General features: G+C 62.7%; 60 protein-coding genes and 2 tRNA genes (1 of these 62 running past the window's edge). 20 read left to right on the top strand and 42 right to left on the bottom strand.

Annotated features, from left to right (window positions below):
* The 9 genes in view from flgA to ACE04I_RS11270 are tightly spaced (at most 53 nt apart) and all read right to left on the bottom strand, a layout consistent with a single transcriptional unit that may run on beyond the window.
* A protein-coding gene (gene flgA / locus ACE04I_RS11310; RefSeq protein WP_046797755.1) for a flagellar basal body P-ring formation chaperone FlgA crosses the window boundary here: on the bottom strand, positions 1-239 show its beginning. 244 nt of this gene lie to the left of the window's left edge; only the first 239 of its 483 coding nucleotides appear in the window; it begins with the start codon at positions 237-239; the stop codon falls past the left edge of the window.
* Between the two features lie 17 nt (positions 240-256).
* The gene (flgG, locus tag ACE04I_RS11305) at positions 257-1045 is read right to left on the bottom strand and encodes a flagellar basal-body rod protein FlgG (protein ID WP_137326650.1); all 789 of its coding nucleotides are present in this window, start codon (positions 1043-1045) and stop codon (positions 257-259) included.
* An 18-nt stretch (positions 1046-1063) separates the two neighbouring features.
* Entirely contained in the window at positions 1064-1399 is a 336-nt protein-coding gene (gene fliE, locus ACE04I_RS11300) for a flagellar hook-basal body complex protein FliE (protein ID WP_487207044.1), read from the bottom strand.
* Positions 1396-1815 (bottom strand): flagellar basal body rod protein FlgC, encoded by a 420-nt coding sequence (gene flgC / locus ACE04I_RS11295; protein WP_046794242.1) that lies wholly within the window; start codon positions 1813-1815, stop codon positions 1396-1398. Before flgC ends, fliE begins: the two co-directional genes overlap by 4 nt.
* 4 nt (positions 1816-1819) lie before the next feature.
* The gene (flgB, locus tag ACE04I_RS11290; protein WP_046794241.1) at positions 1820-2206 is read right to left on the bottom strand and encodes a flagellar basal body rod protein FlgB; all 387 of its coding nucleotides are present in this window, start codon (positions 2204-2206) and stop codon (positions 1820-1822) included.
* 53 nt (positions 2207-2259) lie between these two features.
* Positions 2260-2799, bottom strand: a complete 540-nt coding sequence (locus ACE04I_RS11285) for a flagellar protein (RefSeq protein WP_487207072.1) — start codon at positions 2797-2799, stop codon at positions 2260-2262.
* Positions 2800-2826: 27 nt separating this feature from the next.
* On the bottom strand, positions 2827-4224 hold the full coding sequence (gene fliI, locus ACE04I_RS11280; RefSeq protein WP_046794239.1) for a flagellar protein export ATPase FliI: 1398 nt from the start codon (positions 4222-4224) through the stop codon (positions 2827-2829).
* A gap of 21 nt (positions 4225-4245) precedes the next feature.
* The gene (gene flgF, locus ACE04I_RS11275; RefSeq protein ID WP_046794238.1) at positions 4246-4980 is read right to left on the bottom strand and encodes a flagellar basal-body rod protein FlgF; all 735 of its coding nucleotides are present in this window, start codon (positions 4978-4980) and stop codon (positions 4246-4248) included.
* Position 4981: 1 nt separating this feature from the next.
* Entirely contained in the window at positions 4982-5761 is a 780-nt protein-coding gene (locus ACE04I_RS11270) for a DUF1217 domain-containing protein (protein ID WP_046794237.1), read from the bottom strand.
* 199 nt (positions 5762-5960) lie between these two features.
* On the opposite strand from ACE04I_RS11270, the gene motA reads away from it, so the two are divergent.
* From motA to ACE04I_RS11240, 6 genes are all read left to right on the top strand, one after another.
* Complete coding sequence (gene motA / locus ACE04I_RS11265; RefSeq protein ID WP_046794236.1) at positions 5961-6830, top strand: flagellar motor stator protein MotA; 870 nt, start codon at positions 5961-5963, stop codon at positions 6828-6830.
* On the top strand, positions 6827-7780 hold the full coding sequence (locus ACE04I_RS11260; RefSeq protein ID WP_046794235.1) for a FliM/FliN family flagellar motor switch protein: 954 nt from the start codon (positions 6827-6829) through the stop codon (positions 7778-7780). The genes motA and ACE04I_RS11260 overlap by 4 nt, the downstream gene beginning before the upstream one ends.
* Before the next feature lie 73 nt (positions 7781-7853).
* Entirely contained in the window at positions 7854-8378 is a 525-nt protein-coding gene (gene fliN, locus ACE04I_RS11255; RefSeq protein WP_046794234.1) for a flagellar motor switch protein FliN, read from the top strand.
* Between the two features lie 27 nt (positions 8379-8405).
* Positions 8406-9455, top strand: coding sequence for a flagellar motor switch protein FliG (gene fliG, locus ACE04I_RS11250; protein WP_046794233.1), 1050 nt, complete (start codon positions 8406-8408; stop codon positions 9453-9455).
* 166 nt (positions 9456-9621) lie between these two features.
* Positions 9622-10698 carry a flagellar biosynthesis protein FlhB gene (gene flhB, locus ACE04I_RS11245; protein ID WP_046794232.1) on the top strand — a complete coding sequence of 359 codons (1077 nt, stop codon included), beginning with the start codon at positions 9622-9624 and terminating at the stop codon, positions 10696-10698.
* Between the two features lie 5 nt (positions 10699-10703).
* Positions 10704-11144 (top strand): hypothetical protein, encoded by a 441-nt coding sequence (locus ACE04I_RS11240; RefSeq protein WP_046794231.1) that lies wholly within the window; start codon positions 10704-10706, stop codon positions 11142-11144.
* Positions 11145-11186: 42 nt separating this feature from the next.
* On the opposite strand, the gene visR is transcribed toward ACE04I_RS11240, so the two are convergent.
* The 14 genes from visR to ACE04I_RS11170 all read right to left on the bottom strand — a co-directional run bounded on the left by visR (position 11187) and on the right by ACE04I_RS11170 (position 24087).
* Positions 11187-11936, bottom strand: coding sequence for a transcriptional regulator VisR (visR, locus tag ACE04I_RS11235; protein WP_046794230.1), 750 nt, complete (start codon positions 11934-11936; stop codon positions 11187-11189).
* A 9-nt stretch (positions 11937-11945) separates the two neighbouring features.
* Positions 11946-12680 (bottom strand): transcriptional regulator VisN, encoded by a 735-nt coding sequence (gene visN / locus ACE04I_RS11230; protein ID WP_052760388.1) that lies wholly within the window; start codon positions 12678-12680, stop codon positions 11946-11948.
* 288 nt (positions 12681-12968) lie between these two features.
* Entirely contained in the window at positions 12969-14642 is a 1674-nt protein-coding gene (gene fliF / locus ACE04I_RS11225) for a flagellar basal-body MS-ring/collar protein FliF (protein ID WP_046794228.1), read from the bottom strand.
* A gap of 155 nt (positions 14643-14797) precedes the next feature.
* The gene (cheT, locus tag ACE04I_RS11220; RefSeq protein WP_046794227.1) at positions 14798-15184 is read right to left on the bottom strand and encodes a chemotaxis protein CheT; all 387 of its coding nucleotides are present in this window, start codon (positions 15182-15184) and stop codon (positions 14798-14800) included.
* A 42-nt stretch (positions 15185-15226) separates the two neighbouring features.
* Positions 15227-15781, bottom strand: a complete 555-nt coding sequence (gene cheD, locus ACE04I_RS11215; protein ID WP_046794226.1) for a chemoreceptor glutamine deamidase CheD — start codon at positions 15779-15781, stop codon at positions 15227-15229.
* Positions 15778-16167, bottom strand: coding sequence for a response regulator (locus ACE04I_RS11210; protein WP_037158816.1), 390 nt, complete (start codon positions 16165-16167; stop codon positions 15778-15780). The genes cheD and ACE04I_RS11210 overlap by 4 nt, the downstream gene beginning before the upstream one ends.
* Positions 16168-17208, bottom strand: coding sequence for a protein-glutamate O-methylesterase CheB (gene cheB, locus ACE04I_RS11205; protein WP_046794225.1), 1041 nt, complete (start codon positions 17206-17208; stop codon positions 16168-16170). It abuts the gene before it with no gap.
* On the bottom strand, positions 17205-18113 hold the full coding sequence (gene cheR, locus ACE04I_RS11200; protein WP_046794224.1) for a protein-glutamate O-methyltransferase CheR: 909 nt from the start codon (positions 18111-18113) through the stop codon (positions 17205-17207). The genes cheB and cheR overlap by 4 nt, the downstream gene beginning before the upstream one ends.
* Positions 18110-18577: a chemotaxis protein CheW gene (locus tag ACE04I_RS11195; protein WP_046794223.1), complete on the bottom strand. Its 468-nt coding sequence runs from the start codon at positions 18575-18577 to the stop codon at positions 18110-18112. The genes cheR and ACE04I_RS11195 overlap by 4 nt, the downstream gene beginning before the upstream one ends.
* Before the next feature lie 3 nt (positions 18578-18580).
* On the bottom strand, positions 18581-20863 hold the full coding sequence (locus tag ACE04I_RS11190) for a chemotaxis protein CheA (RefSeq protein WP_046794222.1): 2283 nt from the start codon (positions 20861-20863) through the stop codon (positions 18581-18583).
* A gap of 16 nt (positions 20864-20879) precedes the next feature.
* Entirely contained in the window at positions 20880-21245 is a 366-nt protein-coding gene (gene cheY1 / locus ACE04I_RS11185) for a chemotaxis response regulator CheY1 (RefSeq protein ID WP_046794221.1), read from the bottom strand.
* 2 nt (positions 21246-21247) lie between these two features.
* Positions 21248-21541 (bottom strand): STAS domain-containing protein, encoded by a 294-nt coding sequence (locus tag ACE04I_RS11180; RefSeq protein ID WP_046794220.1) that lies wholly within the window; start codon positions 21539-21541, stop codon positions 21248-21250.
* On the bottom strand, positions 21541-23145 hold the full coding sequence (locus tag ACE04I_RS11175; protein ID WP_487207043.1) for a globin-coupled sensor protein: 1605 nt from the start codon (positions 23143-23145) through the stop codon (positions 21541-21543). Before ACE04I_RS11175 ends, ACE04I_RS11180 begins: the two co-directional genes overlap by 1 nt.
* Positions 23146-23493: 348 nt before the next feature.
* Positions 23494-24087 (bottom strand): DNA-3-methyladenine glycosylase, encoded by a 594-nt coding sequence (locus tag ACE04I_RS11170; RefSeq protein WP_046794361.1) that lies wholly within the window; start codon positions 24085-24087, stop codon positions 23494-23496.
* A gap of 96 nt (positions 24088-24183) precedes the next feature.
* Between ACE04I_RS11170 and ACE04I_RS11165 the strand changes: the two genes are divergently transcribed.
* Positions 24184-24336 (top strand): glycine zipper domain-containing protein, encoded by a 153-nt coding sequence (locus ACE04I_RS11165; RefSeq protein ID WP_170986305.1) that lies wholly within the window; start codon positions 24184-24186, stop codon positions 24334-24336.
* A 175-nt stretch (positions 24337-24511) separates the two neighbouring features.
* On the opposite strand, the gene ACE04I_RS11160 is transcribed toward ACE04I_RS11165, so the two are convergent.
* From ACE04I_RS11160 to ACE04I_RS11100, 13 genes are all read right to left on the bottom strand, one after another.
* On the bottom strand, positions 24512-25060 hold the full coding sequence (locus tag ACE04I_RS11160) for a hypothetical protein (protein WP_046794218.1): 549 nt from the start codon (positions 25058-25060) through the stop codon (positions 24512-24514).
* Positions 25057-25422 (bottom strand): hypothetical protein, encoded by a 366-nt coding sequence (locus tag ACE04I_RS11155; RefSeq protein ID WP_046794217.1) that lies wholly within the window; start codon positions 25420-25422, stop codon positions 25057-25059. Before ACE04I_RS11155 ends, ACE04I_RS11160 begins: the two co-directional genes overlap by 4 nt.
* A 143-nt stretch (positions 25423-25565) precedes the next feature.
* Positions 25566-25641, bottom strand: a tRNA-Phe gene (locus ACE04I_RS11150).
* Positions 25642-25788: 147 nt separating this feature from the next.
* Positions 25789-26010 carry a DNA gyrase inhibitor YacG gene (gene yacG, locus ACE04I_RS11145; RefSeq protein ID WP_046794216.1) on the bottom strand — a complete coding sequence of 74 codons (222 nt, stop codon included), beginning with the start codon at positions 26008-26010 and terminating at the stop codon, positions 25789-25791.
* Between the two features lie 14 nt (positions 26011-26024).
* Positions 26025-26645, bottom strand: coding sequence for a Maf-like protein (locus ACE04I_RS11140; protein WP_046794215.1), 621 nt, complete (start codon positions 26643-26645; stop codon positions 26025-26027).
* 25 nt (positions 26646-26670) lie between these two features.
* The gene (gene infA, locus ACE04I_RS11135; protein WP_004435948.1) at positions 26671-26889 is read right to left on the bottom strand and encodes a translation initiation factor IF-1; all 219 of its coding nucleotides are present in this window, start codon (positions 26887-26889) and stop codon (positions 26671-26673) included.
* A 120-nt stretch (positions 26890-27009) separates the two neighbouring features.
* Complete coding sequence (locus tag ACE04I_RS11130) at positions 27010-27489, bottom strand: arsenate-mycothiol transferase ArsC (protein WP_046794214.1); 480 nt, start codon at positions 27487-27489, stop codon at positions 27010-27012.
* A gap of 5 nt (positions 27490-27494) precedes the next feature.
* On the bottom strand, positions 27495-27968 hold the full coding sequence (locus tag ACE04I_RS11125) for a UPF0262 family protein (RefSeq protein ID WP_046794213.1): 474 nt from the start codon (positions 27966-27968) through the stop codon (positions 27495-27497).
* 3 nt (positions 27969-27971) lie between these two features.
* The gene (gene hisD / locus ACE04I_RS11120; RefSeq protein WP_046794212.1) at positions 27972-29270 is read right to left on the bottom strand and encodes a histidinol dehydrogenase; all 1299 of its coding nucleotides are present in this window, start codon (positions 29268-29270) and stop codon (positions 27972-27974) included.
* A 45-nt stretch (positions 29271-29315) separates the two neighbouring features.
* Positions 29316-29747: a DUF2948 family protein gene (locus tag ACE04I_RS11115; RefSeq protein WP_046794211.1), complete on the bottom strand. Its 432-nt coding sequence runs from the start codon at positions 29745-29747 to the stop codon at positions 29316-29318.
* A 98-nt stretch (positions 29748-29845) separates the two neighbouring features.
* Complete coding sequence (locus ACE04I_RS11110; protein WP_046794210.1) at positions 29846-30688, bottom strand: oxidoreductase; 843 nt, start codon at positions 30686-30688, stop codon at positions 29846-29848.
* A gap of 134 nt (positions 30689-30822) precedes the next feature.
* A complete protein-coding gene (gene murA / locus ACE04I_RS11105; protein WP_046794209.1) occupies positions 30823-32115 on the bottom strand; it encodes a UDP-N-acetylglucosamine 1-carboxyvinyltransferase in 1293 nt (430 codons plus the stop codon).
* A gap of 149 nt (positions 32116-32264) precedes the next feature.
* Positions 32265-32495: a hypothetical protein gene (locus ACE04I_RS11100; RefSeq protein WP_137326651.1), complete on the bottom strand. Its 231-nt coding sequence runs from the start codon at positions 32493-32495 to the stop codon at positions 32265-32267.
* Between the two features lie 158 nt (positions 32496-32653).
* Between ACE04I_RS11100 and ACE04I_RS11095 the strand changes: the two genes are divergently transcribed.
* A tRNA-Thr gene (locus tag ACE04I_RS11095) sits at positions 32654-32728 on the top strand.
* 112 nt (positions 32729-32840) lie between these two features.
* Here ACE04I_RS11095 and ACE04I_RS11090 read toward each other — a convergent pair.
* A complete protein-coding gene (locus ACE04I_RS11090; RefSeq protein ID WP_046794207.1) occupies positions 32841-33587 on the bottom strand; it encodes an SDR family NAD(P)-dependent oxidoreductase in 747 nt (248 codons plus the stop codon).
* Positions 33588-33692: 105 nt separating this feature from the next.
* Here ACE04I_RS11090 and ACE04I_RS11085 point away from each other — a divergent pair, with 105 nt between their 5' ends.
* The gene (locus ACE04I_RS11085) at positions 33693-34298 is read left to right on the top strand and encodes a TetR/AcrR family transcriptional regulator (protein ID WP_046794206.1); all 606 of its coding nucleotides are present in this window, start codon (positions 33693-33695) and stop codon (positions 34296-34298) included.
* 6 nt (positions 34299-34304) lie between these two features.
* Here the strand turns inward: ACE04I_RS11085 and galE are convergent, their stop codons facing one another.
* From galE to mscL, 3 genes are all read right to left on the bottom strand, one after another.
* On the bottom strand, positions 34305-35339 hold the full coding sequence (galE, locus tag ACE04I_RS11080) for a UDP-glucose 4-epimerase GalE (protein ID WP_046794360.1): 1035 nt from the start codon (positions 35337-35339) through the stop codon (positions 34305-34307).
* A gap of 415 nt (positions 35340-35754) precedes the next feature.
* Positions 35755-36924, bottom strand: coding sequence for a pyridoxal phosphate-dependent aminotransferase (locus ACE04I_RS11075; RefSeq protein WP_046794359.1), 1170 nt, complete (start codon positions 36922-36924; stop codon positions 35755-35757).
* Positions 36925-37026: 102 nt separating this feature from the next.
* Positions 37027-37452, bottom strand: coding sequence for a large conductance mechanosensitive channel protein MscL (gene mscL, locus ACE04I_RS11070; protein ID WP_487207042.1), 426 nt, complete (start codon positions 37450-37452; stop codon positions 37027-37029).
* A 184-nt stretch (positions 37453-37636) separates the two neighbouring features.
* Here mscL and ACE04I_RS11065 point away from each other — a divergent pair, with 184 nt between their 5' ends.
* Both ACE04I_RS11065 and ACE04I_RS11060 read left to right on the top strand, forming a co-directional pair.
* Entirely contained in the window at positions 37637-41146 is a 3510-nt protein-coding gene (locus ACE04I_RS11065; RefSeq protein WP_046794205.1) for a PAS domain-containing hybrid sensor histidine kinase/response regulator, read from the top strand.
* A 199-nt stretch (positions 41147-41345) separates the two neighbouring features.
* Entirely contained in the window at positions 41346-42575 is a 1230-nt protein-coding gene (locus ACE04I_RS11060) for an OpgC family protein (protein ID WP_046794204.1), read from the top strand.
* A gap of 192 nt (positions 42576-42767) precedes the next feature.
* Here ACE04I_RS11060 and ACE04I_RS11055 read toward each other — a convergent pair whose 3' ends face one another.
* Both ACE04I_RS11055 and ACE04I_RS11050 read right to left on the bottom strand, forming a co-directional pair.
* Positions 42768-44300 (bottom strand): UxaA family hydrolase, encoded by a 1533-nt coding sequence (locus ACE04I_RS11055; protein WP_046794203.1) that lies wholly within the window; start codon positions 44298-44300, stop codon positions 42768-42770.
* 56 nt (positions 44301-44356) lie between these two features.
* On the bottom strand, positions 44357-45058 hold the full coding sequence (locus ACE04I_RS11050) for a FadR/GntR family transcriptional regulator (protein WP_046794202.1): 702 nt from the start codon (positions 45056-45058) through the stop codon (positions 44357-44359).
* A 279-nt stretch (positions 45059-45337) separates the two neighbouring features.
* Here ACE04I_RS11050 and ACE04I_RS11045 point away from each other — a divergent pair, with 279 nt between their 5' ends.
* From ACE04I_RS11045 to ACE04I_RS11005, 9 genes are all read left to right on the top strand, one after another.
* Positions 45338-46885 carry a sugar ABC transporter ATP-binding protein gene (locus ACE04I_RS11045; RefSeq protein WP_487207071.1) on the top strand — a complete coding sequence of 516 codons (1548 nt, stop codon included), beginning with the start codon at positions 45338-45340 and terminating at the stop codon, positions 46883-46885.
* An 8-nt stretch (positions 46886-46893) separates the two neighbouring features.
* Positions 46894-47922: an ABC transporter permease gene (locus ACE04I_RS11040; RefSeq protein WP_046794200.1), complete on the top strand. Its 1029-nt coding sequence runs from the start codon at positions 46894-46896 to the stop codon at positions 47920-47922.
* A 105-nt stretch (positions 47923-48027) separates the two neighbouring features.
* A complete protein-coding gene (locus ACE04I_RS11035) occupies positions 48028-48969 on the top strand; it encodes an ABC transporter substrate-binding protein (protein WP_046794199.1) in 942 nt (313 codons plus the stop codon).
* 62 nt (positions 48970-49031) lie between these two features.
* Complete coding sequence (locus ACE04I_RS11030) at positions 49032-50045, top strand: aldo/keto reductase (RefSeq protein WP_046794198.1); 1014 nt, start codon at positions 49032-49034, stop codon at positions 50043-50045.
* Between the two features lie 4 nt (positions 50046-50049).
* Entirely contained in the window at positions 50050-50886 is an 837-nt protein-coding gene (locus tag ACE04I_RS11025) for an amidohydrolase family protein (protein ID WP_046794197.1), read from the top strand.
* Between the two features lie 12 nt (positions 50887-50898).
* Entirely contained in the window at positions 50899-51906 is a 1008-nt protein-coding gene (locus ACE04I_RS11020; protein ID WP_046794196.1) for a zinc-binding alcohol dehydrogenase family protein, read from the top strand.
* A gap of 10 nt (positions 51907-51916) precedes the next feature.
* Complete coding sequence (locus tag ACE04I_RS11015) at positions 51917-52246, top strand: L-rhamnose mutarotase (RefSeq protein WP_046794195.1); 330 nt, start codon at positions 51917-51919, stop codon at positions 52244-52246.
* 33 nt (positions 52247-52279) lie between these two features.
* Positions 52280-53014 (top strand): SDR family oxidoreductase, encoded by a 735-nt coding sequence (locus ACE04I_RS11010; protein WP_046794194.1) that lies wholly within the window; start codon positions 52280-52282, stop codon positions 53012-53014.
* A 22-nt stretch (positions 53015-53036) separates the two neighbouring features.
* Positions 53037-54314, top strand: a complete 1278-nt coding sequence (locus ACE04I_RS11005; RefSeq protein ID WP_046794193.1) for an L-fuconate dehydratase — start codon at positions 53037-53039, stop codon at positions 54312-54314.
* The last annotated feature ends 23 nt before the right edge of the window (positions 54315-54337 follow it).

The raw sequence follows: 54337 nt of genomic DNA, 5'->3' as shown, positions 1-54337 counted from the left end.
CTCACCATTCCGACAACTTCGCCGGTGGAACGGGCATAATCGCCGGTAAGATTGGGATTGGTGACCTCGACCTCCTCGACCCGCGCGGCGGAGATCACCTCGCCGGGATAGATGGTCTGGGTCGGCACCACCGCAAAGCCCATGTCTGCAAAAGCCGGCCGGCCGGCAAGAGCGAGCAAGGCGGCCAAGAGCGGCAGGGCGAGCCTGCCTCCAATCCTGTTCATCCGGCGAAACATCATGTCTGCCCGTCTCCTGCTTACTTCAGGTTCTTGCTGACGATCTGCGCCATCTCATCGGCGGTGGTGATGACCTTGGAGTTCATCTCATAGGCGCGCTGGGCCGAGATCAGATCTGTGATCTCCTTGACCGCATCGACGTTCGAAGCTTCGAGATAGCCCTGCTTGATGTAACCGAAGCCGGGGTCTTCCGGTACGGCCACGATCGGGTCGCCGGATGCGGCCGTCTGTGCGAAGAGGTTGTCGCCGAGCGGCTGCAGGCCGGCTTCGTTGACGAAGTTGGCGACCGTGAGCTGGCCGATCTCCTGGAACTCGGTCTCGTTGCCGACACGCACGCTCACCTGGCCGGTGCGGCTGATGACGGTCTCGCTGACATCCGCCGGGAAGACGATGTTGGGGACGACGGTATAGCCGTCGATCGTCACGAGCTGGCCGTCGGCATTCTGGTTGAACGCGCCGGCGCGGGTATAGACGGTGTTGCCGTCAGGCGTCTGGATCTGGAACCAGCCGCGGCCGACGAGTGCGAGATCGAGGCTGTTTTCCGTGTGGGTCAGCTCGCCTTGCGTATGGATGTTGCGCACGGCCGCCGTCTGCACGCCGAGGCCGATATTGGCGCCCTCCGGAACGATCGCCTGGTTGGCACGGTTGGGCACGCCCTGGGCGCGCTCGGTCTGGTAGAGCAGGTCGGCGAATTCCGCGCGGGCCCGCTTGTAGCCGGTCGTGTTGATATTGGCGATGTTGTTGGCGATGACCTCGAGATTGGTCTGCTGGGCATCCATGCCCGTCGCCGCGACTGAAAGCGCTCTCATGTCTTCGTCCTCAATGCGTTAGATCGGCATCTTCGTGATTTCGAGATAGGCGGAGACGATCTTGTCGCGCAGCGCGATCGCCGTCTGAAGGGACTGCTGTGCTTCAAGAACCGCATCGACCACCTCGCGGGTGTTCGCCTTGCCCTCGATCGCCTTGAACGACATGGCCTCCGCGCCCTTCAGGCTGTTCATGGCGTCCGTCGCCACGTTGCCGAGGACGCTTGCGAAGTTGAGGCTCGTGTTTTCGCCGGAGACCTGCCCGGCGCCGCGAAGGCTGGAGGTGGTTTCGCTTGTGGCTTCGTCGAGGCCGCGGGTCAGCGAAAGGGAACTGACTTTTTGAATATTGTCGATCATTGTCCGCTCTTCAGAAGGTCGATGGTGGAGGCGACGAGTTCCCGCGTCTGCTTGATCACCTGGAGATTGGCGTCATAGGAGCGGTTGGCTTCCCGCATGTCCGCCATCTCGATCAGGAGGTTGACGTTGGGCGTCTTGACCATGCCGCGCTCGTCGGCTGCCGGATGATTGGGATCGAACTCCTCGTGGAATTCCGAATTGTCCACGCCGAGCTTCTTGACGCCCACGAGGTCCACCTGCCGGCTGGCATCCATCACCTCACCGAAGGTGATCGTCTTGCGCCGATAGGGATCGGCGCCGGGCGTATCCCCGGTCGTGCGGGCGTTGGCGATATTTTCCGAGACGATGCGCAGGCGCGTGGATTGCGCCTCAAGTCCCGAGCCGGCAATCTTGGACGCGGCTGAAAGAGGATCCATGATCTTACCTTCTTACAGTCATCAACATCATGTTGTGGAACGACTTCACGAGATTGGTGCCGAGCTCGTACTGCCGCTTGATCTCGCCCGTCTTCGTCATTTCCTGCGACAGCGAGACGGTGTTGCCGGATTCCTGCATGCCGATCTCGTTGTTGAGTTCGCTGTCCTCTATCCGGATGTCGTCGCTCAGTGCGCTTTCGGCGAGATGCGCTGCGTGCGTGCGGGCCATGGGCACATAGGTCCGGTTCAAAACCGCCTCGAAGGGGGTCACGTCCTTGGCCGTGTATTTGGGGGTGTTGGCGTTGGCGATGTTGCCGGCAACAACTTCCTGCCGCACGGAAAGCCACTCGGCCTGGCGCGATGCGAGGGCAAACAGTTGAATCGGTTGCATAGGCTTCTCTCCATCTTTGCGTCGAAGCCTAGGCCGGTAAACTTGCGTCAGACTTACGGGCTTTCCGGCTCCTGAACCATTTCGCCGGCAGAGGTGATGATGGCCCAGCGGCCTTCGCGCTGCTCCAGCTTCGCAAGCTTGCTTTCGTCCGGCAGGGTCGAACCGACGCGGACCATGTACATGCCCGATCCGTCCTCTATGAGGGCGCGGCCGTTGGCGACATGGAGAAGACGGAAACTGCCCTTGCCGGGAAATGGCTGCTCCTCGATCAACGGACCGGTCTGCCGTTCCTCGCCGATCGAGGAGACGGTGGCCGTGGTCAATCTATCCAGGGGCTGGAGCGGAGCCGGCAACGCCTCGTCCGGCGTGTTGTCCACCATGGCGAGGGGCGAAACGCTGAAGACGTCGCGCGGAGCCATCGGCGGCAGATCGCGGGTTCGGTCCAGATCGCTCGCGTTGATGCCGAACTTGTCCTGGTTGAAGAAGACATACCATGGGAACAGCGCCGATGCAGTGGCGAGCGCCAGGCCAGTGGCGACCAGCACGCGGTCGCTCAGACGCGATGCCTTCCTGGGAAACTGGGCCGAAGCCATGGGCTCTTCTTTCTTCTTCACGATCTGCTACCTCTGTCTGGCGGGCGGTGCCGGCGGCTGACCCGCGCCAGCCCTGAGCGCCGTCGCAAGATCGGCATAGGCATCCGGCGCGGGCTTTTCTCCCGGCGTCTGCTTCAGCACGTCATAGATCACCGGCACCTGCTTGATCGCCATATCGAGATCGGGATCGCTGCCGGTGCGATAGCCGCCGATGAGCCGCAAATCGCGCGTCTCCTCGTAGCGATGGATGAGCGATTTCAGCCGCGAAACCAGCTTTTCCTGATCCGGTGTCCAGGCCTTGCGGGCGAGACGGGAAATGGATGCCAGCGGATTGATCGGCGGATAGCGCCCTTCCTCCGCCAGGCTGCGGTCGAGCACGATATGGCCGTCGAGAATGCCGCGGGTGGAATCGGCGATCGGATCGTTGTGGTTGTCGCCATCGACGAGGATCGAGATGATCGCCGTCACCGTGCCCGTGCCTTCGACGCCCGGCCCCGCCCGTTCGAGAAGGCGCGGAAGCTCGGTGAAGACGGAGGCCGGATAACCGCGCGCCACCGGCGGCTCGCCGGAGGCGACCGCCACCTCGCGGATCGCATGGGCAAAACGCGTGACGCTGTCGACGATGAAGAGGATGTTTTCACCCTTGTCGCGGAAATGCTCGGCGATGGTGACTGCGACCAGCGGCGCCATCTTCCGCAGCATCGGGCTTTCATCGCTCGTCGCAACGACGGCGATCGACTTCGACATATGCTCGCCGAGCGTATCCTCGATGAATTCGCGCACCTCGCGGCCGCGCTCGCCGACGAGGGCTATCACCACCTTGTCGAAAGCTTCGGCGCGCGCCAGCATCGAAAGCAGCGTCGACTTGCCGACGCCCGAGCCCGCGAAGATGCCGAGACGCTGGCCGAGGCAGAGCGGCGAGAAGATGTCGATCGCGCGCACCCCGGTGCGAAAGCCGGTCTCGACCCGGCTGCGCGTCATGGAAGGCGGCGCGGTGCTGGAAATCGAACGCGGATCGAGGCCTTTCGAGAGCGGCCCCTTGCCGTCTATCGGTTCGCAAAGGGCATTGATGGTGCGGCCGCACCAGCTATCGTCGGGCGCGACGCGAAAGGCGCCCTTGCGGATGACGGTATCGCCGATGCCGATCGGTTCGCCGGGCTCGATCGGGCAGACATAGACGAGGTCGGGTTCGACGCGCACCACTTCGCCAAGATGGATGCCGGTGGCGCTGCGATGCGCCACGAACTCGCCGAGCCGCACATGCCGCGAAAGCCCTGCAACGGTATAGTGCCCGGCAGCGATGGTGCGCACATGCCCGCCCGGCGCGACCGAGAACGCCGGATCGGCATAACGCGTCGTGAGCCCGGCCAGCTGCGCCAGCCTTCCGCCATTTGCCGTTTCGAATACCGTTGCCTGAATGCTCATGATCCGTTGTCTCTCTCAGCCTTATCGGGCGCCGCCGAGGGTCCTGAGCGCCTCGCCGAAGGAGGATTCGGAATCCCGCATCAGGGCGGAAATGCTCTCGAAAGCACGGTTGACCTGGATCAGCTCGGTCATCTCGCCGAGGCCGTTGACGTTCGACTGCTCGACATAGCCCTGGACCACGCCGTATTCGAAATTGTTGACCACCGGCTGCGGCGCCTGAACGGGGATCACGCCGCTGTTGTCGTAGCGCAGGTAGCCCTGCGAAACGTCTGCGGTGAAGAGGCCGAGATTGGCGACCGGCCGGCCGTCCTGCATGATGATGCCGTCGGCGCCGACACTCGGCGGACCACCGTCGCGGTTCAGCTGGATCGGCGCGCCGCCGGCACCGAGAACGGAAAAGCCTCGGATCGAGCGGAGCTGGCCGGTTTCGTCCATCGTGAAGCGGCCGTCACGGGTCAGCACCTGGCCGGCGGGCGTATCGAGCGCGAACCAGGCATCGCCCTTGACGGCGAAATCGAGCGGATTGCCCGTCTGCTGCAACTGCCCGGTGCGCGTGGCGAGATAGTCGTTGCCCTGTGTCACGAATGCGATCTTGGCGTTCTGCTCGTTGCGCGTCTTGCTCATGACCTCGTCGAACTTGATCTCGGTCGCCCGGAACCCGACCGTGTTCATGTTGGCCATGTTGTCGGCGATCGTGTTCAGGCGGCGCTCCAGCGCGATCTGCGAAGAAATGCCGACGTAAAGTCCGGATTGCATGTCATTTGCCTCCGAGTTTCAGGTTATTGATGGAAAGAAGCAGATCGGGCGAGATCCCCTGCGACGCGGGAGCAAAAAGCGCCGATGCACTCGTTCCGGTATCGGAGGGATTTTGCAGCTCCCACATGGCCGAGAAGCGCTCCAGGAACTTGTTGACCTTCGTCGTATCCTGGAAATCCTCGATGTTCAGAGCCTCCTCGATGAAGGCCGCCTGGCGGTCGACATCGAGCGACGCCATCTCGACGGGCATCTGGAGGACGGTGCGCACCACTTCCGTGAGCGCGTCGTCGGCAAGGATTTCCATGCCAGACTTGATGGAAGGAGCCGTGCGCGCGAAATAAAGCGCAAGCCGCACGCCGGGATTTTCCTCGCCCGCCTCCTCTTCCAGGGTCTGGCGCTGGAATTTGTCGACCACGCCCTTCTGCGCCCGTTCGAAGGATGTCGCCGCCGCGCCGTGAGTCTCGAAATTCAGCGATTCGACCAGCGACGCATAGCGGCTGTCCGACAGCTGGCGGGCGAAGGCGTTCTCGTCGCGGTTGCCCTCGGTCAGCACCTTGCGCATGAAGGCCTTGGCATAGGCCATGTCCTCCAGGCCATGCGCCTTCAGCGCATAGTTATAAAGGCGGCTGTCGGCCATGAATTCGTCGACCGATTTGATGCTGCCGATCTTGGAAAGATAATATTCCGTCTCGCGCGCCACATCCGGCTTCTCGGCGACGCGGGCCAGCGACTTCGGAAGGTCGCGGCTGATCAGGGTATAGCTGACATAGGTCGTGATCATCTTCTTCGCCCAAATTCGTGGAAAACGCGGGAGATCGCTCTACGGCCGGCAATCCGGTCCGATCCTGCCGAAGCTATGGGAAAAGACTTGCGCGAAACTGTTCCGTTTCCCGCAGGTGAAAACGCTTGGCCAACCAGCCTCACGCAAGCCAGACGCCTTATCCCGAGAGCATTGGACAACGACCAAGCGCAGGTATGGGATGAACATTATCATCGGTTTCGTCATCACCTTCGGCTGCATCATCGGCGGCTACATGGCGATGGGCGGCCACATCGACGTACTCGTCCAGCCGTTCGAGCTGGTGATCATCGGCGGTGCGGGGATCGGCGGCTTCATCATGGCGAACCCGATGAAGGTCGTGAAGGATTCCGGCAAGGCGCTGGGCGAAGCCTTCAGGAATGTCGTGCCCAAGGAGCGGGACTATCTCGACGTTCTCGGCGTGCTCTATTCGCTGATGCGCGACCTGCGCACCAAATCGCGCAACGAGATCGAAGCCCATATCGACAACCCGGAAGAATCCTCGATCTTCCTGTCCGCTCCAGCCGTGCTGAAGAACAAGGAACTGACCGCGTTCATCTGCGACTACGTGCGCCTCATCATCATCGGCAATGCCCGCAGCCACGAGATCGAGGCGCTGATGGACGAGGAAATCGAGACCATGCACCACGACAAGATGAAGCCGTATCACGCGATCACCGCCATGGGAGACAGCTTCCCCGCCATCGGCATCGTCGCGGCCGTGCTCGGCGTCATCAAGGCGATGGGCAAGATCAACGAATCGCCGGAAGTTCTCGGTGGCCTGGTCGGCGCGGCCCTCGTCGGCACCATGCTCGGCATCGTGCTTTCCTACTCGGTCTGCAACCCGCTCGCCTCGCAGATCAAGATCGTGCGCAACAAGCAGCACCGGCTCTACATCATCGTCAAGCAGACCCTGCTCGCCTACATGAACGGCTCGGTGCCGCAGGTCGCTCTGGAATACGGCCGCAAGACGATTTCCAACAAGGAGCGCCCGTCGATCGACTCCGTCGAGCAGGAAATGATGAATCCGGGCGGTGAAAAGGCGGCATGACGATGAGCCAGGCGATGCGAAGCACACCACCAGCCATGAACCACGCCCTTCTCGCGAAGCTGACGGGAGGGCTCGGCGACAGAAATACGGTCGAGAGGATCGGCGGCGAGTTCGCGCAGCTCTACACCGAATTCTTCCCCGACGTGTTCCAGAGCGAAACCGGCATCGACATCGCCGTCTCCTATCAGGGCTGCACATCCGGCCTGATGCCGGATCTGATCGCCGACCTGGGGGATACCTTCGCTCTTACCGACGGGACCTTGCGCAACTGGTGCCCGAATTTCGTGTTCGCCTGCGGCAACAGTTTCGTGATCGCGCTGATGGAGCTGATGCTGGGCGCCGGTCCTCATACCGTCGAACAGCCGATCGAGCGGCCGCTTTCCGATATCGAACTCGACCTTGCGTCCATGGTGTTCGATCGTATGGCGAATGTTCTGCGCTCCGGCGTCAACGCGCCCGGCGGCTTCGAGGCTAGCCTCGAACGGCCCCTCAATGCGGAAGACCGGCCGCAGCCGGACGAGGCCGCTCCGCTCGAATACGGCGTCGCGATCCGCATGGGGCTGGAGCTCGGCCCGGTCGTTTCGGAATTCGCCCTCATCATTCCCCAGCGCGCCTTCCTGAAGACCAAGGTGGTCGCACCGAGATCGAAAGGGCAGGTTTCGAAGAGCAAGCAGGAATGGACCGAGCGGATGGAAGAGCAAGTCCGCCGGTCCCAGGTGACGCTCGAGGCGACGATCCGCCTGCAGGCCCTGACGCTCGGTACGGTTTCCCGGCTCGCGGTGGGTGATATCATCGCCTTCAAGGACAAGGGAGACGTGCAGGTTCGGGTGAGCGCCAACGGCAAGGACATGTATTCGTGCGAGTTCGGGCGTTCGGGCGAGCGCTATACGGTCCGCGTGAAGGACAATATCAGCACCGACGACGAGATCCTGAAGCACCTTATGGGATGAGCCTCGCAAGCCGAGTGCATGTCTCATTCGCCAAGGGCAGGCTGACGCAAGTTTCAATGGGAATAATGATCGCATGGCTACGAAGAAAATACCCCTTACCGAAGACGACGCATTGATGCCGGTCGGCAATGAAGTCGCACTGGATCAGGCCATCGACGATCTGCGCGGCGTGCTGAAGGCCGATGCCGACGTGCCGCCCGCCGATTTCGACATCGGCGGCAGCGATTTTTCCGCCGCCGAGACCCCGGCCTTCGGCGGCGGGTTCGACATGAACGGCGCAGGCTTCGGTAGCGAGAATTTCTCCGCTTCCGCGGAAGCCATGCCGCAACCTGGCAGCGCGCTCAACGCCAATCTCGACCTCATCATGGATATCCCGATCGACGTGGAGATCGTCCTCGGCTCCAGCCGCATGCAGGTCTCCGGTCTGATGAACCTCGAGGAAGGCGCGACCATCGCCCTCGACAAGAGGATCGGCGAGCCCGTGGAAATCACCGTCAACGGACGCCGGATCGGCAAGGGTGAAATCACCGTGCTGGAACACGACGACACGCGCTTCGGCGTGAAACTGACGGAAGTGCTGAGCACGAGAAGAACCTGATCCCTGTGGGGACAGAGAGGAAAGGCCATGATGGACTTTGACGATTTCGGTGGCGGTGCAGTCGCCGAGAAGCCGTTGTCCCATACTGAAAAGGCGGCGGCTGTCCTCCTCGCTATGGGCAAGGGCGTCGCCGGCAAACTTCTCAAGTATTTCACCCAGAACGAACTGCAGCGGATCATCGCTTCGGCGCAGACGCTCCGGGCAATCCCGCCGGACGAGCTCGCCCAGCTCGTCAACGAATTCGAGGACCTCTTCACCGAAGGCACGGGCCTCATGGACAATGCCACGGCGATCGAGGCCATCCTGGAGGAAGGCCTGACGCCGGAAGAAGTCGACGGGCTGCTCGGCCGCCGCACGGCCTTCCAGGCCTATGAAGCCTCCATCTGGGATCAGCTGCAGGAAGCCGAGCCGGAATTCGTGGCGAAGTTCGTCTCGCGCGAACACCCGCAGACGATCGCCTACATCCTTTCGATGATGCCTTCCTCCTTCGGCGCCAAGGTTCTGCTCAAGCTTCCCGAAAGCCGCCGCGCCGATGTCATGAACCGCACGGTGAACATGAAGGAAGTCAGCCCGAAGGCCGCGCAGATCATCGAGAACCGGGTGGTCGAGCTTACCAAGGCCATCGAGGCGGAGCGCAACTCCAATGGCACGAACAAGGTCGCCGAGCTGATGAACGAGCTCGAAAAGCCGCAGGTCGATACGCTTCTCACCTCGCTGGAATCGATCAGCAAGGAAGCCGCGACCAAGGTGCGCCCGAAGATCTTCCTTTTCGAGGACCTTCTGTACATGCCGCAACGCAGCCGTGTTCTTCTGCTCAACGACGTGGCATCCGACGTGCTGACCATGGCGCTGCGCGGCGCGACGGTCGAGATGAAGGAATGCGTCCTTTCGGCGATCAGCCCTCGCCAGCGCCGCATGATCGAGTCCGATCTGGAAGTTCTCGGCGCGCCGCTCAACCCGCGCGAGATCGCCATCGCCCGCCGCGCCATCGCCCAGGAAGCGATCCGGCTTTCCAATTCCGGCCAGATCCTGCTCAAGGAGAAGACCGAGGACGAGAAGGCCGCGGAAGCCGCCTGAGCCTGAATATGAAAACTATTAAGGGGCGGAGCGGGCTGATGCCGGTTCCGCCCTTGCCGTTTTGGCACTCTCGTACACAGGCTTTTTGCCGTCCCGAATGGGATTTAGCCGGCAATGAGATAACGTGAAGCGAGGCAGGGAGCCGATTCGCGTGCAGGGATGAGCCTTGTCGGACGATAAAGACAGCAAAACAGAAAGCCCGACAGCCAAGAAGCTGACCGAGGCGGCCGAGAAAGGCAATGTGCCCTTTTCCCGCGAGGTGACGATCTTCGCCTCGACGCTCGCCTTCTATCTCTTTCTCGTCTTCTTTCTTCCCTCAAGCGTCTCGCAACTCGGCGAAACGCTGAAGGACCTCTTCGAGCAGCCCGATCAATGGCGCCTGGAGAATACACAGGACCTGATTTCGCTCGGCGTGCATCTTGCCTGGGCCGCCGCCGCGGTGCTGGCGCCCGCCATGCTGCTCTTCATCGTATTCGGCATCGTGTCCTCGATCTCGCAGAACATGCCGTCACTGGTGCTCGAGCGAATCAGGCCGCAGGCGTCACGGCTTTCGCCGGCCAAGGGCTTCAAGCGCATCTACAGCCTGCCGGGCCTGATCGAGTTCGGCAAATCGGTATTCAAGATCGTCGTCGTCTCGATCATCATGTATTTCGCGCTGCGGGGCGAGTTCTTCGCCTCGCTGGACGCGATGTTTTCCGATCCGCAGGTGATTCTCGTCAAGCTCGATACGATCACGCGCAAGATGGTCGTCGTCATCCTGCTGTCGACCGCCGTGCTTTCGGTCATCGATTTCCTCTGGACGCGCCATCACTGGTTCACCGAGCTGAAGATGACGAAGCAGGAAGTGAAGGACGAACACAAGCAGTCGCAGGGCGATCCGCTGGTCAAATCCCGCCAGAGATCCGTGGCGCGCGACCGCGCCCGCCGGCGCATGATCAACAATGTTCCCCGCGCCACGCTGGTGATCGCCAACCCGACCCACTATGCGGTGGCGCTCCGCTATGTGCGGGAAGAAAACGATGCGCCGATCGTCGTCGCCAAGGGCCAGGATCTCATCGCGTTGAAAATTCGCGAGATCGCGGAGGCCAATGCCATCCCCGTCTTCGAGGACCCGCCGCTTGCGCGCTCCATGTTTGCGCAAGTCTCGGTAGATAGTGTCATACCACCAGCCTTCTACAAGGCAGTGGCAGAACTCGTGCACCGGGTCTACGCAACCCGGTCGCTCAAGCAACGGACACGCTAGGCGTCATGAAGAAATGCTCCCATTCCACAGAACGTGAAAAGATCCTCGCCCGAGCCCTGAGCCCCGTGGCGACGGAATTGCGCCTTCTCGACGCCGCAGACCTCATTTCCCTGCTGCGCTTCGAATGCTACGGCAATCTCTCCGACCTGGTCGCCTCGGCCGCGGAGCTTTATTTCCACCCCGGAACCGTCAATTTCGGCGCCGGCGGAGAATACAGGCTGGAATGGAGCGGTCCCGCGGAGGTCATCCTCGACCTCGAGATCAAGCCGCCGGGCATAAACGTCTACGCGCGATTGACACTGACCGACGCGCAGGCGGGCATCGAGATCGATCACATCGCCTTTCACGATCCGTCGGAGAGCCCGGAGGAGAACACCGCTTTTCTGGAGCGGAGCCTTGCGGAAGCGCAATTCATGCGGAGCGAATCCTCCGCGGCGGTGTTTTAGCCATCTAATGCAGTACGGACTGACGCGGACCGACGGCCTGCGTCAGTTGATGTAGCCGAGCCGGATGGCCTTGGCGATCGCCTGGATGCGGTTGACCGAATCCAGCTTGATGGTCGCCGAGCCGAGATAGGCATTGACGGTGTGAACCGAAAGCCCAAGGATTTCGGCAATCTCCTCGCTGATCCTGCCGTCACCGGCGAGCTGCAGACAGGAGATTTCGCGCTCGCTGAGCGATTCGGCGGGCACGCTTCGCTTTTCGTCGAGGGCCAGCAGGTCCATCATCACCTGGCAACTGCGGATATGCTGCTCGATGATGGCATCGCTTCCCAGATCCATCGAATTGCCGAGGAATACGGCATAGCCGTTGCCGAGCGCGCCGAGCCGCACCGGAAAGGCGACGCCGGAAACCGGCACCACGTCCGGTTCGAGCCGGCGGACAAGGGGAGAAAGTTCGCCAGCCTCGGCAGAGCCGGCCCCGGTTGCGTCCGCGCCGCGCCAGATCAGCGGCAACAGCGAGAGTTCCATATGTTCGAGGAAAACCTCGCCATAGCCTTCGATGAGCCTGTTGCCGTTCTCGAGACCGCCCGCGCCCCAATTCTCCAGCTCGCAGACCAGCTTGCGCTTGTTCGGCAGGCCGGCGCCGGCGATCCGGAAGACCGCGAAGTTGCGGGCCTTCAGATTCTTCTGCATGGCGATCATTTTCGGAAAGATATCCGATCGGCTGGAAGCGCGCTGGAGGCGCAGATACTGGATGCCCCCCTGGCCTTCTGAACCGCCGCGTGTATACGCCATATGCCCCGCCTAAACCAGATTGTTCCGCACCGCATAGGCAATCGCCTCGGAGCGGGTTTTCGTCGCCGTCTTGCGCATCACGCTGGTGATGTAGTTGTTGATGGTATTGCGCGAGATACCGAGAATGACGGCAATCTCGTCGCTGGTCTTGCCCTCCGCGATCCAGAACAGGCATTCGAGCTCGCGTTCCGTCAGTTCGAAATCCCGCTCGGAGCGGACATCCCTGCTCTCCGCGAAGCTCGCTCCGTAGGCCGCCAGCAATCCGATCTCACGCAGGCGCTCCTGGGACAGGATGGCTCCTTCGAGGAACAGCAGCATCAGGGAAAAGCGCGTGCGCCCGACGCAGAAGGTAAGAGAACAATATCGCCTGCCGAGTTCATGCGGAACCTGCGCATCTTCCGGCAGCACCGAGAAGGTCGGCGTCAGCAGGGAAAGGCATTTTTCCAGCTCGGTCGAGCGGGAGTAACCGCTCGCAAGTTCCGATCCGAGCCTGCGAACGAGATCGAAGGGCCAGTTGGAGGTGACGATGAAATCGAGGCCCTGTTCCTGAATGAGGTCGTATCTGGCGAGCAGGAAGTGTGAGGCCCCGACATAATCGGCCAGGATGCGCATGACGGCCTGGATGTTGTTGGCGCCCGCGGCAACAGTGATCCGCCGGGCCAGCTGTTCGCGCGACAAGGCCTTGGTGTCCGTGGGCTCCAAATGTCGCCCCTCCGATGCCGTGTCTGCCCCCAACAACCCCATTCCTATCTGTATCGCCTTGCAGGGACGCATGTCCCGGCAAGTTCACCTCCAACAAAATACTCGCTGCCGCATTCCCGCAGGCCCACCATCATGGTTCGGCGCGTCTCATTAAATCGAGAGCATTGTAGGAAACGTCCGGGGAATCGCCATTGGAGCTTCCGCCGTTTCCTGTGGCCTGGACGACAGCGTCTACTGATACGCCTGTCGTGGACCGAATGTACACATGCATTAAAAGGCATGGGCCGGATTTTGTCCGGCCCATGCTGATCATTTTTTTGTGAAGGCTGCTCAGGCCGCTTCGTCGACCGCCCATTTGCGGAGAATCTTGGCGGCGCGCTCCTCGCTGATCTCCACCATGCGGGAGAGACGCCGTTCCGGACCTTCCTTGAGGCGGCGGTTGAAGCCGCCCTCGTCGCCTCCGCCCAGAAGATCGTCGGAGCTGTCGAACCCGAAGTCCGCGCCGAAACCTTCCATGAGTCCCGGGCTGCCGCCGGCCGGAGAGAAGTCGGGCAGTTCCAGGCCGGCTGCGTCCGCCGTCGTCTCCGCTGCAACGCCGGTGCCGGTGACGCTGCGCACCAGCGGACGGATGCCGAGCCAGACCACGAGGAAGGCGACCGCGACGAAGGCAAGCGAGTTGACGATGGTGCCGAGATTGCGGCTGAGCGATTCCATGACGCCGGGGCCGCCCGCAGCTTCATCCAGAAGCTGGGTCTCGAGAAAGTCCATTGCCGTCAGCGTAACAACGTCGCCGCGCTCCGGGTTCAGACCGGAGGCCGAGGTCACGATCTTCTGCATCTCGGCGAGATAGGCATCGATCTTGGCCTGGTCCGCGGGCTCGCCGACCATCTTGGCGATCCGGCCACGATTGACCACAACCGCCACCGAGAGCTTCTCGATCTGGTAGCTGTTACGCGTGGTCGCGACCGTCTTCGAGTTGATCTCGTAATTGGTCTGCTCTTCGCGCTTGTTCGACTGGTCGGAGGATTGGGGACCGGCGGCTCCGCCCGGCTCGGGCGCGGCCTGGGGCACGTTCTGCTCGACGGTCGTCGCGGAATCGTTCTGGGACTGCTGCGAGCGCTGCTCTTCGCGGGTGACCCGCACCGAACGCTCGACCCGCGATTCCGGATCGAAGACCGTCTCCTGGATCTGCTGGCTGTCGGTGTTGAGCTGGGCCGTCACGCTGGAGCGGAAATTGTCCATTCCGAGGAAGGGCGCAAGCGCCTTGTCGATGTTCGACTCGACTTCCTGCTGGACGGTCTGGACGATGTTCAGGGACCGGTTGAGTTCGTTGTTACCGTATTCGTCGCCGGCGGCCAGCAACTGGCCCGTGGAATCGAGAATGGTGACGTCATCGACATCGAGACCAGGCACGGCGGAGGCCACCAGATGCCGGATCGCTGCCGCGGCCTTCCGGCCGGCCGACGTGCTCGCACGGATCATGACGGAGGCGGTCGGCTTCTGCTCCCCGCGCCGGAAGTTGCCGACATCCGGCATGACGATGTGGACGCGGGCGGCGGACACGCCGTTGATCTGCTGGACCGAGCGGCCGATCTCCCCTTCGAGCGCCCGCACCCGGGTGACTTCCTGCATGAAGGAGGTAAGACCGAGCGAACCGACATTGTCGAAGAGTTCGTAACCGGCATTGGCGCTGTTCGGCAGGCCGCGCTCGGCGAGCAGAAGGCGCGCCTTGCTCGTGCTGCCGACCGGCACCCGGATACTCGTCCCGTCCGGGCCGACCTCGAATGGCAGGCTGGCTTCGGCAAGCGCCATGCTCACCTGGTTCAGGTCGGTGGTTTCCAACCCCACATACAAGGTCTCATAGGCGGGTTTGTTCACGAAAATCGCCGCCGCGAGCACGATCGCGATCGACAGCACGCCGACACCGGCCAACGCAATGAGCCGCGTCTGGCCGAGACCCGCCAGATTCTTGAAAACAGGTGAAAATTGAGCCAACAGATTCATTCTGTCCCACATCGCAAACAAGGAAATAGAGCCTTTTCCAGGCTCACCCTAGGAAGCGAAGCTTGTGCGAGCGTTTCGGACGAGTGCGCTCGACGCTCATGGGACGGTGAAAAGTGGCGGGTGATTTATAGCCAGCCGTGCAAGAAGGCCCGCAATCAGAAGAAATCGAAATCGCCGGCTGCCTTGCCGAGCGGCTGGGAATGACCGTGACGGAGCCCGTTCGCCAGCGCCTTGCGCATGTCGGCAAGCTTGACGAGGCTGAGCGCGGTGGACACGTCTACGGTCCACTGGTCCGGAATGGTAGCGGTGATGGTGTCGATGAATTCGGCGAGCCCCCGCGTCTTCTGGACGGCGAGATCGATGCCTTGCAGTACCTTGATGCTCTCCGGCGACTGGAGGACGTCGGGTCCGCCAAGCTCGAGCAGCTGCGGCTCGACGCGCTCGATGAGATAGGCGACGTCGTGGAGTTCGGAAACCAGCCGCATCAGGACCTCAGGAAGGGATTCCTCGGTAGAGGCGGCGTGTGTGACGACTTCGTTCATGGTTTCCTCGCCGGAAAAGGCATTGCTTAGAGCGTTTCAGGGCTAAAAGAATTCGATGGAGCTTTCGGCGGGCTTGGGCGCGCGCACCGGGCGCTGCTCCATGGCCACGGTCTTCTGCGTTTCGGCGCCGGTGAGCGGATACTGGCGCGCCCTGCCGCTGACCGGCCAGTATTCGAGCTTGCGGCCGTGCTCGCCCCCGGTGGACGAGCCGACCACCGGAATGCCCTCGTCCTTGAGGAACTGCATGGCGAAGGCCGCGTTCTGCTCACCGACGTTCGAAAAGCTCGCAATGGTCTTCGCGCCGCCGAAGATCTTCGCCTCCAGCCTGTCGCGTCGGGCTCCCCGCTTCAGGAGACCGTTGATCAGCAGTTCCATCAGATGCACGCCATAGCGCGTCGCATCCCCGCCGGAGGCTGCCGCGCCTCCGGAGCCGGGGAGCAGGAAATGGTTCATGCCGCCGACACCGGCGACCGGATCGCGAAGACAGGCAGCCACGCATGAGCCCAATATCGTCGCCAGGACGACGTTCGGGTCGTTTTCGACCTTGTACTCGCCCTGGATGATGTGGACACGCCTGGCCGCGGCGGCGTCTGTCATTTCAGCGCTCCGAACACGGCCTCGATGGCTGCCTTCATCTTCTCGATGGTGAACGGCTTGGCGAGAACGTTGTTGGCGCCGAGCTGGGCGGCCTTCTGCACGAGTGCGCGGTCGCCCTGAGCGGTCAGAATGATGAACGCGGCCTTCTTCGTGTTCGGATTGCTGCGGACGGCCTGCAGGAAGCCGATGCCGTCCATCTTCGGCATGTTGAAATCCGAGATGACTAGGTGATGCGGCTGTTCGGCCATGATCTTCATGCCCTGCTCGCCATCGCCGGCGGCGGTGATCTGCTTGAAACCGAGCTGGGTCAGAGCGTCGCTGAGCAGCAGGCGGCTGGTCACCTGATCATCGACGATCAGGACTTTGATTTTTTCCGCGAGAGACATTTATTCGGTACCTTCCTTCCGGGCGGCAGTTAATTTCAAAACTTCTTCTCCGATGGAGCCCAGCGGCAATTGCTGCTCGACGGCTCCCATCTCGTAGGCAACCCTCGGCATGCCGTAGACCACACAGGTTTTTTCGTTCTGCCCGATGGTGCGCGCGCCTGCGCTGCGCATCCGGAGCAGTCCGGCCGCTCCATCGCGGCCCATGCCCGTCAGGATCACCCCGACGGCGCTGCGGCCGGCGAGTTCCGCGACCGAATCGAACAGGACATCCACCGACGGCCTGTGGCCGTTGACCGGTTCCCGCTCGACAAGGCGGCAGCTCGGGGCCGACGGATTGACCACCTGGAGATGCCGGTCGCCACCTGGCGCTATATAGACCTTGCCGATCTCCAGCCGCGCGCCATCGGTCGCTTCCTGCACCACGGGAGCGCAGATACGATTAAGCCGCTCCGCAAAACTTTTGGTAAACGTGGGCGGCATATGTTGAGTGATCATGGTGGGCGGGCAGTTCTTCGGGAACTTCTGCAGCACCGTGATCAGTGCTTCCACGCCCCCGGTCGATGAGCCGATCGCCACGATCTTGCGGCCGACCCTGTAGTCGGCAGCCGGCGTGACGGCGGGAGCGGAAACCGGACTGCGGCCGCGGCGCTGCGAGCGGGCCGCCGCCTTTACCTTCTCTGCGAGATCGACGAACGGCCGGACATCGCCCGGAACCGGCTTGCCGACGCAGTCGAAAGCGCCGATCTCGAGTGCCGCGAGCGTCGCGTCCGCGCCCCTATGGGTCAGCGTCGAAACCATGATGACCGGCATGGGGCGCAGCCGCATGATCTTTTCGAGGAAATCGAGGCCGTTCATGTTCGGCATTTCGATATCCAGCGTCACCACGTCGGGATCGAGCCGCTTGATCGCTTCGCGCGCTTCGAGCGCATCGCCGGCTTGGCCGATCACGTTGACTTCCGGATCGGAATTCAGCACGGCCGTGATCAGCCCGCGCATGGTGGGGGAATCGTCGACGACGAGAACGCGTGCAGGGGCGCTCATGCCTTCCTCCCCACGTTCTTGCCGATATGGCGGTAGGTGGTGATACCCGTGTTGTCGAAGAGATGCTTGGCGTCTCCCGAGACGCGCTCGGAATGGCCGATATAGAGGTGGCCGCCTTCCGGAAGGAGTGCTGCGAAGCGCGACCAGATCTTCATCTGCGTCGGCTCGTCGAAATAGATAACGACGTTGCGGCAGAAGATGACGTCGAAATTTCCCTTGAACGGCCATTGGGCCATCAGGTTCAGCTCGTTGAAGGTGATGAGCTTCTTGACCCGGTCATCGACCTGGAACTTGCGGCGGCCGCCCGCCTCCACCTCGCGAAACCATTGCTTGCGCATGGGCGGCGAGACCGTCTCCAGCGCGCCCTCGTCATAGATGCCGGCCTTTGCAGCCGCGAGAATCTTCGGGTCGATATCGGTCGCCAGGATGCGGAAGTCGTAATCGGCCGCGTTCGGCAGCATGGAAAGAACCGTCAGCGCGATCGAATAGGGCTCCTGCCCGTCCGAGCAGGCCGCCGACCAGATGCGGACGCGGCCGCCGTTCTTCGCACGGGCAATGAGCCCCGGCAGTACGTGATCACGCAGGTGCTCGAAATGGTGGTTCTCCCGGAAGAAACGGGTGAAATTGGTCGTCAGATGCGAGAGCATCTCGCGCCGGGCGACCGCGCCTTCCGGCGAGGCGACGAGCGCGCAATATTCCCGGAAACCCTTGAGGCCGAGCGCGCGGATATGCTTCGACAGCCGCGAATAGACCAGCGAGGCCTTGGATTCGTTCAGATAGATTCCGGCATCGGAATAGATCATCGCCGCGATTTCGGAGAGATCGCGGCGCGTCAGCGGATATTCTCCGTTCGCCATGATCTCATCGGGATGCTGCCGGCTTTCGGCAAGGCCCAGGGACGTCATGCGGCTTCGCTTTCCTTCTCGGGGAAGAGCGCATCCAGCTCGATCATGCAGATCATCCGCTTTTCGATGGCGAGAATGCCCCGCGCATACTGTTTCTCGATATCGGAGGAGATTTCCGGCACCGGCTGCATGTTCTCGTCTGTAACCGTCAGGATGTCGGAAACGGCCTCAACCAGCAGGCCCACCACCCGGCTCTTCACCTGCGCCACGATGATGACGTGGCGGGGAGAGGGCTCGGTCGGCTTCATTCCGAGCCGGGCCGACAGATCGACGATCGGCAGCACCGCGCCGCGCAGGTTGATGATGCCCAGCACATAGGCAGGCGCATGCGGCATGGGGGTTGCGGGCGTCCACCCGCGGATTTCCCGGACCGACATGATGTTCACGCAGAACTCCTGCTCGCCGATGCGAAAGGCGATGAGTTCGCGGCTTCCCTGGGTCAGATTCTTCACGGCGTACGACATGGATTATCCCGCGGCTGCAAGAGGCATTTCAGGCTTCAGCGCCAATTCCGGTTTAAGGGCCTGGCCGCGCGAGGCCGCAACGACCGCATCGACATCCAGGATGAGGGCGACGCGACCATCGCCGAGAATGGTGGCGGCCGCGATGCCCGGCACATGGGTGTAGTTCGCTTCGAGCGACTTGATGACCACCTGGCGCTGACCCTGGATGGCATCCACCATCAGGGCGCGCTGGCCGCCGCCCTCCGATTCCACCAGCAGCGCGACGCCCTCGACCGGGTTCGCCTGGATGGCGCGGAAGTTCAGGATACGGCCGACATCGACCAGCGGGCAGAAGGAATTGCGGATCGAAATCAGCCGGTGGTTCGCGCCGAAGGAATGGATGGCGGAGGCTTCCGGCTGCAGCGTTTCCACGATCGCCGTCAACGGCACCACCAGCGTCTGGCCCGCGACCGTCACGACCATGCCGTCGAGCACGGCGAGCGTCAGCGGCAGGCTCATGGTGAAGGTGGAGCCGTGTCCCGGCCTGGACGAGATCGAAATGCGGCCGCCGAGCGCCTGGATCGAGCGCTTGACCACGTCCATGCCGACGCCGCGGCCGGAAATGTCGGAAATCTTGTCGGCGGTCGAGAAGCCCGGCATGAAGATCAGGTTGTCGATCTCGTCGTCGGTGAGGTTCGCATCCGCCGCGATCAGGTCGTTGTCGATCGCCTTCTGGCGCACGCGTTCGCGGTTGATGCCGGCACCGTCGTCCTGCAGCTCGATGAGAATGCGGCCCGAACGATGCTTCGCGGTGAGCTTGATCGTGCCTTCCGGGGACTTGCCGGCGGCCTCGCGCTTCTCAGGCGTCTCGATACCGTGGTCTACGGCATTGCGGATCATGTGCGTGAGCGGCTCGGCCAGCTTGTCGATGACCGTCTTGTCAACTTCCGTGTTCTCGCCCTCGGTCACCAGGCGGATCGACTTGCCCACCATGTCGGCCACTTCGCGGACGATGCGTGACATGCGCTGGAAGACGGGCTTCACCGGCTGGGCGCGGATCGCCATGACCGAATCCTGGATCTCGCGGGTGAGCTGCTGCAGCTCCTCGAGACCCATGTTGATGGAGGAGGTGCCGGTCGCATCATTCTCGATGACGCTCTGGGAAAGCATCGCCTGGTTGATGACGAGCTCGCCCACCAGGTTGATGAGCCGGTCCACACGGTCAAGATCGACGCGGATCGTCTGGCCGGCGCTGGAAGCGGCGGCCGTGTTCTGCGCGGCAATCGCGGGTGCGGCGGCGGCCGCCGACGCTTCCTGCCGCTCGGCCACGCGCGCCGCGACGCTCGCAAGCCGCGTGACGTTCGTGGCGGTCTCGGCAGCCGCGAGAGTAGCAGCGACGATTCCGGAGGCCGAGGGCTCCTCGCTTTCCTCTTCCGAGGTGGGCGTCTCGTCCAGGATCGAGAGATCGAAGGGAACCGGCACCATCGGCTGCTCTTCGTCCGGACGAGCCGGTTCGGCGAGCTTCACCTCGAGATCGCAATCCCATTCGGCGAATTCGAAGACCGTCCGGATATCCTCCTCGCCCCTGGTCGTCTTCAGCGAAATCTTCCAGGCGAAATAGGCCTCCTCCGGGTCCATCTGGTCCAGGGCAGGCAGCGCGTCCGTATCGCAATGGATGCTCATCTCGCCCAGGCGGGAAAGGTCGCGCAGGAGAAGTGCCGCCTCATTGCCCTTCGAATAGAGCTCGCGGCGAGGCTTGAAGACGATCTCATAGGCGGAGCCTTCGAGCGTCACCTCGTCCTCTTCGTCAAACCCGTCGAAGGAGAACGGAATGGGCTGGAAGCCGCTTTCATCGGTCGGCTGCGGAGCGGCCTCGGCCGGCTTTGCAGCGGCCGCCTCGGTATGAACGGAAGGGGCCGGCAGCTCACCATTGGCAAGCGCCTCGAGTTCCTTCACCAGGCCACGGCTGCGCGCGGCGTCGACGCTGCCTCCATCGCGCGAGGCTGTCACGAGATCGGCCAGCACGTCGGCCGATTTCAGCATCACCTTCAGCACGTCGGGTGTCGGCTCCAGGCGGTTGGAGCGGACGCAATCCAGCGTCGTCTCGAAGACATGCGCGAAGGAGACGAGGTCATCGAGCCCGAAGGCGCCAGCACCTCCCTTGATGGAATGAACGGCGCGAAAAACGGCATTCACCGTCTCGGGGTCGCGATCCCCGTCGTTCAGCTTGAGAAGACCGGATTCCAGTTCAGCGAGCTGCTCTTCGCATTCCTGAAAGAAGATCTCTTTGATTTCGTTCATGTCCATCGGAGGAAATCCCGGTTCAGGCAGTTACACGCTCGATCGCATCGATCAGTTTCGCGGGGTCGAAGGGCTTGACGATCCAGCCGGTCGCACCGGCCTGGCGCGCCCGGTTCTTCTTTTCCTGGTCGCTTTCGGTGGTCAGCACGAGGATCGGCACCGCGCGGTACTTCTCGTTGCGGCGCACGCCCTCGATGAAACCGAAGCCATCCAGCCTCGGCATGTTGATGTCGGTCACGATGACGTCGGGGTTGGCGCCTTCGAGAACCTCGAGGCCTTCCACGCCATCCTCGGCCTGAATGGTCTCGAAGCCGGCATTGTTCAGCGTCACCAGAAGCATGTTCCGGATCGTCCGCGAGTCATCCACGGTCAGCACTTTCTTCTTCATGCTCAAATCTCCTTAGCAACCAATTGCTTGGCATCGATGCCGATGAGCCGCGCCGTCTTGTCGAAGGCATCCGAGGCACTCTCGACCAGGAAAGACTTTCCATCCGCCGCCCAGGCCCTGGCCGCGGCGACAAGCACCTGCGCGCATTGCACGCCGGCGCGTTCCACGTCCGAAGCGTCGATGACGACGTCGCTTCCGCGCATGGACATCAGCTTGCCGTGCAGCACGGAAGCCTCGTTCAGGTCCAGTATCGGGGAAAGCTTCAAGCTCCCCGGTGCAGGCTTATTGCTCGCCATCAGCTCATTCCCTGTCGCTTGTGCATTTCGAACTCGTCCTCGCCGAAACGCGCGCCGGCCGAGGAGCCGATTGCAACGAGGGACGGCGAGGCTTTCATGGCCGGCGGCCGAGGCGCATCCGACTGGTAGCGGGTCTGTCTTTCGATGCGGAACTCGCGGATCGTGCGGCCGAGCTCGACGATCACGCTGTGCAGCTCGTCGGCGCCCCCTCCCGCGCGGGAAGCGATGCCGGCATTCGCGGCGACACCCTCACCGATCACGCCGATTTCGGCGCTCACCCGGTCCAGACCGGCGGCCTGCTCTCCGCTTTCGCGGGCGATGCCGGCGATGGCATCGTTGATTTCGGAAACCTGCCGGACGATACCGCCGATGGCATCCTGCGTGCGGTGGACCATTTCCACGCCCGCATCGACCTGCGTCTTGGTGCCGTTGACCAGCGACTTGATCTCGCGGGCGGCTTCCGCCGAGCGCTGCGCGAGCGCGCGCACTTCCTGGGCGACGACGGCAAAGCCGCGGCCGCTTTCGCCCGCGCGGGCAGCCTCGATGCCGGCGTTCAACGCCAGGAGATTGGTCTGGAAAGCGATCTCGTCGATGGAACCGATGATCTGGCCGATCTTTTCCGCGGAGGCTTCGATATCCGCCATGGCGTTGATCGCGCGTCCCACCACTTCACCGCTTTGTTCGACGGAGCGGCGCGTCGCCGCGGCCGCTTTTTCCGCCGCCGCGGTTTCGGCAGCGCTTTCCCTCACCTTGCCGGTGATCGCCGTGAGCTGGCGCGCTGCCTCCTCAAGGCGATCTGCGTGCTCGACGGAAGCGGCGGCGAAGGTGCGCGCATCCCGGCCCAGCGTTTCGGAAAGGCCTGCCGCCTCCCTCCCCTGCGTTTCCGCCCGCTCGACGGAGGTGCGCATGGTCTCCACGGCCTGGCCAAGAAGCGCTGCAAGTTCGCCATAGGCTTCCGGGACATCCACCGGAGCGGTTACCGTAAGGTCCCGCTCGGCAAGCGAGGCGGCCACGCCCGAGAAGAGCTGCACCACTTCCACCTGGTCGGCCTCGCGCTGCTCGGCAAGCGCGCGCTGATGCTTCTGGCGCTGTTCGTTGAAACGCAGCGAAACGGCGATCTCGACATCCACCATCACCAGGCGAATGACGGCGCTGACCAGTTCCATGATCTCGCGCTCTCGGCGGCGCGCCGCCGGCAGCATCGCCTTTCCGCCGATCTCGGAAAGCGCGCCGGAAATCAGATGTTCGAGCACCACGGCATGACCCGCCACATGCCAGCGCGGATCGAGCCCCATGCGGCTTTCCGTATCGGAAAGCATCTTCACGCGCTCGGCATAGAGCGCGTCGAAGCGCGCGTCGGTCAGCACGCTCCAATGGGAGGCCTGGAGATCGTGGAGCCGGTCGACCTGGTTCTCGCTCTGGAAATTGCGGGCCGCTTCCGGGGAAGACTGGTAACGCTGGAAAAGGTCGCGAAGCCCGGCCTTCAGATGCGGTTCCAGCATCGGGCGGAAGCGCCGCAGGAGATCGCAGAACTCGCCGTCGAGGCCGGCAAAAGCCAGCCGCTCGCCCAGGCTGCCCGCCTGCGCCCGCCGCGCCTGATCCAATGGCGTTTCCTGCCCCAAAATCCATCCCCAAAATCATGGGCCTACCTCCCCTGGAGGATCGGCGAGAAAGAGCCCCTGCCAGCCAGGCACGAGGAATGCGGGGTGCCCCGCGCGGTCCGACGCCTCGCGTCGGCGGCGCGACGACCGCAGTCTTTTGCTGGATTGTCATGAGCGGATACCGGATCGAAACCGGTACGGCAGTGCGGCTTCATGCCTGAGGGAGACGGCAGTCGCCCCATTTCGCCGTGGTCCCCAATTTGTATGGTTAATTCCTTGCTCGAAGGTTAATGGAGCGTCCGCCGGCAGCGGCTTTTGCTCCGTAATCGCACGGACGGGAGCACCGAGGCGTCAGGCCTTCTTCCGTTTCGCCTCTAAGGCGAACCGCTTGCTCACATGCACGGAACCGGCAAGGCCGAAGCGCCAGGGCAGATCGACCGCCTGGCTGATGCCGATCCGCCTGCCGGTGACGACCAGCGGCGCTTCTTCCGCCGGCCTGAAGCGGAACGGCGGCTTAAAGAGGGAAAGCCCATCGTGCCCCCCGGTGATGCCGAGCGCCTGGCAGACCCGCCCCGGACCGGCTGAGAGCAGAAGCGGATCGGAACGGCCCCGGCGCGCTTCCATCGCGGCAATCCCCCAGACCGGCTCCAGGGCGCGGATGAGGACCGCGCTGCCCGGACGGCAGACGAGGTTCACGCACCAGTGGATGCCGTAGGAGCGATAGACATAGACATGGCCCGCCGGCCCGAACATGGTGCGGTTGCGGGGCGTCGGCCCGCGAAAACTGTGGGAAGCCGGATCGTCCGGCTCATAGGCCTCGGTCTCGACGATAATGCCGCCGGCGCCATCGAATTCGAGTTCGGCCCCAATCAGGTCGCGCGCCACCTCGACGGCGCTCCGCTCGAAGAACCCGCCCTGCCGCGATGCTTTAGCCTTGTCGCTCATGGCCATGACTTACGGGAAGACCAGAGAGCCGGCAAGTTCTGTAGAGCCTACCGAGCAGGCCATGGGCCCGACGCATTCCGCCGCTATGATTGCCCCATGGAGAAGAAGAACGGCATTCCCGTCCTCCTCGGCATCGTGCTCGGGGTCGCGATCGGCGCGGCGATGGACAATATCGGCATGGGAATAGGCATCGGCCTTGCGCTCGCGATCGCCATGCGGCTCGCGTGGCAGGGTAAGGGGGATGGGTAGCTTTGCGGCCGGATCGCGCGACCACGAAGCGCCCCCGCACTTAACCAGAGATGATCGGCGAGAAGATCGATCCACTTCGGACTGCGCCTCTAGCGGCGCAGGTTGCGGGCCGCGATCAGCAAGCATATCTGCCTGGTTTTAATTGTCTTCCTTTCGGACAATTTCGTCATCTCATTTACTTCGGCCCGAGAGCAGAGAAGACATTCGCGGCGCTAGCCACCAAAGCCCAAAGCGACAGGAAACCCATCCCCATAGCAAAGACTCGGGTAGCACCCACAACATCGCGCTTCTGTGAGTCGCGGCTAGGGAAGTAGTCTGTGCGGTGAACCATTCGCGGGTCCGCCCAATCGTGGTATATATTCGCGGCGGCTTGAAAATTGATCCATGCGGCAAAACCCGCTGTCAGAACGAAGACAATGCCGGCGACATTCCATTTCGCGGCCTGAAGCAACGCAATCAGCAAGTCGGGCCGAGTAGGGTCCTTGAGTAGGTTTATCGCGTAGATCGCGCCGCCATGCACGGCCAACCCTGATGCAAGAAGCCACTTCCCATAATCGATGTTAGCTTTGAACATCATCTCACGAGCCGATTTGAAAAACTCGTATTTCTCACGAGTATAATACTGCCACCGCTCGCGACGGTCGGGATCAGTCCATTTTGCGACAAAGACGGAGTTATCGGGATCTTCTGAATCGGTCGATGTTAATTTGCGATGCTCAGTCATGCGAATGCACTCGCCAAAACTATGCACCCGAGCAAAAAGAATAAGATCGAAAGGCCGACTGTGATTATGCCGGCAAGCATGAGCCCATCCGAAATCCTTAAGTGTCCGCCTTTCTTATCGGCTTCGCGTTCGCTCTTATCCACGTACCGCGTCGAAAGGAATGCGAGAACCCAAGTTGCGGCTGCGAGTGCAGTCCCGAGCGCCCATATTTGCAGACCGCCAGAGACGGATGATGCGAGACCGTTAGCTTTTAGGTCGGCAGCCTGGCTCAGAAGCGCCACCGCTGCGCCGCCATTGAGCAGAAAGGCTCCTTTAATGCCCTGCTGGGCGTACTCCTGTGAGATTTCGCGATAATCTGCCATACTGCTCCCGCTCCGCATGTTACTTAGGGTTGCCGAGTGTGGCGAGAAACCGAGGAAAATCAAGGGGAGCAAAGCGCGCCACAGCGCAATGCGAAAAAACCCATTGCTGGGTTGGAAATCTTCCTAGCATTTGACTGGAAAAATGGTGCCCGGAGGCGGATTTGAACCACCGACACGCGGATTTTCAATCCGCTGCTCTACCAACTGAGCTATCCGGGCATCGAGGCTTGAAAAGCCTTCCGGCAAGGCCGGCGGGGGTAGTCTCCCCCGGAAGCGAGCGGGGTTATAGCATCTTGCTCGCCCTTGTCCAGCACCGAAACCGACTTTTTTGACAGGTTTGCAAAAATCGCGAATTCGCCAGCAAAATCAGCCGTCGCGCCGCTCGTCGTCGGAGGGTTCGGCCTTGGTCTCGTCTTCCGCCACGGGAATGGCATAGGAGCCCTTCAGCCAGCGCGAAAGATCGAGCGTGCGGCAGCGGTCGGAGCAGAAAGGATAGTGGTCGCGCGCCGAAGGCTTGCCGCATTCCGGGCAGGGCCTGGTCTTGCGAAGCGGCTCCACCTTGCCGCCTGTCTTGATCGGTTGTGCCATGGTTAGGACCTTATTTATCCTTCCGGCCAGCCCGCCGCCACGTCGAAGCCTTCACCGGCCAGCAGCGCCATCACTTCGTAAAGCGGCAGCCCGACGACGTTCGTATAGGAACCCACGAGCTTCTGAACGAAGGAGCCGGCGATCCCCTGGATCGCATAGGCTCCCGCCTTGCCGCGCCATTGTCCAGACGCGATATAGTTCTCGATCTCGCCGCTGGAAAGCCTTTTGAAGCGAACCTTGGTCTGCACGACCTTCTGGCGGAACTTGCCGCCGGGGGTGACCAGGCAGATGCCGGTATAGACCCAGTGGCCGCGCCCGGAGAGGAGATGCAGCGCTGCGTGCGCCTCGTCGGTATATTCGGTCTTCTCGAGAATACGCCGGCCGACCGCGACTACCGTATCGGCGGACAGGACATAGCTGTGACGCCAGGCCGGATCGTCCCGCAACGCGGCGAGCGCCGCTTCCGCCTTCTCGGTCGAGAGGCGGCGAGCGAGCGAGCGCGGATGCTCGGACCGCTTCGGCGTCTCGTCGATATCCATCGGCATCAGCTTTGCCGGCTTGATGCCCGCCTGATTGAGAAGGTCGAGGCGGCGCGGCGAACCGGAGGCCAGGATAAGCTTTTGTTCCAGCGCCATGAGGAGGCCTTGCCGCTAGCCGGGCTTACTTGAAGCGGTAGGTGATGCGGCCCTTGGTCAGGTCGTAGGGCGTCATCTCGACCAGGACCTTGTCGCCGGCGAGAACGCGGATGCGGTTCTTGCGCATGCGGCCGGCGGTATGTGCGATAATCTCATGTTCGTTTTCGAGCTTCACGCGGAACGTCGCATTGGGCAGCAGTTCCGTCACGACGCCCGGGAATTCGAGGACTTCTTCTTTAGCCATCTAAGGGTTTTCTTCCTATGGTTGGTTTTCGGGCGGGGTCATCGAGACCGCCGCCCGTAAATTTGCGCGGAAACTACACAATCATGTCCGCTTTGTGAACTCGCATATTTGCGATTCCGTTCAGGCCGTCTCCGCGGGGTGCCGATGCCCTCCGCCAAGCCGCTCGTCCACCAGGCGCCAGAGGTGGTCGCGCACCTCCCGGTAGGCATCCAGCATCTGTTCGCGGCTGCCTGTTGCCGCCGTCGGGTCCATGGTCGGCCAGTAGACGACATCGACCGCGCTGGAGCGCGTCAGCTCCAGCGCCGCATGATGGGCTTCCGGGGTCAGCGTCACGATGAGATCGAAGAAATCGTCCTCGAGCTCTTCCAGCGTCTGCGGGTGATGACGGCCGAGCGAAAGGCCGATCTCCTCCAGCACGACATCCACGAAAGCGTCGCGCTCGCCGGATCTCACGCCTGCGGAACGAACATAGATATCGGGTGGCAGGATCCGTTTTGCAATGACCTCCGCCATCGGCGAACGAATGACGTTCCAGCCGCACAGGAAGAGGATGGCGCCCGGCCTGCCGCTGTTCGCTTGCGAGGCGGGAAACTCCTCCACGGCCGCTACCCCCGCCAATAGAGCACGCAGACCAGCGTGAACAGCCGCCGCGCCGTGTCGAAATCGATGCGGATCTTGCCGTCGAGCCGGTCCATCAGCGTCCGGGAACCTTCGTTGTGGATGCCGCGCCGGCCCATGTCGATCGCCTCGATGCGGCTCGGGGTGGCCGAGCGGATCGCCTCGTAATAGCTCTCGCAGATCATGAAGTAGTCCTTGATGATCCGCCGGAAGGGCGTGAGCGACAGGATATGGGTGGCGACGTCCTCATCCGCCTGCGTGGTGATGCCGAACATCAGCTTGGAATCCACCAGCGAAAGCCTCAGCCGGTAGGGCCCGCCGGAATGGCCGATCGGCTCGAAGGAGTTTTCCTCGACGAGGTCGAAGATGGCAACCGCCCGCTCATGCTCGACATCGGGGGTCGAACGCCCGATGGAATCGTCCAGAACGACCTCGCAGAGACGGAAGTCCGGCCGGCCCATCCGTCAACTCCCATCGTTCAGCCGGATCGCCACCGAGCGCGCATGGGCATCGAGCCCTTCGGAATGAGCGAGCGTGATCGCCGCGGGTGCAAGTTCGCGGAGCTGGTCGGGGCCCAGCCGCAGGATGGAAGTGCGCTTGACGAAATCGAGCACCGAAAGCCCGGAGGAGAACCGGGCCGAGCGCGCCGTCGGCAGCACGTGGTTCGAGCCGCCCACATAATCGCCGATGACCTCGGGCGTATGCCGGCCGATGAAGATCGCGCCTGCGTTTCGGATGCCCGGCATCAGCGCATCGGGATCGGCAACCGCGAGCTCCAGGTGCTCGGCCGCGATACGGTTTGCGAGCGGCAGAGCGGCCGAAAGTTCCGGCACGAGGATGACGGCACCGAAATCCCGCCAGCTTGCCGATGCCGTTTCAGACCGCGAAAGCGTCTTCAACTGCCGCTCGACCGCGGCTTCCACGGATTTGCCGAACGCCGCGTCATCGGTCATGAGGATCGACTGCGCGCCGGCATCGTGCTCGGCCTGGGCGAGCAGATCGGCGGCGATCCAGTCCGGATCGTTTTCCTTGTCCGCTATCACCAGCACTTCGGAGGGCCCGGCGATCATGTCGATCCCGACCGTGCCGAAGACCTGCCGCTTGGCGGCCGCGACATAGGCATTGCCCGGCCCGACGATCTTGGCGACCGGAGCGATGGTCTCCGTGCCATAGGCAAGGGCTGCGACCGCCTGCGCGCCGCCGATGCGGTAGATTTCGCTCACCCCGGCAATCCGGGCCGCCGCAAGCACGGCGGGATTGATGCGCCCGCCGCCGGCCGGCACGACCATGACGACGCGCGGCACGCCGGCGACGCTCGCCGGCACGGCGTTCATCAGCACCGAGCTCGGATAGCTCGCCGTGCCGCCCGGCACGTAGAGACCGACCGCCTCGATCGCCGTCCAGCGGGAGCCGAGCCCCACGCCGATCGCGTCCTCGTAGATATCGTCCTTCGGCATCTGCCGGGCATGGTGCTTCTCGATACGCGCAGCGGCGAACTTCAGGGCGTCGAGCACCTTCGGGTCCGTCTCGGCCACAGCGGCATCGATTTCCGCATCGCTGACGCGAATGCCGGCATTGCCGAGGTCTATGCCTTCGAAACGGGCGGAATAATCGATGAGGGCCTGGTCGCCGCGCGCCCGCACATCATCGATGATGGCCCGCACCACGGCGTTCACATCTTCCGAAACCTCACGCTTCGTCGAAAGAAAAGCGGAAAACCGCGCCTCGAAGTCTTCCGCTGCCTGCTCCAGCCAGATCGCCAAGGAGATAATCCTTCCAGTTCGAAAACCTTGATGCCGGCCGGATCCTTACGGGTGACGCGGCCTCGAGGCCGTTTCCCATGCGCCGCCGATATCTGCAAGCGCTACTTCGAGACATTCGACATCGAGCGCTATCGTGGCGGTGCCGGCGAGGATCAGTTCCACCGTGCCTTCCGGCCCTTCGCCCTTCTGGACGAAGCGGATGGCGAGAAGGGAGAGCACCTCCTCCTTCTTCTTGGGGTCGATGCCGGTCGAGCGCACGGCCTCCACGCGCTTGAAGACGAGCGCGCCGCGCCGCCGCTCATAGGTCTTGCGCCGGCCCCCGGCGTTTTCCCAGACGAAGCGGTTGGCCTCGAACGAGAACGACCGGCTTGCGGGCGACCAATGCACGTCGCCCACTTTGAAGACACTATCCTGCATATGGGCGGAAATGATCTCCAGGTCGTCCTTGTCCAGGGCCAGCAGCTTCAGCTCGGTCATCGTTTCGCTTTCCAGTGATGGCGCGTGTCCCGCGCCGAAAGATTACATGCTGGAAATAGGATGCCGACCGCAAAGAAGCAACAACCGGTTGTTTCCGCTCAACTCGGAAAATCGGCGGAAATGCTGGTTTCCTTCCAAGCCTCGATCTGCGCCAGCCTCTCCTTCAGCTTCTGCGTGACGCCGTTATAGGCGATCGCGCCGAGCACCAGATGGCGGGGCGGGTTCTCCGCCTCGGCCGCCGCGATGATCGCCTCGCCGGCGCGAACCGGATCGCCCGCCTGCCTGCCGCTGATCTCGGCAGTGGATTTCAACCGCGCACCGGCGGTCTCGGCATATTCGGTAATGCGGCTCGGCGTCTGCCTCAGCGAGCGGCCGGCCCAGTCGGTGCGGAACGGGCCCGGCTCCACGCAGGTCACCTTGATGCCGATCGGCGCGCCCTCGGCGGCAAGCGCATCGGAAAAGCCTTCGACGGCATGCTTGCTCGCCGCGTAATAGCCGGAGCCGGCAAAACCGATGAAGCCGGCCTGCGAGGTGATGTTGATGACGTGGCCGCGCCGGCGCGCCCGCATGCCCGGCAGCACGGCGCGCGTCATGGCGAAAAGTCCGAAAACGTTGGCATCGAACTGGGCGCGGATCTCATCTTCTTCGCCCTCCTCGAGCGCCGCCTGGTAGCCGTAGCCGGCATTGTTCACCAGAACGTCGATACGGCCGAACTTTTCCTCGGCGGCCTTCGCCGCCGCGGCGATCTCGCCGGCATTCGTGACGTCGAGATCGAGGGCCAGCGCATTCCCGCTGCCTTCTGCAAGATCGGCGACACGGCTTTTGTCGCGCGCGGTCACCACTGTCGGCCAGCCTCGGGCGATCGTGAGCTTCGCCAGTTCCCGGCCGAAGCCGGTGGAGCAGCCGGTGATGAACCAGACGGGTGCGGAAACGTCAGTCATGGGAGATTCTCCGTACGAGGGGGCGGATCGAGAAGGGAATGGCAGGTGAGATACGGGAAAGATAGGAACGCAAAAAAGGACGGCAAGGCATCGCCTCGCCGTCCTGTTACTTTAAACGTCCTCTGAGGAGGTGGTCAGTCGCTGACGCGTTCGACGACAGCGCCGCAACGGGTGAGCTTCTCTTCCAGACGCTCGAAACCGCGATCGAGATGGTAGACGCGGTTGACCATGGTCTCGCCTTCCGCGGCAAGGCCGGCGATCACCAGCGATACGGAGGCGCGCAGGTCGGTCGCCATCACGGGCGCGCCCTTCAGCCGCGCGACACCCTCGACGCGGGCCGTCTGGCCTGAAAGCGAAATCTTCGCGCCGAGGCGGGCAAGCTCCTGCACATGCATGAAGCGGTTCTCGAAGATCGTCTCGGTGATATTGGAAACGCCCGAAGAGCGGGTCATCAGCGCCATGAACTGCGCCTGCAGGTCCGTCGGGAAGCCCGGGAAAGGCTCGGTCGTGATGTCGACCGGCTGGATGCCATTGCCGTTGCGCACGATGCGCAGCCCGCTTTCCGTTTCGGTGATGTGGGCGCCGGCCTGCCGCAGCGTGCCGAGCGCGCTGTCGAGAAGCGTCGCATTCGTGCCCTCGAGCGTCACGTCGCCGCCGGCCATGGCAACCGCCATGGCATAGGTGCCGGTCTCGATGCGATCGGGCAGCACGCGGTGGCGCGCGCCGGAAAGCGAGGGAACGCCCTCGATGGTGATCGTGCTCGTGCCGGCGCCTTCGATCTTCGCTCCCATGGAGGTGAGGCAGCGGGCGAGATCGACCACTTCCGGCTCGCGGGCGGCATTTTCGATCACCGTCGTGCCGTTGGCGAGCGTCGCCGCCATCAGCAGCACATGGGTGGCGCCGACCGAAACCTTCGGGAACGTGTAGCGCCCACCGGTGAGGCCACCCTTGGGAGCGGTGGCGTTCACATAGCCGCCGTCGATCTCGATCTCGGCGCCCAGCGCCTGCAGGCCTTCAAGGAAGAGATCGACCGGACGCGTGCCGATGGCGCAGCCGCCGGGCAGCGAAACGCGCGCCCTGCCCTCGCGGGCCAGAAGCGGGCCGATCACCCAGAAGCTCGCGCGCATCTTCGAAACCAGCGCATAGGGCGCGGTCGTATCGGCGATGGTGCGGCAGGTGAAGTGGATGGTGCGGGCATAGCTGCCGCTCTGGTTTTCGCGGCGGCCGTTGACGGTGAAATCGACGCCGTGATTGCCGAGGATGCGCAAAAGCAGCTCGACATCGGCAAGATGCGGCACGTTTTCGAGCGTCAGCGTATCGCTCGTCAAAAGCGAGGCAATCATCAAGGGCAGCGCCGCGTTCTTGGCGCCCGAGATCGGGATCGTGCCGTTAAGTTGGTTGCCGCCGGTAATTCTGATGCGATCCATGGGGGTTCAACGGGCGGGGCCCGCCTCTCTTTCTTGTCGAGCGCGAAAGGAAAGGGCGTCCTTAGACGAATTCCCGCGCGGCATCAATCTTTGATGATCCAGGTTAACAGGAGGTATGAATGGGCAGTTCTGGTGGTGGCCGGCATTGGTCAGGATGATTCGTCCGTTTTTGCGGCAGGAAGCCCGTTCGCCATATCGGCCTCGCCGGCGCGGCGGGCGCGGGCCTGGCCTTTGCGTCGCTGGAGGTTTTCCCGAAGCTTTGCGGAGGCGCGCGCCTTGCGGGCCTGCTCGCGTTCGTCCGCCGCGCGCCGCCGCGCTTCCCGATCGCCGGAATGACCGCCCTCAGCCTCGGAAATCTTCGTCTCGTCGTCTTTCACCATGCCTCTTTCCTTAGCGAAAAAACCGGATTTCTCAAAGTGCCATGCGGGTTTTCCCGCGCCTCATCAAAATAACTTCCAATTTGCGGCTTGCGCTCTCCGCCAAGCTATGGCAATAGCCCCCTCGCCTGACGACACGCCCCGATCCGGGCGAGGCCGAAGCTGCTATAGCTCAGGGGTAGAGCACTCCCTTGGTAAGGGAGAGGCCGAGAGTTCAAATCTCTCTAGCAGCACCATTTTTTCCTATCCCCTTCCATGTTCCGCTCCAGCAAGTCATCCGGGCTGTGGAACCATTGCGTCTTGCCGCAAAAAACCACGGCCGCGCGAGGCGGCCGTGGTCCAATCCGATCAGGCGTTGGCGCCGCCGTCTATGGTCAGCGATGCGCCGGAGACGAATTTTCCTTCAGGCCCAGCGAGCCAGGCGACCAGGCCGGCAATATCCTCCGGCTCGCCGAAGCTGCCGGTCGCGATACGCTCCCGCTGCGGTTCGGAATGATCGCCGCCTGCGGGGTTCATGTCGGTATTCGTCGAACCGGGATGGACGACGTTGACCGTGATGCCGCGCGGGCCGAGGTCTCGCGCCAGCCCCTTCGTCAGGCCGATCAGCGCGGCCTTGCTCGCCGAGTAGAGGCTGATGCCCGGCCAGGGCACCAGTTCGGCCAGATTGCTGCCGATCGAGATGATCCGCCCGCCTTCGCCAAGGTGGCCCGCCGCCGCGCGAACGGCCACGAAAGGCGCACGCAGGTTGACGGCCATCACTTCATCGAAATCCGCAACGCTCGTTTCTCCGAGCGGCGCGGCGTGCCAGATGCCGGCGCTGTTTACCAGAATATCCAGTTTGCCGAAGGTCTCGACCGTCTTGCGGACCGCCTGTTCGATCGCTTCGGCCTCACGGTTGTCCGCCCGGATCGCAGCCGCGCGACCGCCCGCCTTCTCGATTTCGCGGACCACCTGCTCCGCCTTGTCTGCTGAATTCACATAGGTCAGCGCCACCGTGGCACCCTCTGCCGCAAGCCTTTTGGCGATCGCCGCGCCGATGCCCCGGCTGCCGCCGGTCACGAGGGCAACCTTGCCATCCAAGTTGATCGAGGTCATGCAAAACTTCCTTTTTTTGTAGTGAGCAATACATAATTAACTGTAGCGCTTGCCAGACCGCGTCAAGAGATTTATTTATCGCTCATTACAAAAAAGAGCTGAGCCATGCCCGAAAGAGGCCGTCCCCGCAGTTTCGACCGTAACGCCGCGCTGGAGAGCGCGATGCAGGTCTTTTGGGAGAAGGGATATGAAGGCGCGTCTCTGGCGGACCTCACCGCCGCCATGGGCATCAATCCGCCCAGCCTCTATGCCGCATTCGGGTGCAAGGAAGCGCTCTATCTGGAAGTGATGGAACTCTATAGCCGCACCATCGGCATGGAAATCTGGTCCTCGCTGGAGACCATTGCGACCATCAAGGAAGCCCTGAACGGCTTTCTGCTCGCGACAGCTAAGGCTTATTCGCAGCCGAACCAGCCGCACGGCTGTTTGATCGCACTCGGCGGCCTACATTCCGGCGAAGTGACGAAGCCGATCTGCGGCGCGTTTTGCAAGCATCGCGCGGACAGCATCGTGAAACTCCGCCAACGGTTGCAGCGCGCCGTGGCGGAGGGGGAATTGCCTGCGTCGATCGACGCGGAAGCGATCGCGACCTTCTACGCAACCGTGCAGAACGGAATGTCCATCCTCGCCCGTGACGGGGGAGATTACAGGGCGCTCAAGCATGTGGCCGATGGCGCCATGGCGGCCTTCGACGCCCTGACCGGCAGGTGACGCCCCTCAGAACCTCGCCGAGGCGAGCCGGTTCTGAAGCGTCCTGAGATCTTCGGCCTTTTTCGCCGCCAGACCCTTCTCCCAGGCGATCGCCGTTTCGACGATAAAATCGAGATCGTCATGACGCGGCGTCCAGTCGAGCAGGCGGCGGGCCAGGGTGGAATTCGCCACCACGCTCGCCGCATCGCCCGGACGGCGCGGCCCATAGCGGATTTCGAACTTGCGGCCCGCGCCCTTCATCACCGCCTCCAGCACTTCCAGCACGGAATAGCCCCGGCCATAGCCGCAATTGGCGACCAGCGGCTCGCCGCCGCGCCGCAGATAGCTCAACGCCTTCAGATGTGCGTTCACGAGGTCGGCGACGTGGATATAGTCGCGGATGCCGGTGCCGTCCGGCGTCGGATAATCCGTGCCGTAGACATCCACGCCGCGACGTTTCCCGAGCGCCGCCTCGCAGGCGATCTTGAGGAGATGGGTGGCGCCTTCCGTGGAAAGTCCCGTGCGGCCGACCGGATCGGCGCCCGCCACGTTGAAATAGCGCAGCGCCACGAAGCGGAAATCATGGGCCTGGGCCGCATCGCGCAGCATCAGCTCGGACATCAGCTTCGATTGGCCGTAAGGGTTCTTGGGAAGAAGCGGCGCGCTTTCCAGCACCGGGGCGTCGTCCTTCTGGTCGCCGTAGACGGCGGCGGTCGAGGAGAAGACGAAGTGGCGGATGCCGGCCTCGACGGCGGCGGCCGCCAGAAGACGGGTGTTGCCGGTATTGTTCTCATAATAGTCGAGCGGCTGGGCGACCGACTGCGGAACGACGATGGAGCCTGCGAAATGCAGGATCGCGTCGATCCCGTTCTCCGTAAATATCCGGTTCAGGACCTCGCGATCGCCGACATCGCCGAGATAGAAGCGCGCTTCCGCGGGCACCGCCCAGCGAAAGCCGGTGGAGAGCCGGTCGAGCACGACCACTTCCTCGCCGGCATCCAGCAATGCCCAGGCCATGTGACTGCCGATGTAACCCGCGCCTCCGGTAACCAGAACCGCCATTTCGATGCTTCCCCGCCTCTTGTCGTCGAGGCATCGAAGCATGCGGTCCGTGCAGCAATGATTACTCCGGCGGGTGCCGCTCAAGTATATCTGAAGGCAGGGCTAACCGCCGATTTCCGGAATCGTTCGGATTTTAGCGATCCGCCCTAGGGTCAAAACTCAATTAGAGTTTGGAGCGCGGTATGAGGGAAAATCGTTCAGTTCTAGGAGGCAAATCGATGGCGGGGCTCAACCCCGTCGAGATTTGGCGACGCGGAAATGGGCGATTTTCACCATATCCCTTCGGGACGCGGCGGATTTCGCGCCTTGCTGCGTCGAAGGCTCCTAGTGGAGTTATGCTCCACGTCGGTTCCTTCTCCTTGCCATCCACGAAATCCGGCTCGCGCCGCGCCCGAAACCTAATTGAATTTTGACCCTAAAGCTTCAGAATATAGTCGCGGAGTCGGCCGGCAGCCTCTTCCACCTGACGCGGATCACGCAGGAAGCAGGCCCGCAGGAAGAGCTCGCCTCCCTTGCCGAAGGCGGAGCCCGGCGCCAGCACCACGCCCGTCCTGTCGATGATGTCGAGCGCCGTGCGGCGGCTGTCCGTCACGCCGTCCACCTTGAGGAAGGCATAGAGAGCGCCATCGGGCTTCAACGTCTCGACCCGGTTGGTGGCGATCAGCGCATCGCAGAGGATGTCGCGCGAGCGGGTCGCCCTGTCGATATTGCCGCGTACGAAATCGTCGCCTTGATCAAGCGCCACCACCGCGCCGCGTTGCATGAACTGCGCCACGCCGGAATTGGAATACTGGATGAGGTTTTCGATCACCTGGCCGAGTTCGGGCGGGGCGACGATCCAGCCCACGCGCCAGCCGGTCATCGACCAGTTCTTGGAAAAGGAATTGGCGAAGAGCACCCGGTCTCCCTCCTCCATGATATCCATGAAGGAAGGCGCGCGCGGCGCATCGCCGTAATAGTAGAGAGCGTAGATCTCGTCGGCGATGATCCAGAGGCCATGCTTGCGGGCGAGCGCCAGGATATTCTCGAGGTCTTCCCGAGTGGCCGTCCAGCCGGTGGGGTTGGAGGGCGTGTTGATGAAGAGCGCCCTGGTGCGCGGCGTCACCAGCGCTTCCAGCTTTTGGAGGTCGAGCGACCACCCCCCGTCCTTGAAGTCGAGCGGCAGGCCGACGGCCCTGGCTCCGGAAATCTCCACGGCGGAAACGATGTTCGGCCAAGCGGGCGAAAGATAGATCAGTTCGTCGCCCGGAGAGGTCACGGCCTGCACCGCCAGCATGATGGCGTGCATGCCGGAACCTGTGACATAGAAATGTTCGACCGGCAGCGAGACGGAGAAGTGGCGGGCGTAATAGCGCGAAAGCGCCTCGCGAAGCTCCGGAATGCCGCGCTGCCAGGTGTAGAAGGTTTCGCCGGCCAGCAGCGCATCGCTTGCGGCCCGATTGATGAAATCGGGGCTCGGCAGATCGCCCTCGCCCGCCCAGAGCGGGATCAGCCCCTCCCGACCCCGGGCATAGGTGATGACCTCCACGATGCCGCTTTCGGGCGCTGCGAGGGCACGGGGGCTGAGGCTGCTGACGATCGACATGGAAAATCCCTTCAAGGTTTTCATGTCTTTTAGCGCAGCCGCCTCACGAATTCCCATGAGAATCCGTGAGGCCAATATTGATATATGTGATCATTCCGCCGATCAGCGGGTCTTCAGGAGATCGCGGATCTCGGTGAGGAGCTGCACGTCGGCCGGCGGCGGAGCGTCCGGTTCCGGCTTCTTCTCTTCCATCGCGCGCAGCCTGTTCACGGCCTTCACCATCAGGAAGATGATCCAGGCCAGGATCAGGAAATTGATGAATACGGTAATGAAGCTGCCATAGGCGAAGACGGCGCCCTGTTCGCGGGCGGCGGCAAGGCTCTGCGCGGTTACGTTGCCGGAAAGCGGCAGGAAGTAATTGGAGAAATCGAAACCGCCGCCCGTGATCGCACCGACGATCGGCATCACGATATCGTTCACCAGCGAATTGACGATACCGGTGAAAGCCCCGCCGATGATGATACCGACCGCGAGATCGATGACATTGCCCTTGGCGATGAATGACCTGAATTCGCTGATCACTGACATGCTTGCCCCTTCCTAGATGGTAAAAAGTTCCAGGTCGCAACATAACGCAGTTGTGCGCGGTTGAAAGGCCGCAACCGCACTAAAAACCGGATGTTATAGGACTTTTTGCCAAGAAGGCGCCGATTTCCAAGCCTTCGATTTTCCCTTAGAGTCCACCCGTCAGCCTTTTCTTGGCGGAGGAACCATGCTTCCAGGCTGGGTTATCCTGGTGTCGGCATTCGCCTATATCCTGCTGCTTTTCGCGGTGGCGAGCTATGGGGACCGGCGGAGCCGTCGGCTCGGCGTGCCGGTGAACGGCCGGCCGGTGGTCTATGCGCTCAGCATTGCGATCTACTGCACGTCCTGGACCTATTTCGGCGGCGTGGGCCTCGCTTCCCAGCGTGGCCTCGAATTTCTCGGCATCTATATCGGGCCGATCCTCGCCTTCACGCTCGGCATGCCGCTCATCCGCCGGATCGTGGAACTCGCCAAGGCGGAGAAACTGACCTCGGTCGCGGATTTCGTGGCTGCCCGCTACGGGAAGAACTCGACCGTGGCGATGATCGTCTCCGTTATCGCGCTCGTCGGGGCGATCCCATACATCGCCCTGCAATTGAAGGCGGTTTCGAGTTCCGTTGCCGTCATGGTCGATCCGTCCGACTACGGCATCGGCAGCGGCAATCTCTATTTCCTCGATCTCGCGCTGATTATCACGCTGCTGATGGCCTGTTTCGCGGTGATGTTCGGCACCCGCCATACGGATGCGACCGAGCATCAGGACGGGCTGATCCTGGCCGTCGCGATGGAATCCGTCGTCAAGCTGCTCGCCTTCGCGACGGTCGGATACTCGGTCGTCTTCGTCCTCTTCGACGGCCCGGCCGACCTGTTCGCCAAGGCATCGGAAAACCTGCTCGTCACCTCCGCGCTCTCCTACGAGACGCCGCTCAGCCGCTGGGCGGTGCTGATCGTGCTGTCGGCCTTCGCGATCATCATGCTGCCGCGGCAGTTCCATGTGACGGTGGTGGAAAACCGCACGCCGCAGGAGCGGAAGGTCGCGGGCCTGCTCCTGCCGCTCTACCTCATCGCCATCAATCTCTTCGTGCTGCCCGCCGCGATCGCCGGCCTCATCACCTTCGGGGGAGTCGGAGATGCCGATCTCTACGTGCTGACGCTGCCGCTCGCCGGCGAGCTTCCGGTCGTCACCCTCATCACCTTCATCGGCGGGGTATCGGCCGCCACCGCCATGGTGATCGTCGAATCGGTGGCGCTCTCGATCATGGTTTCCAACGACATCGTGATGCCGGTCTTCCTTCGCCACAAGCTGATGCGGCGCTCCGGGCATCGTGAGGATTTCGCCAAGGTGCTGCTGCGCATCCGGCGCACGGCGATCTTCGTGGTGCTGATCCTCGGCTATGGCTACTATCGCGGCGCAGACAGCCAATCGGGGCTCGCCTCGATCGGGCTGCTCGCCTTCGCGGCGATCGCGCAGATCGCGCCAGCCCTCCTGGGTGGCCTTTTCTGGCGCAGGGCCAATGCGCGCGGCGCCATCCTCGGCATGTCCTTCGGCTTCTTCGTCTGGGCCTACCTGCTTTTCGTGCCGAGCCTCGGCGGACCGGACAATTCTCCCATCGCCGCCACCGTGCTGGCCTTCCTGTTTCCGGGGAGTTCGATCTTCTCCGGTCCGGAAACCGATCCTTTCGTCAACGTCACGCTCTTCAGCCTGATGCTCAACACGCTCGCCTTTGTGGTCGGCTCGCTGTCCCGCAACCCGCGGCCGGTGGAGCGCATCCAGGCCGGCATTTTCGTCAAGCGTCACACCCGCTCGCAATTCGCCACGCGCGGCTGGAAGACCCGCGTCAGCGTCGGCGACCTGAAAGCCGCGATCGCCCGTTATCTCGGCGAGGAGCGCATGCGGCGTTCCTTCGCCAATTACGAAAGCACGGCCGGGCGCAGGATCGACGACGACCAGCCCGCCGACATGGCGCTGGTGCACTTTTCCGAACAGCTCCTCGGCAGCGCGATCGGCTCGTCCTCGGCCAGGCTCGTGCTCTCGCTGATTCTGCAGAAGGCCGAGGATACCAATGCCGATACGGCCTGGCTGCTGGATCAGGCGAGCGAGGCCCTGCAATACAATCAGGACATGCTGCAGACGGCGCTCTCGCAGATGGACCAGGGCATCGCCGTCTTCGACAGCGACCATCGGCTGACGATCTGGAACCGCCGGTTCCGCAATCTCCTCGACCTGCCGGAACAGGTGGGCCAGGTGGGTTTTCCGCTCTCCGATATCGTCTCCATCCTTTCCGAGCGCGGGGATGTCCCGGCCGAAGACCAGACAGAGGTCATCCGTCATTTCCAGACCCTCGATGCGCCTTTCGCGCTGGTACTTTCCGGCGGCGAGCGGATCATCGAGGTGCGGTCGAACGCCATGCCGGACAAGGGGATCGTCGCGACCTTCACCGATATTACCGAACGCGTCGCAGCCGACCGGGCGCTGAAGCAGGCGAACGAAACGCTCGAACAGCGGGTGGAGGAACGCACGGCAGAACTTACCCGCGTCAATCGCGAACTGGGGGAAGCGCGCGCCTCGGCGGAGGAGGCCAATATCGGCAAGACGCGCTTCTTCGCCGCCGCCGGCCATGACATCCTGCAGCCGCTGAACGCCGCCCGCCTCTATTCCTCGGCGCTCGTCGAACGGCTCGGCGCTTCGGAGAACAGCCCGCTCGTGCGCAATATCGATTCCTCGCTCGAATCGGTCGAAACCATCCTGGGCGCCGTGCTGGATATCTCCCGGCTCGACACCGGCGCCATGAAGCCGCGCTTCACATCCGTGCCACTCGATGATCTCCTGAAACGGATCGAGACCGATTTTTCGCCCATGGCGCGCGAGAGGAAGCTGAAATTCACCGTCGTGCCGAGTTCGGTGAAGGTACGCTCGGACGCCAACCTGCTGCGCCGCCTCATCCAGAACCTCGTCTCCAACGCGATCAAATACACGATCGACGGCAAGGTGCTCATCGGCGCCAGACGGCGCGGCGACCATGTCATGATCGAGGTGCTCGATTCCGGCATCGGCATACCGCCCTCCAAGTTCCGGACCGTCTTCAAGGAATTCGCCCGGCTGGACGAGGGCGCGAAGACTGCATCCGGCCTCGGGCTCGGGCTTTCGATCGTCGACCGCATTTCCCGCGTCCTGAACCATCCGGTGCAGCTTTCCTCGAGCCCCGGCAAGGGCACGATCTTCCGCGTGCGGGTGCCGGTCGATCTCGCCGCACCCAAGGCGGTTCGCGGCGCCGAAATGACGGAAGGCAGGAGCCGTTCGCAGCCGCTCAACGGGCTTCGCGTGCTCTGCATCGACAACGAGCCGAGGATACTCGAAGGCATGGCGCTGCTCGTCTCGGGCTGGGGCTGCACCGTGGGCCAGGCCGAATCGCTTGCGGCCATCGACCAGATCGCAGCCCGGCGGGAACCGCCGCCGGAGGTCATCATTGCCGACTACCACCTCGACGACGGCGACGGCATCGAGGCCATCCTGATGCTGCGCTCGCTTTACGGCGCGGAAATCCCGGCACTCGTCATTACCGCCGACAGAACGCCGGAAGTGCGGGCCGAGGCGGAAAAGCACGATATCGGCGTTCAGCACAAGCCGGTTCGCCCGGCAGCACTTCGCGCCTACCTGACGCAGGTCGCGAGCGTCAAACGGGTTGCGGCGGAATAACGCAGTCCACAGCCCCGCCTGCCCTGTTCATCCCACAGTCATCACGTAGTGTTTACGACCGATCCTGCCTAAACCGTCGTATGGCGGAACCCTCCCGGTTTCGTGACGTTTAGGCGCGTAACCCTGGCCCACAGAGGCCTTACGAACCGAGCGGCGCTCCCAAAGCCTTCGGTACGGCAAAAATGGAGACCGCGAAACGATGAAGCGCTTTGATATTATTGACGGTATGCGAGGCTACTTCCTCGTTTTCATGTTGATAAACCATCTCGTCTTTGCTGGCGGCTATTGGCTGGTGAGCATCAATCACAACCAGCTCGCCTTCGTGGAGGATGCTCAAGGGTTCGTTTTCCTGTCCGGCCTGCTGATCGGCATGGTCTACGCCAAGAAAATGGCGAAGAACGGCTATGCCGTGGGCAAGCAGCTGATCTATGGGCGCGCCTTCGAGCTCTATCGCTATGCGATGGGCATCGTGATCGCCGTCATGGTGGCGCAGATGTTCCTGCCCGGCGCCTATACGATCTGGTTCAACTGGCTCGGCTATACGACGTTCGACGATCCGCTGCGGCTCGCCGCGATCGCGACCTTCCTGTTCCAGCCGACCTTCATGGACATCCTGCCGCAATACGTCATCTACATGCTCTTCGCACCGATGCTGGTGAAGCTCGTGCTCGAAGACAAATGGGCTTATGTGCTCGCCGGTTCGATCATCGTCTGGATGGCGGGCCAGCTCGGCCTGCAGCAGGTCGTCACCGGCCCGTTGAACCAACTCGTCATGGGAGCGGACGACCAGGGCATCCGCGTGTCGTTCAACCTCCTCGGCTGGCAGATCGTCTTCTATTCGGCGCTCGTGCTGGGTGCGATGACCACGACCGGCAAGATCGACTGGAAGAAGATCCTGACACCGGAAAACACCTTCATCCCGAAGATGGCGCTGTTGATCGTGCTGTTCTTCCTGCCGCTGCGCATCATCACGGCGCATAACCTGATGCCCGGCTTCATGGTGGGCAAGTTCGCCACGATGGAAATCCGCGCCGATTTCGGTCCGGTCTATCTCTTGAACTTCGCCGCCGTGGCAGCGCTCGTCACCTGGCTTCTGGTCGCCGGTCCGAAGCATCCGAGCGCCTGGGTGCAGAAAGTGGCCGCGGCGATCACCTGGGTCTTCTCGATCCGGTTCCTGCAGCTTCTCGGCCGCCATTCGCTCTACGTCTATGTCTGGCACGTGGCGATCGTCTATGCCGTCTATTATTTCGACGGCCGCTCGCCGGAACTCAGCCAGATGACCAAGACGGCCATCGCCCTGGTCGGGGTCGCGCTTCTCGCGCTGCCCGCGCTCTGGCGGGAACGCGACAAGCTCTTCGGCATCGGCGGTCAGCAGTCGGGCGAGGCGCGCACGGAGCATGCCAAGCCGCAGCAGATGGTCATCAGGTAAAACAAACTTGGGGAGGTGAGCTCAGATCACCGCTCTCTTCCGTCATCCTCGGGCTTGTCCCGAGGATCTATCCACGTCTGATGTTGGCAGATGCGCGGGACAGGCCTGAGCGTCTAACCACTCCCATGAATTGATCGTGAGTAGATCCTCGGGACAAGCCCGAGGATGACGGGAACAGAGAGAGCGACGGTGTCACGTCACCGCGCCCACCTGCCACGGCACGAATTCGTTGTCGCCGTAGTCGTAGATCTCGCTCAGCGTCTTTTCGCCCGAGGCGACTGCGATCACCTGCTCGAAAATCCTCGTCCCGGACTGCTCGATCGTCTCCTCGCCGGTGACGATGCCGCCGCAGTTGAGATCCATGTCCTCCTTCATGTGCTCGTACATTTCGGAGTTGGTGGCGATCTTGATGCAGGGGGCCGGCTTGAAGCCCGAGACCGAGCCGCGGCCGGTGGTGAAGCAGATGACGTTGCAGCCGCCGGCGACCTGTCCGGTCACTGCGACCGGATCGTAGCCCGGCGTATCCATGAAGACGAAGCCGGGCTCCGTCACCGTCTCGGCGAACTCGTAGACCGCCTTCAGCGGCATGGAGCCGCCCTTGGCGACCGCGCCGAGCGACTTTTCGAGAATTGTGGTCAGCCCACCGAGCTTGTTGCCGTGCGAAGGGTTGTTGTTGAGCTCGTCACCGTTGCGGGCGGTGTAATCCCGCCACCATTCGATGCGCTGCAGCAGCTTCTGGGCCACTTCCGGCGTCACCGCGCGGCGGGTAAGCAGATGTTCAGCCCCATAGATTTCAGGGGTTTCGGAAAGCACCGTCGTGCCGCCATGGCGCACGATCAGATCGGAAGCATGCCCAAGCGCCGGATTGGCGGAAATGCCGGAATAGCCGTCCGAGCCGCCGCATTCGAGCGCCAGCTTCAGCTTCGAGAGGGGCTGCGGCGTGCGCCTTGCGGCATTCACCGCCGGCAGCATTTCCTTGATGATTTCGATCGCCGCATCGATCGTCTTCTTCGTGCCGCCATATTGCTGGATGGTCATGGTGCGCAGCCGGTCGCCCTCCTCCATCCGGTAATGTTCGAGGATCGGCGCGATCTGGTTGGTCTCGCAGCCGAGCCCGATCATCAGGATGCCGCCGAAATTCGGATGCCGCGCATAGCCCTGGATGGTGCGGATCAGCAGCCGGTAGCCTTCCGACTTGTTGTTGAGCGCGCAGCCGCCGCCATGGGTGAGCGCCACGACGCCATCGACATTGCCGAAACCTTCCAGCCCGCCCATGCGGTTGAAATAATCGGCGATGTAGCGCGAGACGGTGGCGGAACAGTTCACCGAGGAAATGATGCCGATATAATTGCGGGTGCCGGCGCCGCCGATGCCGCGGTCGTAACCCATGAAAGTGCGCCGCTCGCCTTCCGGCAGCATGCCCTTTTCCTCGATATCGACGCTGAACTGATGTTCGTGTTCGGACGGCAGCATGGCGAGGTTGTGCAGATGCACATGGCTGCCCGGCTCGATATCCTGCGTGGCAAGGCCGATCACCTGGCCGTATTTCTTCACTTCATGGCCAGCCGGGATGCGCTTGATCGCGACCTTGTGGCCGCGGCCGATCAACTCGCACGCCGTCAGATCACCGTAGCCGACCGGTTGGCCGGGCTGCACGGAGCGGCGCACCACGCCGACATCGTCGGCTGCGTTGAGAATGATGATCGGCGATACCATGACGTCCATGTTCACTCCCTCCTCCCCCGGAGGATTTTAATCTGTCTATTCGTCTCGAACGCAGCTCAGCGCGGCTCGTTTTCCATCCAGCGGCGCTTCGATTCCTCCAGATGCGCATGCATCATCGCCTGGGCGAGAAGCGGATCGTGCGCCTCCAGCGCCGCATAGATCGCCTCATGCTCTTCCAGCGCGCGGTGCCAGGTATCCGGCGTCTCGAAACGCGTCCTGATCTGCGCCGAAATCGGGCTGTGCCGCTCGTCGAACAGATCGCCGACGATATGGGCCAGCACGGAATTGCCGCTCTGGGTGGCGACCGTCAGATGAAAGAGCCGGTCCTGATCGAGCGGCTTGCGGCCCGCCTCGATCTCGACGCGCATGGTATCGAGGATCTGGCGAAGCGATTTCAGCCCCTCACCCGTGACCCTCGCCGCCGCGGCCAGGATCACGGCTCCCTCGACGGCGGCGCGCGCCTCCATCAGCTCCACCGGGCTTTCGCCCATGGAGCCGGTCTGCCAGGTGCGGCGCTCGGACTCGGCCGTCACGTAGATGCCCGATCCCATGCGGATTTCGACGCTGCCGTCGATTTCGAGCGCGATCAGCGCCTCGCGCAGCGAAGGCCGGGAAACGCCCAATTGCTGGGCAAGCTCACGCTCCGCCGGCAGCCGCGCGCCGGCCGGAAAATGCCCGCCATTGATGAGGGTGCGTATCTGGTCCGCGATCTGCTGGTACAGCCTTCGCGGCTCCGCCGCCTTGATTGATCCGTTCATCTTTTTGCCGCGCTGGATAACGTGGCCTTACCATAGTCATTGTGTCGGACGAGAGCAAGGAGGAAAACATATGATTGATTTACAAGGATATTTATCCAGACACCCAATCATCATGGACCGGTCTCGCGTCACCCATCCTCCTCGCGGAGATAATTGGCTTGACCAGTTCAGTCATCGGGTTTAACCAATAGGATCAAAGCCGGCGGGTGGAGCTAGTCCGGCTGTTCAAGGCCATCGCGGCACGGGAGGAGTTCCATGGGAGGATCAGCCGGACACGGCATGCATGCGCCAGCCCATGGCCTTGGCTCCGAGGAGAGATCCAAGGCCGGCGAGCCGCTGCTGAGGCTCGACGGCATCACCAAGGAATTTCCGGGCGTCCGCGCTCTCTCCGACGTCCATTTCGACCTGCGGCGCGGCGAAGTGCATGCGGTCTGCGGCGAAAACGGCGCCGGTAAGTCGACGCTCATGAAGATCATCAGCGGCGTCTATCAGGCCAATGCCGGCAGGATCGTCTACAAGGGCGAGGAACGCAGCTTCTCCTCTCCGCTGGAGTCGGAAGCTGCCGGCATCGCCATCATCCATCAGGAACTCAACCTCGTTCCGCATCTCTCGGTGGCGGAAAACATCTATCTCGCCCGCGAGCCGCGTCGCGGATTCCTCGTCGATCGCAAGAAGCTGAAGGCCGATGCGAAGCGCTGTCTCGATAGGCTCGGCGTCGATATCGATCCCGATGCGCCGGTGCGCAGCCTTTCGGTTGCCCAGTGCCAGATGGTGGAGATCGCCAAGGCGCTGTCGCTCGATGCGGAAGTGCTCATCATGGACGAGCCGACCTCTTCGCTCACCGAGCAGGAAACCCGCCTTCTCTTCAAGGTGATCCGCGACCTGAAAGCCGCCGGCGTCGGCATCGTCTACATCTCCCACCGGCTGGACGAGATGGCGGAAATCGTCGATCGCGTCACGGTCTTGCGTGACGGCCGCTATATCGCGACGGACGATTTTGCCGCCACCACGGTGGACGCCATCGTCGCGCGCATGGTTGGCCGCTCGCTCGAAGACAAGTTTCCCGACCGGACTTCCACACCTTCCGACGACATCATCTTCAAGGCCGAGGGGCTTACCCGCTCCGGGCTTTTCCGCGATGTCTCCTTCACGCTCCGCCGCGGCGAAATCCTCGGTTTTGCCGGGCTGATGGGCGCGGGACGCACAGAAGTCGCGCGCGCCATCTTCGGCGCCGATCCGCTCGATACCGGCACCGTGACCCTGCACGGCGAGACGCTTTCGATCAGCTCGCCGCGTGACGCGATTTCCGCCGGCATCGCCTACCTTTCCGAAGACCGCAAGGCGCAAGGATTGGCGGTGAAGATGCCGGTCGACGCCAACATGACGCTCGCCAACATGGACGAGGTCTCGAACGGTTTCGGCCTCATCGATTTTGCCAAGCATGAGAAGGCCACCAAGGATTATGTGAGCCTTCTCAATATCCGCACGCCTTCCATCAAGCAGCCGGTGCGGCTGCTTTCGGGCGGCAACCAGCAGAAGATCATCATCGGCAAATGGCTGTTCCGCAAGTCGAAGGTGCTGTTCTTCGACGAACCCACCCGCGGCATCGATGTCGGCGCGAAATTCGCGATCTACAAGATCATGGATGAGCTTGCCGCCGAGGGCATCGGCGTCGTTCTCATCAGTTCGGAACTGCCGGAAATCCTCGGAATGACCGATAGGGTCGCGGTTTTCCATAACGGACGCATCACCGGCATCCTCGAGACCCGCAAGACCGACCAGGAAGAAATCATGCGATACGCGTCCGGCTACGCGCGATCGAATTGAGGCATAGCATGGCTGAGATTACCGAAACTCCGAAGCAGAAGAGCGTTTCGCTGAACGACCGGCAGAAGGACATCATCCAGAAGTTTGCCGCACTCGGCAGCCTTTTCGTGCTGATCGCCGTCTTCTCGTTCACGAGCAGCGCCTTCTTCACCGTCAACAACGGCATGACGGTGGCGCTGCAGGTCACCTCGATCGCCCTTCTCGGCATCGGCGCCACCTGCGTCATCATCACCGGCGGCATCGATCTTTCCGTCGGCTCGGTACTGGCGCTTTCCGGCGTGGTTGCGGCGCTGGCCGTCAAGGAATGGAGCATGCCGGTTCCCGTCGGCATGCTGCTCGGCATCCTGACCGGCTCGCTCTGCGGCTGGATCAACGGGTTTGTGGTGACGCGACTGAAACTGCCGCCCTTCATCGCCACCCTCGGCATGATGCTGATCGCCCGCGGTGTGGCGCTCGAAATCACCGGCGCCCGCGCCGTCTCCGGTCTCGGAGAGTCCTTCGGCGTGCTCGGCAACGGCTCGTTCCTGCGCATCGTCAACATCGGCGACGACGGCTTTCCGACCGTCGTATTCCCGGGCATTCCCTACCCGGTCATCCTGATGGTGGTGATCGCGATTGCCGTCTCCTTCATGCTGAACCGTTCAGTACTCGGGCGGCATATCTATGCGGTCGGCTCGAATGCCGATGCCGCGCGCCTTTCCGGCGTCAATGTCAGCCGCGTCGTCAGCTTCACCTATATCTTGTCGGGCACGCTCGCGGGGCTGACCGGCTGCGTGCTGATGTCGCGCCTCGTCACCGCTCAGCCGAACGAGGGCGTGATGTACGAGCTCGATGCGATCGCCAGCGCCGTCATCGGCGGCACCTCGCTGATCGGCGGCGTCGGCACGATTTCCGGCACGGCGATCGGCGCCTTCGTCATCGGCATTCTCCGGAACGGCCTCAACATGAATGGCGTCTCCGCCTTCACGCAGCAGATCATCATCGGCCTCGTCATCCTGGTCACCGTCTGGATCGACCAGCTACGCAACCGCCGATGAAGAGAAGGCAGCGCGGACCTTTTTCCGCGGCATACAGAAAGAGTGACAGGGAGTGAGGAGCTCCCGAAAACCGGCCGGTCAGGCCAATCGAAGTAGGAGGAAGAAATGAAGAAACTTGCAGCCGCGCTGCTGACATCCGCGATCGCGCTTGCCGCGATCCCGGCTCAGGCCGGCGAGATCGCCGTCATCGTCAAGACCGTGAACTCCACCTTCTGGCAGAACGTCCAGAAGGGCGCTGATGCCGCCATGAAGGAGGCCGGCGGCGAGGACACGATGACCTTCCAGGGTCCGGCCGCGGAATCGGCGATCGCCGATCAGGTCAACATGGTCGAGAATGCCGTCAACCGCGGCGTCTCCGGCATCGTGCTCGCCCCATCCGATCCGGATGCGCTTGTCCCGGCCGTAAAGAAGGCCTGGGAAGCCCGCATCCCGGTCATCATCATCGATTCCATGCTGGCCGAGGGCTCGGAGCAGTATTACCAATCGTTCCTCGCCACCGATAACAAGAAGGCCGGCGAACTGGCCGCCCAGGCGTTGATCGAAAAGGTCGGCACGGAAGGCAAGATCGCCGTCATGTCTTATGTGGCAGGTGCCGGTTCCGAGATCGGCCGCGTCGGCGGCTTCACCGACTACATCAAGGCGAACTCGAAGCTCGAAATCGTCGGCCCGTTCTATTCGCAGTCCCAGATGGCGACCGCACTCAACCAGACGACCGATGTTCTCGCCGCCAATTCCGACCTCAAGGGCATCTTCGGCGCCAACGAGCCGACTGCGATCGGCATGGGCCGCGCGCTGAAGCAGTCCGGCAAGGCTGGTCAGGTGGTCGCGATCGGCTTCGACGGCAACCAAGATCTCCAGGAATTCGTCAAGGACGGAACGCTCGCCGGCATCGCGGTGCAGGGTTCCTTCCAGATGGGCGAACTCGGCATCCAGACCGTCAAGAAGGTGATCGGCAAGGAAAAGGTCGAGAAGTTCGTCGATACCGGCGTGGTCGTCGTCACCAAGGACAATATCGACAAGCCGGAAGCTAAGAACGTCCTTTACTGATCCTCCCGCTGGCGCGCATCGCGAATGGTGCGCGTCCCTTTTATGACTTCAAGGATTTGCAGATGAACGTCGCCGATAAACGCGCCCTGCCCCATCGCCCGGTCGAAGTCACCCTCATGGGTCTCGGCTGCGCGCAGATGGGAAACCTCTATCGCAAGACCGCTTATGAGGAATCGGCCGGCGCTTTCAAGGCATCCTGGGATGCGGGCATCCGCTATTTCGATACCGCTCCCTTCTACGGCTTCACGCGATCGGAACGCCGGCTCGGCACGATGCTGACCGATCTGCCGCGCGAGAGCTATACGCTGAGCACCAAGGTCGGCCGTGTGATGACGCCGGACGAGACGGTCGGCCCCGAGGAAGACGGCTATGTCGAGCCGCTGCCGTTCCGGCCGGTCTACGACTACAGCTATGACGGCATCATGCGGTCCTTCGAGGCGAGCCAGCAGCGTCTCGGCATCTTGAAGCCCGATATTCTCTATATCCATGATATCGGCCGCATGACCCATGGCGACCGCCACGAACACTATTGGAACCAGTTGATGGCAGGCGGCGGCTTCCGCGCGCTCGGCAAACTGCGCAACGAGGGTTCGACCAAGGCCATAGGCCTCGGCGTCAACGAATGGGAAATCATCCGCGACGCCATGCAGGTCTTCGATATCGACGTCTCGATGCTTGCCGGCCGCTATACGCTGCTCGAGCAGCAGAGCCTCGCCTTCATGGACGATTGCGCCGAAAAGGGCGTGGCGATCGTCGTCGCCGGTCCCTTCAATTCCGGCATCCTCGCCGGCAACCGAAAATTCAACTATGCCGACGCGCCGGCCGAAATGATCGCCCGCGTCGATGCGCTGCACGCCGCCTGCGAAGAAGAAGGCGTCAGCATGCAAGCCGCGGCCCTGCAATTCCCGCTCGCGCATCCGGCCGTCGTCACGATCGTTTCCGGCGCCCGCACCGCCGAACAGATCAAGTCGAATGTCGACTGGTTTTCCGAAACCATCCCTGCCTCCTTCTGGACACGGCTCAAGGAACGCGGGCTGATCGCCGAAGGCGCGCCGGTGCCGGGCGAAGGAGCCTGATCCCATGCGGATCGATGCGCACCAGCATTTCTGGCGGATCGCCGACCGGGTGGGCCAATGGCCTCCAGCCGAACTTGCCGCGATCCATCGCGACTTCATACCGGAGGATCTCGAACCGATCCTTGCCGAGGCAAAAGTCGATGGCACCGTGCTGGTGCAGACCATGGAGAGCGAGGCCGACACCGATTTCATGCTCGACCTTGCCGACCGCCATCCCTTCATTCTCGGCGTCGTAGGCTGGACGGACCTCAAGGCGGCCGATGCCCCGGCCAATATCGCCCGGCTGGCGCAGCATCCGAAGCTGAAAGGTTTTCGGCCGATGCTGCAGGACATCGCCGACGACAATTGGATCGACGATCCGGCGCTCGATCCGGCCATCGCAGCCATGCAGGAGCATGGGCTTGTCTTCGATGCGCTGGTTCTGCCCCGCCATCTCGACCCGCTCATCGCCTTCGCCGGGCGGCATCCCGAGCTGCCGATCGTCACCGATCACGGCGCCAAGCCGCTGATCGCGGAGGGCCGGTTTGTCGGCTGGTATTCGCGGATGAAGGCGCTCGCCCAATTGCCGAACCTCCACTGCAAGCTTTCCGGCCTGCTGACCGAAGCCGGGGACCAGAAGCCGCAGGCTGTGCGGCCCTATGCCGAGACCATTCTCGATCTCTTCGGTCCGGAACGAGTGATCTGGGGCAGCGACTGGCCGGTGCTCCGGCTTGCCGGCGACTACCAAGCCTGGCTCGCGCAATGCCTCGATATCGTGCCGGCCGAACAACACGACGCCGTCTTCGGCGGCAACGCCAAATCCTTCTACCGGCTGGGCGCCTCCCACCCATCCGCTTCCTGACAGGTTGAAATCATGCTGACCATCATCTGCGATTCCCCCGGCAAGCTTTCCGCCATCGACCGACCCAAGCCAGCGCGTGGCGAAGGCGAGGTTCTGGTAAAGCTCCGGCGGATCGGCGTCTGCGGCACCGATCTCCACATCTTCACCGGCAACCAGCCCTACCTCTCCTATCCGCGGGTGATGGGGCACGAACTTTCGGCGACCGTCGAGGAAGCACCCGCCGGCAGCCGACTCAAGGCCGGCGACACGGTTTCGGTCATTCCCTATATCTCCTGCGGCCATTGCAGCGCCTGCCTCAAGGGCAAGACCAACTGCTGCCGCAATATCGGCGTGCTCGGCGTCCACCGCGACGGCGGCATGACGGAATATCTCTCCCTGCCCGAGCAATTCGTGCTGAAGGCGGAGGGTCTGTCCGTCGATCAGGCCGCGATGGTCGAATTCTTGGCGATCGGCGCCCATGCGGTCGCCCGCGCCAAGGTCGAACCCGGCCAGAAGGTGTTGATTGTCGGCGCCGGACCGATCGGCATGGCGGTGGCAATCTTCGCCCGCCTCAACGGCGGCGAAGTGACGCTGATCGACGGCCGCGCCGACCGGCTGGAGTTCGGCAGGCGGCATCTCGGCGTAGCGCATACCGTGCAGCTCGGCTCCGGCGATACGGAGGAGCTTTCCAGGATCACCGGCGGCGATTTCTTCGACGTCGTTTTCGATGCGACCGGCAATCCGAAGGCCATCGAGCGCGGCTTCTCGCTCGTCGGCCATGGCGGCACCTATGTGCTGGTCTCGATCGTCGCGAGCGACATCACCTTCTCCGATCCGGAATTCCACAAGCGGGAAACGACCCTGCTCGGCAGCCGCAATGCGACGGTCGCGGATTTCGAGCGGGTGATGGAGGCGATGCGCGCCGGCGAGGTGCCGGAAGCGCTCATCACCCACCGGATGACGCTTGCCGAGGTGCCGGAACGCTTCGCGGGCCTCACCGACCCCGCTGCCGGCGTGGTCAAGGCGCTGGTGGAAGTCTGAGGAGAACACGATGCAACGCATGGGCATGGTGATCGGTGTGCGGCCGGAAATGATCGCCGAATACAAGCGGCTGCATGCCGCCGTCTGGCCGGAAGTGCTCGACCTCATCAGCCGCGCCAACATCAAGAACTACACGATCTTCCTGCGCGAGCCGGAAAACCTGCTCTTCGGCACCTGGGAGTATCACGGCACGGATTTCGAGGCCGACATGGCGACAATCGCCGCCGACCCGAAAAATCAGGAATGGTGGTCCTTCACGATCCCCTGCCAAAAGCCGCTCGAAAGCCGTAAGGAAGGGGAATGGTGGGCGATGATGGAGGAGGTTTTCCATCACGACTGACCGCCGGACCGACTGGACAAGATCGAGGATAGAATGACCAAGACGCTCGAAGGAAAGACCGTACTCATCACCGCCGCCGCGCAAGGCATCGGCGGGGCCAGCGCCGTCGCGTTTGCCAAGGCCGGCGCCACGGTTCATGCGACCGACATCAACGAAAAGGCGCTCGCCGAACTCCCGAAGCTTCCCAACCTGACGGCGACGAAGCTGGACGTTCTGGACGAAGCCGCGGTCACGGCCGCGGTCGAAAAGATCGGCAAGGTCGATATCCTCTTCAATTGCGCCGGCGTCGTACATGGCGGCTCGATCCTCGAAATGAAGGACAGCGATCTCGAATTCGCCTTCGATCTCAACGTCAAGGCGATGATCCGCACCATCCGCGCCGTGCTGCCCGGCATGCTGGAGCGCAAGGATGGCTCGATCATCAACATGTCCTCGGTCGCCTCCAGCGTGAAGGGCGTGCCGAACCGCTTCGCCTACGGCGTCACCAAGGCGGCCGTCGTCGGGCTTACAAAGGCGGTTGCCGCCGACTACGTGGCGCAGGGCATCCGCTGCAACTGCATCTGCCCCGGCACGGTCGAAAGCCCTTCGCTGCAGGACCGCATGCGCGCCCAGGGCAATTACGACGAAGCCCGCGCCGCCTTCATCGCCCGCCAGCCTATGGGCCGGCTCGGCACGCCGGAGGAGATCGCCGATCTCGCCGTCTACATCGCCGGCGCTACCTACACTTCCGGCCAGGCCTTCGCGATCGACGGCGGCTGGACCATTTGAGTCACACCATAAAGAGAGACCCATGACCCGCATCACCGATCTTCGCGTTTTCGATCTGCGCTTTCCGACCTCGCAAAGCCTCGACGGTTCGGATGCGATGAACCCGGACCCCGACTATTCGGCGGCTTACGTCATCCTCGATACCGATAGCGAGGGGCTTACGGGCCATGGGCTTACCTTCACCATCGGCCGCGGCAACGACATCTGCTGCATGGCGATCAAGGCCATGCGGCACCTGGTCGTCGGCCAGGAACTCGAAGCCTTCCGCGCCAGCCCCGGCAAGTTCTGGCGGCATCTGACCAGCGACAGCCAGCTCCGCTGGATCGGCCCGGACAAGGGCGCCATGCACCTTGCCACCGGCGCGGTCGTCAACGCCTTCTGGGACCTTCTTGCCAAGCAACAAGAAAAGCCTGTCTGGCAGCTCGTCTCCGAGCTTTCGGCGGAAGAAATCGCCGATATCGTCGATTTCCGCTACCTCACCGACGTGCTGACCCGTGAGGAGGCCGTCGCGATCTTGAAAAAAGCCGAGGCCGGCAAGACGGAGCGGATCGAGACGCTGAAGCGCGAAGGCTATGCCTGCTACACGACTTCGGCCGGCTGGCTCGGCTATCCGGAAGAAAAGCTGCGCCGTCTCTGCAGGCAAGCCGTCGATGCCGGCTTCAACCACGTCAAGATGAAGGTCGGCCGCGATCTGGAGGACGATATCCGCAGGCTGACCATCGCCCGCGAGGTGATCGGCCCCGACCGTTACCTGATGATCGACGCCAACCAGGTATGGGAAGTCGATCAGGCGATCGATTGGGTCAAGAAGCTCGCCTTCGCCAATCCCTTCTTCATCGAGGAGCCGACGAGCCCCGACGATGTCGCCGGCCACCGCAAGATCCGCCAGGCGATCGGTCCGGTGAAGGTCGCGACCGGCGAGATGTGCCAGAACCGCATCATGTTCAAGCAGTTCATCGCCGAAGGCGCGATCGATATCGTGCAGATCGATTCATGCCGCATGGGCGGGCTGAACGAGGTGCTGGCGGTGCTGCTGATCGCGGCGAAATACAATCTCCCGGTCTGGCCGCATGCGGGCGGCGTCGGGCTTTGCGAATATGTCCAGCATCTTTCGATGATCGACTATGTCGCGGTTTCCGGCACCAAGGAAGGCCGCGTCATCGAATATGTCGATCACCTGCACGAGCACTTCGTCGATCCCTGCGTCATCCGCAACGCCGCCTACATGCCGCCCTCGCGGCCGGGCTTCTCGATCGAGATGAAGCCGCAGTCGATCGCGGACTATACATTCAGGGGGTAGTTTCGGGGTGGGGGCCTCATCCG

This window comes from Rhizobium moroccans (assembly GCF_057559155.1).
Note: the sequence above shows the minus strand (reverse complement) of the source record. Positions and strands in the feature narration are given on the sequence as shown.

What these genes read in the sequence shown, in the direction of transcription:
- flgG (WP_137326650.1), bottom strand. Translation starts at nt 1,045, where the DNA reads ATGAGAGCGCTTTCAGTCGCGGCGACGGGCATGGATGCCCAGCAGACC.
- fliE (WP_487207044.1), bottom strand. Translation starts at nt 1,399, where the DNA reads ATGATCGACAATATTCAAAAAGTCAGTTCCCTTTCGCTGACCCGCGGC.
- flgC (WP_046794242.1), bottom strand. Translation starts at nt 1,815, where the DNA reads ATGGATCCTCTTTCAGCCGCGTCCAAGATTGCCGGCTCGGGACTTGAG.
- flgB (WP_046794241.1), bottom strand. Translation starts at nt 2,206, where the DNA reads ATGCAACCGATTCAACTGTTTGCCCTCGCATCGCGCCAGGCCGAGTGG.
- ACE04I_RS11285 (WP_487207072.1), bottom strand. Translation starts at nt 2,799, where the DNA reads ATGGCTTCGGCCCAGTTTCCCAGGAAGGCATCGCGTCTGAGCGACCGC.
- fliI (WP_046794239.1), bottom strand. Translation starts at nt 4,224, where the DNA reads ATGAGCATTCAGGCAACGGTATTCGAAACGGCAAATGGCGGAAGGCTG.
- flgF (WP_046794238.1), bottom strand. Translation starts at nt 4,980, where the DNA reads ATGCAATCCGGACTTTACGTCGGCATTTCTTCGCAGATCGCGCTGGAG.
- ACE04I_RS11270 (WP_046794237.1), bottom strand. Translation starts at nt 5,761, where the DNA reads ATGATCACGACCTATGTCAGCTATACCCTGATCAGCCGCGACCTTCCG.
- motA (WP_046794236.1), top strand. Translation starts at nt 5,961, where the DNA reads ATGAACATTATCATCGGTTTCGTCATCACCTTCGGCTGCATCATCGGC.
- ACE04I_RS11260 (WP_046794235.1), top strand. Translation starts at nt 6,827, where the DNA reads ATGACGATGAGCCAGGCGATGCGAAGCACACCACCAGCCATGAACCAC.
- fliN (WP_046794234.1), top strand. Translation starts at nt 7,854, where the DNA reads ATGGCTACGAAGAAAATACCCCTTACCGAAGACGACGCATTGATGCCG.
- fliG (WP_046794233.1), top strand. Translation starts at nt 8,406, where the DNA reads ATGATGGACTTTGACGATTTCGGTGGCGGTGCAGTCGCCGAGAAGCCG.
- ACE04I_RS11240 (WP_046794231.1), top strand. Translation starts at nt 10,704, where the DNA reads ATGAAGAAATGCTCCCATTCCACAGAACGTGAAAAGATCCTCGCCCGA.
- visR (WP_046794230.1), bottom strand. Translation starts at nt 11,936, where the DNA reads ATGGCGTATACACGCGGCGGTTCAGAAGGCCAGGGGGGCATCCAGTAT.
- visN (WP_052760388.1), bottom strand. Translation starts at nt 12,680, where the DNA reads ATGGGGTTGTTGGGGGCAGACACGGCATCGGAGGGGCGACATTTGGAG.
- fliF (WP_046794228.1), bottom strand. Translation starts at nt 14,642, where the DNA reads ATGAATCTGTTGGCTCAATTTTCACCTGTTTTCAAGAATCTGGCGGGT.
- cheT (WP_046794227.1), bottom strand. Translation starts at nt 15,184, where the DNA reads ATGAACGAAGTCGTCACACACGCCGCCTCTACCGAGGAATCCCTTCCT.
- cheD (WP_046794226.1), bottom strand. Translation starts at nt 15,781, where the DNA reads ATGACAGACGCCGCCGCGGCCAGGCGTGTCCACATCATCCAGGGCGAG.
- ACE04I_RS11210 (WP_037158816.1), bottom strand. Translation starts at nt 16,167, where the DNA reads ATGTCTCTCGCGGAAAAAATCAAAGTCCTGATCGTCGATGATCAGGTG.
- cheB (WP_046794225.1), bottom strand. Translation starts at nt 17,208, where the DNA reads ATGAGCGCCCCTGCACGCGTTCTCGTCGTCGACGATTCCCCCACCATG.
- cheR (WP_046794224.1), bottom strand. Translation starts at nt 18,113, where the DNA reads ATGACGTCCCTGGGCCTTGCCGAAAGCCGGCAGCATCCCGATGAGATC.
- ACE04I_RS11195 (WP_046794223.1), bottom strand. Translation starts at nt 18,577, where the DNA reads ATGTCGTACGCCGTGAAGAATCTGACCCAGGGAAGCCGCGAACTCATC.
- ACE04I_RS11190 (WP_046794222.1), bottom strand. Translation starts at nt 20,863, where the DNA reads ATGGACATGAACGAAATCAAAGAGATCTTCTTTCAGGAATGCGAAGAG.
- cheY1 (WP_046794221.1), bottom strand. Translation starts at nt 21,245, where the DNA reads ATGAAGAAGAAAGTGCTGACCGTGGATGACTCGCGGACGATCCGGAAC.
- ACE04I_RS11180 (WP_046794220.1), bottom strand. Translation starts at nt 21,541, where the DNA reads ATGGCGAGCAATAAGCCTGCACCGGGGAGCTTGAAGCTTTCCCCGATA.
- ACE04I_RS11170 (WP_046794361.1), bottom strand. Translation starts at nt 24,087, where the DNA reads ATGAGCGACAAGGCTAAAGCATCGCGGCAGGGCGGGTTCTTCGAGCGG.
- ACE04I_RS11165 (WP_170986305.1), top strand. Translation starts at nt 24,184, where the DNA reads ATGGAGAAGAAGAACGGCATTCCCGTCCTCCTCGGCATCGTGCTCGGG.
- ACE04I_RS11160 (WP_046794218.1), bottom strand. Translation starts at nt 25,060, where the DNA reads ATGACTGAGCATCGCAAATTAACATCGACCGATTCAGAAGATCCCGAT.
- ACE04I_RS11155 (WP_046794217.1), bottom strand. Translation starts at nt 25,422, where the DNA reads ATGGCAGATTATCGCGAAATCTCACAGGAGTACGCCCAGCAGGGCATT.
- yacG (WP_046794216.1), bottom strand. Translation starts at nt 26,010, where the DNA reads ATGGCACAACCGATCAAGACAGGCGGCAAGGTGGAGCCGCTTCGCAAG.
- ACE04I_RS11140 (WP_046794215.1), bottom strand. Translation starts at nt 26,645, where the DNA reads ATGGCGCTGGAACAAAAGCTTATCCTGGCCTCCGGTTCGCCGCGCCGC.
- infA (WP_004435948.1), bottom strand. Translation starts at nt 26,889, where the DNA reads ATGGCTAAAGAAGAAGTCCTCGAATTCCCGGGCGTCGTGACGGAACTG.
- ACE04I_RS11125 (WP_046794213.1), bottom strand. Translation starts at nt 27,968, where the DNA reads ATGGGCCGGCCGGACTTCCGTCTCTGCGAGGTCGTTCTGGACGATTCC.
- ACE04I_RS11115 (WP_046794211.1), bottom strand. Translation starts at nt 29,747, where the DNA reads ATGACCGAGCTGAAGCTGCTGGCCCTGGACAAGGACGACCTGGAGATC.
- ACE04I_RS11110 (WP_046794210.1), bottom strand. Translation starts at nt 30,688, where the DNA reads ATGACTGACGTTTCCGCACCCGTCTGGTTCATCACCGGCTGCTCCACC.
- murA (WP_046794209.1), bottom strand. Translation starts at nt 32,115, where the DNA reads ATGGATCGCATCAGAATTACCGGCGGCAACCAACTTAACGGCACGATC.
- ACE04I_RS11100 (WP_137326651.1), bottom strand. Translation starts at nt 32,495, where the DNA reads ATGGTGAAAGACGACGAGACGAAGATTTCCGAGGCTGAGGGCGGTCAT.
- ACE04I_RS11090 (WP_046794207.1), bottom strand. Translation starts at nt 33,587, where the DNA reads ATGACCTCGATCAACTTGGATGGCAAGGTTGCCCTCGTGACCGGCGGC.
- ACE04I_RS11085 (WP_046794206.1), top strand. Translation starts at nt 33,693, where the DNA reads ATGCCCGAAAGAGGCCGTCCCCGCAGTTTCGACCGTAACGCCGCGCTG.
- galE (WP_046794360.1), bottom strand. Translation starts at nt 35,339, where the DNA reads ATGGCGGTTCTGGTTACCGGAGGCGCGGGTTACATCGGCAGTCACATG.
- ACE04I_RS11075 (WP_046794359.1), bottom strand. Translation starts at nt 36,924, where the DNA reads ATGTCGATCGTCAGCAGCCTCAGCCCCCGTGCCCTCGCAGCGCCCGAA.
- mscL (WP_487207042.1), bottom strand. Translation starts at nt 37,452, where the DNA reads ATGTCAGTGATCAGCGAATTCAGGTCATTCATCGCCAAGGGCAATGTC.
- ACE04I_RS11065 (WP_046794205.1), top strand. Translation starts at nt 37,637, where the DNA reads ATGCTTCCAGGCTGGGTTATCCTGGTGTCGGCATTCGCCTATATCCTG.
- ACE04I_RS11060 (WP_046794204.1), top strand. Translation starts at nt 41,346, where the DNA reads ATGAAGCGCTTTGATATTATTGACGGTATGCGAGGCTACTTCCTCGTT.
- ACE04I_RS11055 (WP_046794203.1), bottom strand. Translation starts at nt 44,300, where the DNA reads ATGGACGTCATGGTATCGCCGATCATCATTCTCAACGCAGCCGACGAT.
- ACE04I_RS11050 (WP_046794202.1), bottom strand. Translation starts at nt 45,058, where the DNA reads ATGAACGGATCAATCAAGGCGGCGGAGCCGCGAAGGCTGTACCAGCAG.
- ACE04I_RS11045 (WP_487207071.1), top strand. Translation starts at nt 45,338, where the DNA reads ATGCATGCGCCAGCCCATGGCCTTGGCTCCGAGGAGAGATCCAAGGCC.
- ACE04I_RS11040 (WP_046794200.1), top strand. Translation starts at nt 46,894, where the DNA reads ATGGCTGAGATTACCGAAACTCCGAAGCAGAAGAGCGTTTCGCTGAAC.
- ACE04I_RS11035 (WP_046794199.1), top strand. Translation starts at nt 48,028, where the DNA reads ATGAAGAAACTTGCAGCCGCGCTGCTGACATCCGCGATCGCGCTTGCC.
- ACE04I_RS11030 (WP_046794198.1), top strand. Translation starts at nt 49,032, where the DNA reads ATGAACGTCGCCGATAAACGCGCCCTGCCCCATCGCCCGGTCGAAGTC.
- ACE04I_RS11025 (WP_046794197.1), top strand. Translation starts at nt 50,050, where the DNA reads ATGCGGATCGATGCGCACCAGCATTTCTGGCGGATCGCCGACCGGGTG.
- ACE04I_RS11020 (WP_046794196.1), top strand. Translation starts at nt 50,899, where the DNA reads ATGCTGACCATCATCTGCGATTCCCCCGGCAAGCTTTCCGCCATCGAC.
- ACE04I_RS11015 (WP_046794195.1), top strand. Translation starts at nt 51,917, where the DNA reads ATGCAACGCATGGGCATGGTGATCGGTGTGCGGCCGGAAATGATCGCC.
- ACE04I_RS11010 (WP_046794194.1), top strand. Translation starts at nt 52,280, where the DNA reads ATGACCAAGACGCTCGAAGGAAAGACCGTACTCATCACCGCCGCCGCG.
- ACE04I_RS11005 (WP_046794193.1), top strand. Translation starts at nt 53,037, where the DNA reads ATGACCCGCATCACCGATCTTCGCGTTTTCGATCTGCGCTTTCCGACC.